58 protein-coding genes and 2 tRNA genes (1 of these 60 cut by a window edge) are annotated in these 54490 nt (G+C 60.6%); 23 read left to right on the top strand and 37 right to left on the bottom strand.

Annotation, left to right across the window (positions count from 1 at the left end; translation table 11 throughout):
* The 7 genes from J1G34_RS27490 to J1G34_RS22395 all read right to left on the bottom strand — a co-directional run.
* Positions 1-301, bottom strand: the 5' portion of a protein-coding gene (locus tag J1G34_RS27490) for an HAD family hydrolase (RefSeq protein WP_347709499.1). The gene continues 83 nt to the left of window position 1, outside the view; 301 of the gene's 384 nt are visible here — the first part of the coding sequence; it begins with the start codon at positions 299-301; its stop codon lies off the left edge, out of view.
* A 5-nt stretch (positions 302-306) separates the two neighbouring features.
* The gene (locus J1G34_RS27330; RefSeq protein ID WP_262411917.1) at positions 307-546 is read right to left on the bottom strand and encodes a hypothetical protein; all 240 of its coding nucleotides are present in this window, start codon (positions 544-546) and stop codon (positions 307-309) included.
* A gap of 343 nt (positions 547-889) precedes the next feature.
* A tRNA-Gly gene (locus tag J1G34_RS22415) sits at positions 890-963 on the bottom strand.
* 135 nt (positions 964-1098) lie between these two features.
* Positions 1099-1983 carry an alpha/beta fold hydrolase gene (locus J1G34_RS22410; protein WP_222994652.1) on the bottom strand — a complete coding sequence of 295 codons (885 nt, stop codon included), beginning with the start codon at positions 1981-1983 and terminating at the stop codon, positions 1099-1101.
* 304 nt (positions 1984-2287) lie between these two features.
* Positions 2288-2980, bottom strand: coding sequence for a pseudouridine synthase (locus J1G34_RS22405; protein ID WP_222994651.1), 693 nt, complete (start codon positions 2978-2980; stop codon positions 2288-2290).
* Complete coding sequence (locus J1G34_RS22400) at positions 2970-3182, bottom strand: cysteine-rich CWC family protein (protein ID WP_065897740.1); 213 nt, start codon at positions 3180-3182, stop codon at positions 2970-2972. Before J1G34_RS22400 ends, J1G34_RS22405 begins: the two co-directional genes overlap by 11 nt.
* Positions 3183-3254: 72 nt before the next feature.
* Complete coding sequence (locus J1G34_RS22395; protein WP_222994650.1) at positions 3255-4877, bottom strand: methyl-accepting chemotaxis protein; 1623 nt, start codon at positions 4875-4877, stop codon at positions 3255-3257.
* A 282-nt stretch (positions 4878-5159) separates the two neighbouring features.
* On the opposite strand from J1G34_RS22395, the gene J1G34_RS22390 reads away from it, so the two are divergent.
* Both J1G34_RS22390 and J1G34_RS22385 read left to right on the top strand, forming a co-directional pair.
* On the top strand, positions 5160-5513 hold the full coding sequence (locus tag J1G34_RS22390) for a hypothetical protein (protein WP_222994649.1): 354 nt from the start codon (positions 5160-5162) through the stop codon (positions 5511-5513).
* 145 nt (positions 5514-5658) lie between these two features.
* On the top strand, positions 5659-6093 hold the full coding sequence (locus tag J1G34_RS22385; protein ID WP_065893461.1) for a DUF3757 domain-containing protein: 435 nt from the start codon (positions 5659-5661) through the stop codon (positions 6091-6093).
* A gap of 4 nt (positions 6094-6097) precedes the next feature.
* On the opposite strand, the gene J1G34_RS22380 is transcribed toward J1G34_RS22385, so the two are convergent.
* Positions 6098-7210, bottom strand: a complete 1113-nt coding sequence (locus tag J1G34_RS22380) for an enoyl-CoA hydratase/isomerase family protein (RefSeq protein ID WP_065893462.1) — start codon at positions 7208-7210, stop codon at positions 6098-6100.
* Positions 7211-7345: 135 nt separating this feature from the next.
* Here J1G34_RS22380 and ung point away from each other — a divergent pair, with 135 nt between their 5' ends.
* Positions 7346-8038 (top strand): uracil-DNA glycosylase, encoded by a 693-nt coding sequence (ung, locus tag J1G34_RS22375; RefSeq protein ID WP_065893463.1) that lies wholly within the window; start codon positions 7346-7348, stop codon positions 8036-8038.
* Between the two features lie 11 nt (positions 8039-8049).
* Here the strand turns inward: ung and J1G34_RS22370 are convergent, their stop codons facing one another.
* The 5 genes from J1G34_RS22370 to J1G34_RS22350 form a co-directional block, all read right to left on the bottom strand.
* Entirely contained in the window at positions 8050-8982 is a 933-nt protein-coding gene (locus J1G34_RS22370; RefSeq protein ID WP_128875681.1) for a YncE family protein, read from the bottom strand.
* Between the two features lie 155 nt (positions 8983-9137).
* Positions 9138-10166 (bottom strand): AbrB family transcriptional regulator, encoded by a 1029-nt coding sequence (locus tag J1G34_RS22365; RefSeq protein ID WP_065893613.1) that lies wholly within the window; start codon positions 10164-10166, stop codon positions 9138-9140.
* On the bottom strand, positions 10159-11673 hold the full coding sequence (locus J1G34_RS22360; RefSeq protein ID WP_065886225.1) for a tripartite tricarboxylate transporter permease: 1515 nt from the start codon (positions 11671-11673) through the stop codon (positions 10159-10161). The genes J1G34_RS22365 and J1G34_RS22360 overlap by 8 nt, the downstream gene beginning before the upstream one ends.
* Before the next feature lies 1 nt (position 11674).
* Positions 11675-12133: a tripartite tricarboxylate transporter TctB family protein gene (locus tag J1G34_RS22355; RefSeq protein ID WP_222994648.1), complete on the bottom strand. Its 459-nt coding sequence runs from the start codon at positions 12131-12133 to the stop codon at positions 11675-11677.
* A 148-nt stretch (positions 12134-12281) separates the two neighbouring features.
* Positions 12282-13265, bottom strand: coding sequence for a Bug family tripartite tricarboxylate transporter substrate binding protein (locus J1G34_RS22350; RefSeq protein ID WP_065893466.1), 984 nt, complete (start codon positions 13263-13265; stop codon positions 12282-12284).
* 230 nt (positions 13266-13495) lie between these two features.
* On the opposite strand from J1G34_RS22350, the gene J1G34_RS22345 reads away from it, so the two are divergent.
* The gene (locus J1G34_RS22345) at positions 13496-14167 is read left to right on the top strand and encodes a response regulator (RefSeq protein WP_057723066.1); all 672 of its coding nucleotides are present in this window, start codon (positions 13496-13498) and stop codon (positions 14165-14167) included.
* A complete protein-coding gene (locus tag J1G34_RS22340; RefSeq protein ID WP_222994647.1) occupies positions 14160-15551 on the top strand; it encodes a sensor histidine kinase in 1392 nt (463 codons plus the stop codon). Before J1G34_RS22345 ends, J1G34_RS22340 begins: the two co-directional genes overlap by 8 nt.
* On the opposite strand, the gene J1G34_RS22335 is transcribed toward J1G34_RS22340, so the two are convergent.
* Both J1G34_RS22335 and ygfZ read right to left on the bottom strand, forming a co-directional pair.
* On the bottom strand, positions 15545-16366 hold the full coding sequence (locus J1G34_RS22335) for an HDOD domain-containing protein (RefSeq protein WP_222994646.1): 822 nt from the start codon (positions 16364-16366) through the stop codon (positions 15545-15547). The genes J1G34_RS22340 and J1G34_RS22335 overlap by 7 nt on opposite strands.
* A 38-nt stretch (positions 16367-16404) precedes the next feature.
* The gene (gene ygfZ, locus J1G34_RS22330) at positions 16405-17346 is read right to left on the bottom strand and encodes a CAF17-like 4Fe-4S cluster assembly/insertion protein YgfZ (protein ID WP_122461890.1); all 942 of its coding nucleotides are present in this window, start codon (positions 17344-17346) and stop codon (positions 16405-16407) included.
* Between the two features lie 140 nt (positions 17347-17486).
* Between ygfZ and J1G34_RS22325 the strand changes: the two genes are divergently transcribed.
* A complete protein-coding gene (locus J1G34_RS22325) occupies positions 17487-17741 on the top strand; it encodes an FAD assembly factor SdhE (protein WP_003189444.1) in 255 nt (84 codons plus the stop codon).
* Positions 17725-18171, top strand: coding sequence for a protein YgfX (locus J1G34_RS22320; protein ID WP_065893470.1), 447 nt, complete (start codon positions 17725-17727; stop codon positions 18169-18171). The genes J1G34_RS22325 and J1G34_RS22320 overlap by 17 nt, the downstream gene beginning before the upstream one ends.
* On the opposite strand, the gene nadB is transcribed toward J1G34_RS22320, so the two are convergent.
* On the bottom strand, positions 18140-19756 hold the full coding sequence (gene nadB, locus J1G34_RS22315) for an L-aspartate oxidase (protein ID WP_222994645.1): 1617 nt from the start codon (positions 19754-19756) through the stop codon (positions 18140-18142). The genes J1G34_RS22320 and nadB overlap by 32 nt on opposite strands.
* A gap of 461 nt (positions 19757-20217) precedes the next feature.
* Here nadB and rpoE point away from each other — a divergent pair, with 461 nt between their 5' ends.
* The 4 genes from rpoE to J1G34_RS22295 all read left to right on the top strand — a co-directional run bounded on the left by rpoE (position 20218) and on the right by J1G34_RS22295 (position 24069).
* Positions 20218-20799 carry an RNA polymerase sigma factor RpoE gene (rpoE, locus tag J1G34_RS22310; RefSeq protein ID WP_003172477.1) on the top strand — a complete coding sequence of 194 codons (582 nt, stop codon included), beginning with the start codon at positions 20218-20220 and terminating at the stop codon, positions 20797-20799.
* A 32-nt stretch (positions 20800-20831) separates the two neighbouring features.
* Entirely contained in the window at positions 20832-21419 is a 588-nt protein-coding gene (locus tag J1G34_RS22305) for a sigma-E factor negative regulatory protein (protein WP_122461892.1), read from the top strand.
* 16 nt (positions 21420-21435) lie between these two features.
* Positions 21436-22395 (top strand): MucB/RseB C-terminal domain-containing protein, encoded by a 960-nt coding sequence (locus J1G34_RS22300; RefSeq protein WP_222994644.1) that lies wholly within the window; start codon positions 21436-21438, stop codon positions 22393-22395.
* A gap of 234 nt (positions 22396-22629) precedes the next feature.
* Entirely contained in the window at positions 22630-24069 is a 1440-nt protein-coding gene (locus tag J1G34_RS22295) for a DegQ family serine endoprotease (protein ID WP_065886235.1), read from the top strand.
* 243 nt (positions 24070-24312) lie between these two features.
* Here the strand turns inward: J1G34_RS22295 and J1G34_RS22290 are convergent, their stop codons facing one another.
* Positions 24313-25746: a M48 family metalloprotease gene (locus tag J1G34_RS22290; protein WP_065886236.1), complete on the bottom strand. Its 1434-nt coding sequence runs from the start codon at positions 25744-25746 to the stop codon at positions 24313-24315.
* Between the two features lie 95 nt (positions 25747-25841).
* Between J1G34_RS22290 and J1G34_RS22285 the strand changes: the two genes are divergently transcribed.
* Entirely contained in the window at positions 25842-26081 is a 240-nt protein-coding gene (locus J1G34_RS22285) for a sulfurtransferase TusA family protein (protein WP_065886237.1), read from the top strand.
* Between the two features lie 18 nt (positions 26082-26099).
* On the opposite strand, the gene J1G34_RS22280 is transcribed toward J1G34_RS22285, so the two are convergent.
* Both J1G34_RS22280 and J1G34_RS22275 read right to left on the bottom strand, forming a co-directional pair.
* Positions 26100-26573, bottom strand: a complete 474-nt coding sequence (locus J1G34_RS22280) for a peroxiredoxin (RefSeq protein ID WP_065893474.1) — start codon at positions 26571-26573, stop codon at positions 26100-26102.
* A gap of 10 nt (positions 26574-26583) precedes the next feature.
* Positions 26584-27144 (bottom strand): glycine cleavage system transcriptional repressor, encoded by a 561-nt coding sequence (locus J1G34_RS22275; protein WP_003189463.1) that lies wholly within the window; start codon positions 27142-27144, stop codon positions 26584-26586.
* 262 nt (positions 27145-27406) lie between these two features.
* Between J1G34_RS22275 and dapA the strand changes: the two genes are divergently transcribed.
* From dapA to J1G34_RS22250, 5 genes are all read left to right on the top strand, one after another.
* Positions 27407-28285 (top strand): 4-hydroxy-tetrahydrodipicolinate synthase, encoded by an 879-nt coding sequence (gene dapA, locus J1G34_RS22270; RefSeq protein WP_065886239.1) that lies wholly within the window; start codon positions 27407-27409, stop codon positions 28283-28285.
* 17 nt (positions 28286-28302) lie between these two features.
* Entirely contained in the window at positions 28303-29418 is a 1116-nt protein-coding gene (bamC, locus tag J1G34_RS22265; RefSeq protein ID WP_122461897.1) for an outer membrane protein assembly factor BamC, read from the top strand.
* Between the two features lie 4 nt (positions 29419-29422).
* Positions 29423-30181 carry an MBL fold metallo-hydrolase gene (locus tag J1G34_RS22260; protein WP_065897731.1) on the top strand — a complete coding sequence of 253 codons (759 nt, stop codon included), beginning with the start codon at positions 29423-29425 and terminating at the stop codon, positions 30179-30181.
* Positions 30182-30208: 27 nt separating this feature from the next.
* Complete coding sequence (gene purC, locus J1G34_RS22255; RefSeq protein WP_065937370.1) at positions 30209-30922, top strand: phosphoribosylaminoimidazolesuccinocarboxamide synthase; 714 nt, start codon at positions 30209-30211, stop codon at positions 30920-30922.
* Positions 30923-31005: 83 nt separating this feature from the next.
* A tRNA-Ser gene (locus J1G34_RS22250) sits at positions 31006-31095 on the top strand.
* Between the two features lie 78 nt (positions 31096-31173).
* On the opposite strand, the gene J1G34_RS22245 is transcribed toward J1G34_RS22250, so the two are convergent.
* The 11 genes from J1G34_RS22245 to J1G34_RS22195 form a co-directional block, all read right to left on the bottom strand.
* The gene (locus J1G34_RS22245; RefSeq protein WP_065893489.1) at positions 31174-31461 is read right to left on the bottom strand and encodes a type II toxin-antitoxin system RelE family toxin; all 288 of its coding nucleotides are present in this window, start codon (positions 31459-31461) and stop codon (positions 31174-31176) included.
* Positions 31451-31690 carry a type II toxin-antitoxin system RelB/DinJ family antitoxin gene (locus tag J1G34_RS22240; RefSeq protein WP_065886281.1) on the bottom strand — a complete coding sequence of 80 codons (240 nt, stop codon included), beginning with the start codon at positions 31688-31690 and terminating at the stop codon, positions 31451-31453. Before J1G34_RS22240 ends, J1G34_RS22245 begins: the two co-directional genes overlap by 11 nt.
* 678 nt (positions 31691-32368) lie before the next feature.
* Complete coding sequence (locus J1G34_RS22235; protein ID WP_065893490.1) at positions 32369-33595, bottom strand: MFS transporter; 1227 nt, start codon at positions 33593-33595, stop codon at positions 32369-32371.
* 592 nt (positions 33596-34187) lie between these two features.
* Positions 34188-36113: a response regulator gene (locus tag J1G34_RS22230; RefSeq protein ID WP_065893491.1), complete on the bottom strand. Its 1926-nt coding sequence runs from the start codon at positions 36111-36113 to the stop codon at positions 34188-34190.
* On the bottom strand, positions 36103-36966 hold the full coding sequence (locus tag J1G34_RS22225; protein WP_065897718.1) for a sensor histidine kinase: 864 nt from the start codon (positions 36964-36966) through the stop codon (positions 36103-36105). The genes J1G34_RS22230 and J1G34_RS22225 overlap by 11 nt, the downstream gene beginning before the upstream one ends.
* Positions 36959-37966 carry an ATP-binding protein gene (locus J1G34_RS22220; protein WP_122461904.1) on the bottom strand — a complete coding sequence of 336 codons (1008 nt, stop codon included), beginning with the start codon at positions 37964-37966 and terminating at the stop codon, positions 36959-36961. The genes J1G34_RS22225 and J1G34_RS22220 overlap by 8 nt, the downstream gene beginning before the upstream one ends.
* Positions 37957-38361 carry an anti-sigma regulatory factor gene (locus J1G34_RS22215; protein WP_065886285.1) on the bottom strand — a complete coding sequence of 135 codons (405 nt, stop codon included), beginning with the start codon at positions 38359-38361 and terminating at the stop codon, positions 37957-37959. Before J1G34_RS22215 ends, J1G34_RS22220 begins: the two co-directional genes overlap by 10 nt.
* Positions 38358-38720, bottom strand: a complete 363-nt coding sequence (locus tag J1G34_RS22210) for an STAS domain-containing protein (protein ID WP_017254285.1) — start codon at positions 38718-38720, stop codon at positions 38358-38360. Before J1G34_RS22210 ends, J1G34_RS22215 begins: the two co-directional genes overlap by 4 nt.
* 2 nt (positions 38721-38722) lie before the next feature.
* Positions 38723-39574, bottom strand: a complete 852-nt coding sequence (locus J1G34_RS22205; RefSeq protein ID WP_065886286.1) for an STAS domain-containing protein — start codon at positions 39572-39574, stop codon at positions 38723-38725.
* Between the two features lie 150 nt (positions 39575-39724).
* Positions 39725-40027: a type II toxin-antitoxin system RelE/ParE family toxin gene (locus J1G34_RS22200; protein ID WP_065897716.1), complete on the bottom strand. Its 303-nt coding sequence runs from the start codon at positions 40025-40027 to the stop codon at positions 39725-39727.
* Positions 40024-40428 carry a ribbon-helix-helix domain-containing protein gene (locus J1G34_RS22195; protein WP_083216700.1) on the bottom strand — a complete coding sequence of 135 codons (405 nt, stop codon included), beginning with the start codon at positions 40426-40428 and terminating at the stop codon, positions 40024-40026. The genes J1G34_RS22200 and J1G34_RS22195 overlap by 4 nt, the downstream gene beginning before the upstream one ends.
* Before the next feature lie 210 nt (positions 40429-40638).
* Between J1G34_RS22195 and J1G34_RS22190 the strand changes: the two genes are divergently transcribed.
* Positions 40639-41541 carry a LysR family transcriptional regulator gene (locus tag J1G34_RS22190; RefSeq protein ID WP_065886461.1) on the top strand — a complete coding sequence of 301 codons (903 nt, stop codon included), beginning with the start codon at positions 40639-40641 and terminating at the stop codon, positions 41539-41541.
* On the opposite strand, the gene J1G34_RS22185 is transcribed toward J1G34_RS22190, so the two are convergent.
* The gene (locus tag J1G34_RS22185) at positions 41533-42291 is read right to left on the bottom strand and encodes a substrate-binding domain-containing protein (protein ID WP_065886287.1); all 759 of its coding nucleotides are present in this window, start codon (positions 42289-42291) and stop codon (positions 41533-41535) included. The two genes, J1G34_RS22190 and J1G34_RS22185, sit on opposite strands and share 9 nt — an antisense overlap.
* Positions 42288-43595 (bottom strand): MFS transporter, encoded by a 1308-nt coding sequence (tcuC, locus tag J1G34_RS22180; protein ID WP_065893492.1) that lies wholly within the window; start codon positions 43593-43595, stop codon positions 42288-42290. The genes J1G34_RS22185 and tcuC overlap by 4 nt, the downstream gene beginning before the upstream one ends.
* 256 nt (positions 43596-43851) lie before the next feature.
* Here tcuC and J1G34_RS22175 point away from each other — a divergent pair, with 256 nt between their 5' ends.
* Entirely contained in the window at positions 43852-44775 is a 924-nt protein-coding gene (locus J1G34_RS22175) for a LysR substrate-binding domain-containing protein (protein WP_065893493.1), read from the top strand.
* A 68-nt stretch (positions 44776-44843) separates the two neighbouring features.
* Here J1G34_RS22175 and J1G34_RS22170 read toward each other — a convergent pair whose 3' ends face one another.
* The 4 genes from J1G34_RS22170 to J1G34_RS22155 all read right to left on the bottom strand — a co-directional run bounded on the left by J1G34_RS22170 (position 44844) and on the right by J1G34_RS22155 (position 48922).
* On the bottom strand, positions 44844-45800 hold the full coding sequence (locus tag J1G34_RS22170) for a LysR family transcriptional regulator (protein WP_065886290.1): 957 nt from the start codon (positions 45798-45800) through the stop codon (positions 44844-44846).
* A 137-nt stretch (positions 45801-45937) separates the two neighbouring features.
* Positions 45938-47125 (bottom strand): cyanate transporter, encoded by a 1188-nt coding sequence (locus J1G34_RS22165; protein ID WP_222994643.1) that lies wholly within the window; start codon positions 47123-47125, stop codon positions 45938-45940.
* A 280-nt stretch (positions 47126-47405) separates the two neighbouring features.
* Positions 47406-48020 carry an NAD(P)-dependent oxidoreductase gene (locus J1G34_RS22160; protein ID WP_122461907.1) on the bottom strand — a complete coding sequence of 205 codons (615 nt, stop codon included), beginning with the start codon at positions 48018-48020 and terminating at the stop codon, positions 47406-47408.
* Positions 48021-48055: 35 nt separating this feature from the next.
* Complete coding sequence (locus J1G34_RS22155; RefSeq protein WP_222994642.1) at positions 48056-48922, bottom strand: MBL fold metallo-hydrolase; 867 nt, start codon at positions 48920-48922, stop codon at positions 48056-48058.
* Positions 48923-49028: 106 nt separating this feature from the next.
* On the opposite strand from J1G34_RS22155, the gene J1G34_RS22150 reads away from it, so the two are divergent.
* Entirely contained in the window at positions 49029-49934 is a 906-nt protein-coding gene (locus J1G34_RS22150; RefSeq protein ID WP_122560832.1) for a LysR family transcriptional regulator, read from the top strand.
* A 100-nt stretch (positions 49935-50034) separates the two neighbouring features.
* The gene (locus J1G34_RS22145; RefSeq protein ID WP_065897711.1) at positions 50035-50214 is read left to right on the top strand and encodes a hypothetical protein; all 180 of its coding nucleotides are present in this window, start codon (positions 50035-50037) and stop codon (positions 50212-50214) included.
* A gap of 178 nt (positions 50215-50392) precedes the next feature.
* On the opposite strand, the gene J1G34_RS22140 is transcribed toward J1G34_RS22145, so the two are convergent.
* A complete protein-coding gene (locus J1G34_RS22140; protein ID WP_065886295.1) occupies positions 50393-51259 on the bottom strand; it encodes a helix-turn-helix domain-containing protein in 867 nt (288 codons plus the stop codon).
* A gap of 180 nt (positions 51260-51439) precedes the next feature.
* Here J1G34_RS22140 and pobA point away from each other — a divergent pair, with 180 nt between their 5' ends.
* Positions 51440-52633: a 4-hydroxybenzoate 3-monooxygenase gene (pobA, locus tag J1G34_RS22135; RefSeq protein ID WP_122560834.1), complete on the top strand. Its 1194-nt coding sequence runs from the start codon at positions 51440-51442 to the stop codon at positions 52631-52633.
* 66 nt (positions 52634-52699) lie between these two features.
* Positions 52700-54202, top strand: coding sequence for an MDR family MFS transporter (locus tag J1G34_RS22130; RefSeq protein ID WP_222994641.1), 1503 nt, complete (start codon positions 52700-52702; stop codon positions 54200-54202).
* Positions 54203-54490: the final 288 nt, after the last annotated feature.

Genomic DNA, 54490 nt, shown 5'->3' with positions numbered 1-54490 from the left:
GGATGCCCACGCACATTGGGCCGTCACGGTCGCACTTCTCTGAATCGCCGATCATCAGCACATTCTTTTCTCCACCATTATCGGTGATCTCCGCTCCCAAGAGCTCACAAGTGGCTCGGTAAAGGAATGGCTGGGGTTTCAGTGCTCCTACAGCGAAACTGAAACCAAAGGCGTCTACCGTTGGGTATAGACGCCGAACAGGCGCGCCATACGGGGCTGCCAAGTTAGAGGCGATAGCGATTTTCACGCCCTCAGCCTGCAAGCTTTCAACCGCGTAAAGCCCGTCTTCGTAGGCTTCAATGCGGCTCAGCTCCGCTTCGAGAGCCCCTGGATCTCGGTCATGAGCTCTGCAGGAACCTTGATCCCGAAGTGCTCTGCCGCATCGCTCAGACAGAGAGGGCGAGCCATGATGTGATGAAGGTCTTCTGGTCGTGGCCTGCGGCCCTGACGGATGCCTTCCTTAAGGATTTGGCGATATGGGTGGCTGGCTTTTGGAATGCGGACGAGGGTGCCGAACGCATCGAAGAGAACGAACTTGACGGACATCTGGGGGCCTTGATCGCAGTGGGACAACTGCTCGTGAGATCAGAAATGATACCGTGAATCCAGGCCTAAGGGGCTTAGCTGGGCCAATGTGCCTGAGGCTGCTTTCGGAGGGGTGTCTAGCAATGGTGTGGCTATCTAGGCACATATAGCTTGTCGTCGATATGTGAATTCAAGGTGCACCTGAGTGCGCATTGCTTGTTGGTCAAGGCGGTAAATGCGTACTAGGAAACTCTGGCGTTGCAATTCGGATCTTTAGGCGTCGTTTCAGGGCGAGCGTCGTCGATCGGGTCAGCTGAGGGCTGAAGGAGGAGGGGTTAACTGGCTGAAATTTAACAAAAAAGTATGGAGCGGGTAGAGGGAATCGAACCCTCAACTAAAGCTTGGGAAGCTTTCGTTTTGCCACTAAACTATACCCGCTCAAAGCGGCTGACTTTGTACCAGATGTTCACCCGGATTTGAAGTTTTTCTTCGAAAAAATCGTACGTTGCGCTCGCGCCGCCTGCCGAATAGGTGGCGCCACTGCAGGAGCCCGCTCCTGCAGTGAGTCTGATGTCAGACCGCAAAGGCGTGTTGCGTCTGACCTGGCTGGTAACGTATGCGACTCACCGGCCGCTGCCCTTTCAAAAAGCCCACCACCGCTTCCCGGCTGTCCCGGCACGCCGCTTTATGCTCCATATCGAGGAAATGCCCCGTCGCCTGAACCGTGCTGAAGCTGCTGTTTTTCACATGCTGACCGAACAGCCTGGCATCGCCTGCGCTGGTGTACTCGTCCCACTCGCCGTTCACGAACAGCACGGGAATGTCGATCTGCCTGGCTGCCTTGAGGTAGCACAACCGGTCGCTGTTGAGCACCTGGCTGATGTGGAAGTGCATCTGTCCGTATTCATGTTCGGCCAGGCCGCTCACGTGCTTGTGGTTGAAGCGCTTGAACAGCGACGGCAAGTGCTTGCCCAGGGTGCTGTTGACCAGGTGGCCGACGCGGTCGCGGTCCAGGTTGCCGAGGTAGTCGACGCCGCGCTCCAGATAATCACGCATCGGTGCGTTGATCACCGGGGAGAACGAGCTGATCACGGCCTTTTCGACGCGTTGCGGGCGTTGAGCGAGGGCGAACAGCGTCGCGGCGCCGCCCCAGGAGAACGAGAGCACGTGTTCGGCGGCAAAGCGGTCGATGAGCTCCAGGAGGATCTGGCCTTCGACTTCCTTGGTCAGCATCCGCTCGTGACGGTTGTGTAGTTTGGAACGGCCGGCATAGGGCTGGTCGTACAACACCACATTGAATTGCGGGTGCAGGCTTTTCACGGTCTGGGCGAAAGAGGCCGTGGTGGCCATCGAGCCGTTGACCAGGACGATGGTTTTTTCAGCGGCATCGGCGCGATAGAACTCCGTGTAAACCCGGTATTGACCCTGTATATCCAACACAGCGATTTCTGGCCTCATGTCGTAAGACTCCTGGCAAGCGGGTAGGGCGCGCAAATGACTGTGCACGAGCTTTATGACAGGTAGGCATACGCCTGGAAGCTGAGCGCCCATGTCGGTCCGATTGCGGCTGGCCGACAGCGGTTGTCAGGGCGGGATGTTTGCCGGGACGGCCCGTCAATCACGCGCGGGCGGGGCAAGGTGTTTCTTGGAGGTTATAGGTGACCCGCCAGTCATCATCCAACGGGTGAACTTGATTCAAGCACAGGCTTGGGATGGCGCAAGCGGCGCAGAGGGTTTTTTGCCGTCAGCGGCTGAGCGGTCGTCAGACGAGACGGATTTCCTCGTCAGTCAGCGCCCGATACTCGCCCGGCGCAAGCGCTGCATCCAGGTGCAGCGGCCCCATGCGCTCGCGATGCAGGGCAGTCACTTTGTTATCAAAATGCCCGAACATGCGTTTGACCTGGTGATAGCGGCCTTCGATGATGCTCAAACGCGCCGTCCTGGGGCCCAGTAACTCCAGTTCGGCGGGTTGAGTGATGAGGTTTTCGAAGGCGAAGTACAGGCCCGCCCTGAAGACTGCCGCATAGTCCGGGCCGATGTCCTGCTCGGTTTCCACCCGATACACCTTGGGTAACTTGGTCGCCGGTTGCGTCAGGCGCCGCGACCACTGGCCGTCATTGGTGAGTACCATCAGCCCGGTGGTGTTGTAGTCCAGACGCCCGGCGATATGCAGCGCGTCCTTGTGCGGTTCATCCAGCAGATCGAGCACCGTGCGGTGTTGTGCATCGCAGGTAGCGCTGACGCACCCTTGCGGCTTGTGCAGCATGAAATAACGTGCAGGTTTGCCCGGCTGCAGCACCTCACCGTCCACGCGCACGCTGCTGAACGTGCGCACCTCATGAAGCGGGTCGCTTACCGTGGCACCATCCACCGTTACCCGGCGTTCGGCCAACAGCAGCCGCACTTGTTTGCGATTAAACCGTGGCAGGTTACTGAGGAAGCGATCAAGGCGCATCGTGGCGGCGCAGCTGTTGGTCCACCTGGGCACAACGCGGGCACAGGCAGGCCTGGTTGCGCAGTTCGTCGGGCAGCGCCTGGAGCACCGCCGGGTCGATGGTGACGCTGTAGCACCAGCAGGCCTGGTCGGCCGTGCGCGGGTCGGCCAGGCTGCAGTCGTTACGGGCACCGCAGGCGGGGCAAAGGGTCGGGGTGGTCATGGGCAGGTCGGGCTGTATCGGGCAAGGTGTGCGTGGCCTTGCACGATACAGCGCCGATGGGCGCCAAGCTACTTACAGCTTGAATTTGCCGACCAGCACACTGAACGAGGTGGCCAGGCGCGACAGGTCCTGGCTGGAAGCGTTGGTCTGATGCGCGCCGGCGGCGGTCTGGGTCGACAGGTCCTGGATGTTGAGCAGGTTGCGATCGACTTCACGCGCCACTTGGGCCTGTTCCTCCGAGGCGGACGCGATGACCAGGTTGCGTTCGTTGATCTTCGCCACACTGGCGGTGATACGTTGCAACGCTTCGCCGGCATTCTGCGCCAGCACCTGGGTGTTGTTGGCCCAGCTCAGGCTCTTGTTCATCGCGGCTACCGCGCCGTCGGCGCCGACTTGCACCTCGCCGATCATTTTTTCGATGTCCACCGTGGACACTTGTGTGCGATGGGCCAGCGCGCGCACTTCATCGGCCACCACAGCAAAGCCACGGCCTTGCTCACCCGCACGGGCCGCCTCGATCGCTGCGTTGAGGGCGAGCAGGTTGGTCTGGTCGGCAATCCCACGAATCACATCGATCACCTTGCCGATTTCGCGGACCTGGCTGGCGAGGCCTTCCACCGACTTCGTCGAATCGTTGATCTCTACCACCATCGAATTCATGCCGGAGACGGCCTGTGCCACTTGCTCACGGCCTTCCTCGGCTTCGGTGGTCGCCTGGCTCGAGGCCTGCGAAGTCGATACGGCGTTGCCGGCCACCTCATCAACGGCTGCAGTCATCTGGTTGACGGCGGTGGCCGCTTGTTGAATTTCATCATTCTGGCGGGTCAGGCCCCGGGTGCTTTCTTCGGTGACCGCGCTCAGTTCTTCAGCGGCCGAGGCCAGCTGGTCGGAGGCGTTGGCGATTTCCAGCAGGGTGTGTTTCAAGCCGCCCTGCATGTCCGACAGCGCCACCAGCAACTGCCCGGCTTCGTCGGTGCGCTCGGTGCTGATGGTCTGGGTCAGGTCACCGTCGGCAATGCGTTGTGCGCTCGCCACCGCTTGAGCGATGGGGCGGGTGATCAGGCGGGTGATCAGCACGCCGACGATAATGGCGATGATGAAGGCCAGGACGATGCCACTGATCATCCAGGTGAGCGCACTGTCACGCAGCGCCTCGGCGGCAATGGCGCCTTCCTTGATCTGGCGGTTGTTGGATTCGACCATCACGCGGATCAGCTCGCGGGCCTGGCGGAACAGTTCATTGTTGGTGGTATTGAGCTCGGTGCGTGCCTGCTCGATCTGGCCTTTGTCGAGCAGGCTCAGGATGCGTTCCGAGCTACTGAGGTACGTTGGCCAGATCTGGTCGAAGGTGTCACCCGCCGCCCGCTCGTCATCTTCCAACTGCGTGGCGCGGTAGGTGGTGTAGGCCGCCTGGCTGCGTTTGACTTCGTTGGCGATATCCTGGCGCACGCGGTCGCGGTCCTGCTGGGCGACGTCACCGTTACCGGCATCGAGCAAGCGGTACAAACCACGGTTGTGTGCCACCAGCCCATTCAGGGTGGCAGCTGTGTTGCTGACCGACACCAGGTTGTTGGAGAACGTTAATTCCAGCGCTGCGGCGAGCCGCACGACCCCTTTGATACCCAGCAGGCCGACACCGAGGGTAATCACGGAGCAAAGTAAAAATGAGAGCAGCAGCTTGGTAGCAATTTTCATATCTTGAATCCGGCGGTAAGTAACGGGAAGGCGCACACCAAGGCCTCCGTGGCACTGTGCAGTATCACAATGACATCATTGTAAGAGACAAAGTTTCGCCTCTGAATAAAATACTGAATCGATACAGCTAACGTATTCCGGCGTACCGCTGGTGATGTATCAAGTTGTTACTGAAACGCACCAGATTCTGCTTTTGATGTCATACGTTCTGTCATTCAAGTAAATCTGAATGACGCCCTCCAGCGTCGCTGGAGGTGCTCTTCCGCGGTCCAGGAGGCCGCCATGTATCGACGACTGCTGCTCACTGCATTACTCGGCCTGACCCTGTCAGCTTGCGTGCCCTATTACGATGGAGGTACCACTTACTACCGCTCCGAGGTCTACACCGCACCGGCACCCGCCTATTATTACGGCGGTCCTCGTTACTACGGGCGCAGCTACTACACACCCGCGCCACGCTACTATCAGGCTCCCCGTTATTATTCGGCGCCGCGTTATTACCAACCTGCGCCACGTTACTACCCAAGGTCTGCCTATCGGCCGTATCCAAACCAGGGATGGGGAGACAATCGGTGGGGCAACGGTGGGCACGGGCGTGGTGGCGATCACGGCGGTGGGCGCGGAGGTCACCGCTGACAAAAGGTTTTGAACGAAGCGGCGCATGATGCGCCGCTTTTTTTTGCCCGCCGTTTGTCGGTACTGTCAGAATTAACAGCTAGCTTTGAGGCCGCAGATACATTTCACTGGGGGAAAAGCGGTGTGGTAATCGAAGGTGGCGTCTATGCTCAAACACGTGATGTGCATGCTTGTACTGGTCGTCTGTATGGCTGGCCAGGCGCAGGGCAACCAGTTCTGTCCAGACAAGTCGAAGATCCAGACGGGCACGGGTTATTTCCAGTACCAGGCCAGCGGCGTGCTGTGGCAAGGTCCCAAGGTTGAGCCCGGCGAGTTCATACATGCCTTCTCGGGCGCGGTGTTTGCGCCGCAGAAGGGTGATGATCGACGCAGCGGGCTGGTGGAAAAATGTGTGTACACCAATCAGCGCGATGAGCTTGTCGTATTGCGTCCGTGCCTGTCAGACGTGGCCAGCAGCATGTCGTTGGCGGACAGCTTGCATTGGGAGCGCGAAAACACTTCGTTCGACCAACTGGTTTATCTGTGCAAGGAAAATCAACCGGGTAACTGTGCCTTCAACGTTAAGGATAACCGGCGATAAGCTGTCAGTAATCGGAAAGATCTGCCAGAGGATTCCTACCTTCCCATGCCTTGTTGAAGTGCGCCTGCACCACCGCCTCGGGAATTGTATTGATATCCGGCCAATGCCAGCGAGGCGCCTGATCCTTATCGATCAGCCTTGCCCGTACGCCTTCGGCAAATTCCGGATGGCGACAACAATTGAGGCTCAGCGTGTATTCCATCTGGAACACTTGCGCCAGGGACAAATGACGGGCGCGGCGGATCTGCTCCCACACCAGGTGCGCCGTCAACGGGCAGCCTTCACTGAGGGTCTTGCCGGCGCGGGCCAGGAGTGGGTCAGCGTGATCCTTGAGCAGGCTCAACGCGCGCCACGCACTGGCCACGTCACCCACATCCAGCCATTCGTCGATCTGCCCCCGGCGCGGCATCCATTGTGCCTCGGGTAGCTGGTCGACGGCGTCCTGGGCCAGGGCCTTGAGCAAACTGTTGAGCTGCATCGCGGTCTGTTCCTGCCAGTTCAATTGCAACAGGCCATCGAGCAATTCGTCTTGCTGGTCATCGCGCAGGAAACGGTCGGCCAGGCCCAGGTCCAGGGCATCACGGCCATTGATATGGGCACCGGTAAGGCCTAGGAACAAACCCAGCGTGCCGGGCAGGCGCGACAGAAACCAGCTGGCGCCCACGTCCGGGTACAAGCCGATGCTGATTTCCGGCATGGCCAAACGGCTGCTGGGGGTCACAATGCGTACGGACGCACTCTGCAACAGGCCCATCCCGCCGCCCAACACATAACCGTGACCCCAGCAGATCAACGGTTTCGGGTAGGTATGCAGGCGATAATCCAGGCGATATTCAGCGGCAAAAAATTGCGCGGCCAGGGTAGGCACGACGCCAGGTTGTTCCCGGCAGGCCATCGCCAGGCTGCGCACTTCGCCGCCTGCGCAGAAGGCCTTGGGGCCGTTGCCGCGCAGCAATACGCAGACGATCGTCGGGTCCTTGGCCCAGGTGTCCAGGCGTTCGTCCAGGGCCAGGATCATCGGCAGGGAGAGGGCGTTGAGCGACTGTTGCGCATCCAGGCTGGCGATGCCGATGCGGGCGCCGTGGTTGCCGGTGAGTTCTTCGAAGTGCAGATTCATCGTGACCTCAATCCAGAAGGTGAAGGGTCAGTATGATCGCTCCGTGGGAAAGTGCCGGGGGTGTGTCAGATCAATTGACAAGCGGGGTCGGCTTTCCTAGGGTTCGCCCATTGTTTTTCACTCGATGACCTCATCATGACCGACGGCGACCGCATCAAACTCGAACCCAGTTGGAAACACGCTCTGCGCGAGGAGTTCGACAAGCCCTACATGGGCGCACTGCGCGAGTTTCTGCGCCAGGAACACGCCGCAGGCAAGGAGATCTATCCGCCGGGCCCGCTGATCTTCAATGCACTCAATTCCACGCCGCTGGACAAGGTCAAAGTGGTCATTCTTGGACAGGACCCGTATCACGGTCCCGGCCAGGCCCATGGTTTGTGCTTCTCGGTGCAACCGGGCGTGCCGGCGCCGCCTTCGTTGGTCAATATCTATAAAGAACTCAAGCGTGACCTGAACATTGACATCCCCAACCACGGCTACCTGCAAAGCTGGGCCGACCAGGGCGTGCTGATGCTCAACACCACGCTGACCGTGGAGCGCGCCAACGCCAACGCCCATGCCGGCAAGGGCTGGCAGTTTTTTACCGATCGGGTGATCGAGGTGGTCAGCGAGCATCAGCCGCATTTGGTGTTCCTGTTGTGGGGCGCCCATGCCCAGAGCAAGCAGAAGCTGATCGATGCCACCAAGCACCTGGTGCTGACCTCGGTGCACCCGTCGCCGCTGTCGGCGTATCGCGGGTTTCTCGGTTGCGGGCATTTCAGCCGCGCCAACAAGTTTCTTGAGCAAAACGGCGAGGCGCCGATTGAGTGGCGATTGCCGCCTGTTTGACCCGTGCGTTGCTATAGCCTGACCATGCATATCGATTGGTTTTGAATATCAGCGACATACAGATTGCGGCCGTCCGGAGCTACCACAATACCTCGCGGACTGCCGAAACCTGCGATCGTGCCGACCATGCTTTCCAGTCGGGTGTCATAAATGCTGATCTGGTCCCTCTCAGTGATATAGGCCATCTCGCTGAGGGGGTTGAATGCTACGCCCCAGGGCTCGTTGAGGCCGCTGATGTACTTGCTGACTTCAGGAATCAAGGCGTCGCCGATAGTCAAGCGGCCCGCGTCGCGGTGAGTGATGTAAATGCGTGGGTAGCGTGGGCTGTGACCGATCGAAGTAGGATTGCCTGGGGCGATGGCGAGCTGCCTGACGATCGGCTTGTTTTCAAGGTCTACGATGCTCCAGCCCGCTAAATCCGACACAACGTAAACGCGAGTGTCGTCACGCGGCGCCACTATCACTTCCTTGGCGTAACGCACAGGTATTTCGGTTACGCGTTGGTGGTCGCTGGTGTCAATGGTTACCAACTCCGAAGCCCCGTGATCAGCGACATAGAGCCGGGTGCCGGTTGAGTTCAATGCCATGCCATTAACCGTCGTGAACCCCGTGATGCGTGCGATGACGCTGTTACTCACGGTTTCGATAACGGTAATCGGGTTTCCCGATGCGGCGCTGTTGTCACTCACGTAAATGCGCGAACCTGCCGGGTTGATTGCCAGCCATATCGGGGAACCGAGATTTTCTATCGTCTGTAGGACGCTAAGTGGCTGGGTATCTAGAACGGTGAGGGATCCCGATGCTGTGGCGCTTGCCACATAAAGGCGTGTTCCTGCGCGGTTCATTACCAGGCGATTGGGGGAGCCCGGTACTGCAATGGTTTGCACAACTTGTGCATGTGCACGGGCATCGCCAGGGGGGCTTTGAATAAGATCTTCCATCATGTGTACTCCCAGGGGTTCACAGGCTGCAGGCAGCGTGATTATTGATGAGTCCTGCCCGGGAATTCATGCGCTTTATGGTTGAGAATGCCCAGCTGTGAGAAATGACAGTCCAGATGAACGGTCACAAAGCCTGGCAAGCACGACAAGCTGCTTATTCAAGGCTGACGATTCCAGTACCGGAACAACGGCTCCGCCAGGAACAGCACAAACAACAAACGCATCACTTGCATCGCTGTCACCAATGGCACCGACAATTGCAAGGTTTCAGCCGTAAGGCTCATCTCGGCAATGCCGCCGGGCATCATGCCCAGGGTCAGGGAGCGCAGGTCGAGATGGGTCAGGGCGCTCAAGCCCATCGCCGCCAATGTTGCCAGTGCCATGGTCAAGGCGGTGCCTATCAAGGTGCGCGCCATGAACGCCGGCGCACGTCGGAAGAACTGGCGGTTGAAGTGACAGCCCAAACCGCTGCCGATCAACCATTGGCCGATCTGACTGCCGCCATCGGGCAGGCCGATATGCAGATCCCACATCACACTGGCCGTCGCGCTGACCAGCAACGGGCCGAACAGCCAGGGGTTCGGTTGTCGCAAACGCTGCCAGCCCCAGGCCGCCAGCGCACCTATCGGAAACAGCAACGCCAGCCATAGCCAATTGACCGGCGCCGGATGAAACTGCGGCGCGCCCCCACCCAGCAAGTATTTGAAGATCGCCGGCACACACAGCACCACCACTAATACCCGCAGGCTTTGCCCCGCCGCGACACGGCTCAACACGGCACCGTTGCGTGCGCCGAGGTTGACCATCTCGCCGGACCCGCCTGGCATGCTGGAAAAAAACGCGGTAGCGCGATCTTCGCCACTGCGGCGCATCAGCCACACACTGACCACACTCGACAGGCTGGTGACCAGCGCGCCGAAAAAGATCAGCCCGAAGTGGCTCATCACTTGCTCGATCACCACCGGTGTGAAGTGCAGGCCGATGCCGATGCCCACCACCCATTGGCCGCATTTGCGCCCGCCGGGGATTTCCGCCAACTGCCACGGCGTCAGGCAACGCACCAGGATGATCGCCAGCAACGAGCCGACCATGTAGGGCAAAGGCCAGCCGACGAGGCTGGCCAGGTAACCGCCGGCCAGGCCGACCAGCGGTGTGCCCCACCAATGTTTGAAGGTGACCTCAGACATCGGCCACGGCACGACGCTGCAGGGCGCGTTTGCGGTAGATGCGCACAAGCGGGAACATCAGCATCAGTGCGGTCAGTACCCACACGCCAAAGGTGATCGGGCTCGACCAGAGGATTTCCAGTGCACCGTTGGAGATCGACAGCGCCCGGCGCAGGTTCTGTTCCATCAGCCCGCCAAGGATAAAGCCGAGCAATACCGGCGACAGCGGGAAGTCCAGCTTGCGCAGGATGTAGCCGAAGATGCCGATCCCGACCATCAGGAACAGGTCGAACGTGGTGGCGTGAACCGCGTACACACCGATCGCGGTAATGATGGCGATCACCGGTACCAGCGCCCAGTTCGGCACGGCGAGGATTCGGGTGAAGATGCGGATCATCGGGATGTTGAGGATCACCAGCATGATGTTGGCGATAAACAACGACGCGATCAGGCCCCAGACAATGTCCGGTTGCTGTTGGAACAGCAGCGGACCGGGGGTGATGTTGTACAGCGACAGGGCGCCAATCATCACGGCGGTGGTGCCCGAGCCGGGAACGCCCAGGGTCAGCATCGGCACCAGTGCGCCGCAGGCGGAGGCGCCGATCGCGGTTTCCGGAGCGGCCAGGCCACGCATGTCGCCTTGGCCGAATTTGCCGCTGGCACCGGCCAGGCGTTTTTCGGTCATGTAGGCCACGGCGGACGCCAGGGTTGCACCGGCACCCGGCAACACGCCCATGATGAAACCGAGCAAGCCGCAGCGGATGTTAACCACGAACACCGCACCGGCTTCCTTGAGGTTGAACATCATGCGCCCGGTGGCCTTGACCGCTTCCTGGCCACGGTGGGTTTTTTCCAGCAGCAACAGGATCTCGCTGATGGAGAACAGGCCCAGCACCAGCACCACAAACTGAATGCCGTCGGTGAGGTGGATGTTGTCGCCGGTAAAGCGGTACACACCGCTGTTGGCATCGATGCCCACCGCCGAGAGGAACAGGCCGATCAGCGCCGCCACAAAGGTCTTCAGCGGCTTGTCACCGGCCATGCCGCCCAGGCAGACAATCGCGAACACCATCAGTACGAAATATTCCGCCGGACCAAAGGCAATCGCCCATTTGGCCAGCAGCGGTGCGAAGAGCACCATGCCGCAGGTGGCGATAAAGGCTCCGATGAACGAACTCCAGGCCGACAACGACAGCGCCACGCCGGCCAGCCCTTTACGGGCCATCGGGTAGCCGTCGAGGGTGGTCATTACGGTGGAGGCTTCGCCCGGAATATTGAGCAGGATCGAGCTGATGCGACCGCCGTATTCGCAGCCCAGGTACACCGCTGCGAGCAGGATCAATGCCGACTCGGGTGGCAGGCCCAGGGCGAATGCGATGGGGATCAACAGCGCTACGCCGTTGATCGGGCCCAGGCCCGGCAACAGACCGACCACTGTGCCGATCAGCGTGCCGCACAACGCGGTGATCAGGTTGTACGGGCTCAGCGCGACGCCGAAACCCTGGCCCAAATAGCCAAAAGTATCCATATCAGTTCTCCAGAACGTCGAGCAGGCCGAGGGGCAGCGGCACATCCATGGCTTTATCGAACAGCAGGTACAGGCCGATAGCCATGAGGCCAACGATCACCACGCTGGGCATCCAGCGGCCGCCATACAGGCGCGCCATCGGGATGCCGATCAACATGCTGCTGAGGATGAAACCCAGGGATTCGAAGGTGGCGGCGAACACCAGCAACAGCACCACGCAGATGCCTATCTTGATCAGGGTGTCGCGGTCCAGCGCCGGGTCTTCTTCGGTGTGTTTGGTGGGCTGCGGGCGAAACAGCATGTAGATCAGTGCCAGGCTCATCAGCCCGAGCATCAGCAGCGGGTAGGTGCGCGGTCCGACCGGCTCGTAGGAAAACGCCGCCTGATACGGCCAGGCCATCAGGGCGAGGCCGGCGCAGGCCAGCAACAGCACGGCGGCGAAAATGCGTTGTAAGAGCATAGAAAACTCCAAGGCCCCTCTTGCAGGAGCGAGCTTGCTCGCGAAAAACGTCAACGATAACGCGTGCTGTCTGGACGCACGTGGATGTCCTTGGGTTCTTCGCGAGCAAGCTCGCTCCTACAGGGGCATTACACAAAAGAGGGGGCGTTTACTGGATCAGGCCGAACTCTTTGGCCAGCACTTTGTAGTCAGCCACCTGTTTCTTCACGTAGGTGTCCAGCTCCGGGCCGGTCATGGCGAAGGGGAACAGCTCGCGCTGGTCACGCAGCTTGGCGAACTCGTCGGAGGCCAGCAGTTTGTCGAACGCCTCTTTCCACCAGGCGTAGTCGGCATCGCTGACTTTTGGCCCGAGGTAGAAACCGCGCACCACAGGCCAGACGATGTCGTAGCCTTGCTCCTTGGCGGTCGGGATGTCTTTCATTTCCGGCTCGTCCAGACGCTGCTCGGAGAACACCGCCAACAGGCGCATGTCACCGCTGAGGATGTGCGGCATGGAGTCGGAGATATCGGTACTGCCCACCTGGATGTGGCCACCGAGCAACGCGGTGGCGATTTCGCCGCCGCCTTCGAGTGCGACGTAACGCAGCTCGCGCGGGTTGATCCCGGCCGCCTTGGCGATCAGTGCGGTTTGCATCCAGTCCTGGCTGCCGACCGTGCCGCCCGAACCGATCACCACGCTGCCTGGATCTTTCTTCAAGGCTTTTACGAGATCGTCGAGAGACTTGTAGGGCGAATCACTTTTCACCGCGATAGCACCGTAGCTGGTACCCACTGCGGCGAGCCAGCGCACGGCGCTTTCATCGAAGCGACCGAACTTGCCCTGGGCCAGGTTCAGCAGCGAACCGCTGGACCAGGCCACCAGGGTGCCGCCATCCGCAGGGCGCTGAGCAACCACCGCGTTATAGGCCACGGCGCCCACGCCGCCTGGCATGTAGGTCACACGCATTGGCTTGCTCAAGAGCTTCTGGTTGACCAGCGCGCTTTGCGCCAGTTTGCAGGTCAGGTCGAAACCACCGCCAGGGGAGGCCGGGGCGATGCATTCAGGGCGCTTGGGTTCATCGGCGGCCAGCAGGTGGCCGGCAAACAGCATGCAGCCGGCGGCGAGGGCGAGCTTACGTAGGGGGAACGTCATGTGTGTCTCCATTTATTGTTCTTATTTGGCGAAAACGCTTCGAGGCGTTTTTCGGGTGCTATCGCTCAATAGCTTGGCAGGCGTAACCTGCCGTCGCCCGATGCTAACCGGCGAAGCTTTCAGTATCCTTTCAACTGCCTTTCACTGTTTTCGGGCTTCACAGGGCAGTCGGCGCCTGTAAACTGCCTCGCAAAGCGTGGCGCCGACCACCCCGAATAAGGTAAAAATCCATGCGCGTCCTCCTGGTTGAAGACCATTTGCAACTGGCCGAAAGTGTCGCCCAGGCGCTCAAGAGCACGGGGTTGACCGTCGACGTACTGCACGATGGCGTGGCCGCGGACCTGGCCCTGAGCAGTGAGGAATACGCCGCGGTGATCCTCGATGTAGGGCTGCCGCGCATGGACGGTTTCGAAGTGCTGGCACGCTTGCGCGCCCGTGGAAAAAATGTGCCGGTGTTGATGCTGACGGCCCGCAGCGATGTAAAGGACCGCGTGCATGGCTTGAACCTGGGCGCCGACGATTACCTGGCCAAACCGTTTGAGCTGACGGAACTCGAAGCGCGGGTCAAGGCGCTGCTGCGGCGCAGCGTGTTGGGCGGCGAGCGCCAGCAAGCGTGCGGCGTGCTGGTTTACGACCTCGATACGCGGCGCTTCACGGTTGGTGGCGAACTGATGACCCTGACCTCTCGTGAGCAAGCCGTGCTTGAGGCGCTCATTGCCCGGCCTGGTCGGGTGATGAGCAAGGAGCAACTGGCCTCCCAGGTGTTCGGTCTCGACGAAGAAGCCAGCCCCGACGCCATCGAAATCTACGTGCACCGCCTGCGCAAGAAGCTCGATGGCCAGCCCATCGCCATTGTCACCTTCCGTGGTCTCGGCTACCTGCTGGAAGCCCGCGATGCATAAGCCCCGCAGCCTGCGCTGGCGCCTGCTGTGGAACCTGGCGCTGTTGCTGGTGCTGCTGATGCTCGCCAGCGGCATGAGCGCCTACTGGAACGGTCGCGAAGCCGCCGACACCGCCTACGACCGCACGCTGCTGGCCTCGGCGCGCACCATTGCCGCCGGCTTGACCCAGGTGGACGGCACGCTCAGCGCCAATGTGCCTTATGTAGCCCTGGATACCTTCGCCTACGACAGTGCCGGGCGTATTTATTACCAGGTCAACGACATCCACCAGCAGCTGATTTCCGGTTATGAAAACCTGCCCGGGCCGCCACCCGGCACCCCGCGCACCGACGATTATCCGGCCCTGGCGCGGTTCTACGACGCTGTGTATCAGGGCCAGCCGGTGCGCGTGGTGAGCCTGCTCAAGGCTGTCTCCGAGCCGAACATGAACGGCATGGCGGAGGTGCGTGTGGCGGAGACCGACGAAGCCCGTGTCGCCATGGCGCGCAGCCTGATGGCCGACACTTTGTTGCGCCTGGGCATGCTAGCCATTGGTGCGTTGCTGCTGGTGTGGTTTGCCGTCAGCGCGGCCTTGCGCCCGTTGGAGCGCCTGCGCACGGCGGTGGAAGAGCGCCAGCCCGACGACCTGCGGCCCTTGCCGCTGGTGGAGGTGCAGGATGAGTTCGGCCCGCTGGTGCGCTCCCTCAATCATTTCACCGAACGCCTGCGCGGCCAGTTCGAACGCCAGGCGCAGTTTATTGCCGACGCCGCCCACGAGTTGCGCACGCCGCTGGCCGCGCTCAAGGCCCGCCTGGAACTCGGCCTGCGCGCCGAAGAACCGGCCACGTGGCGCAGCACCCTGGAAACCGCCGCCCAGGGCACCGACCGTCTCACTCACCTGGCTAATCAGTTGTTGTCCCTGGCCCGCATCGAAAACGGTGCCCGGGCCATTGCCGAAGGCGGAGCGCAGTTGCTCGACCTCAGTCAACTGGCGCGGGAGCTGGGCATGGCCATGGCACCGCTGGCCCATGCGCGCGGCGTTGCCCTGGCGCTGGAGGCGGACGAACCGGTGTGGCTGCGTGGCGAACCGACGCTGCTCAACGAGTTGCTGAGCAACCTGGTGGACAACGCATTGGCTCACACTCCACCGGGTGGCAACGTGATTTTACGGGTGACGGCGCCGGCGGTGCTGGAAGTCGAGGACGATGGCCCGGGTATCCCGCTGGAGGAGCGGGACCGGGTGTTCGAGCGATTTTATCGACGCAGTCAGCAGGGTATGGGGTCCGGCCTGGGGCTGGCGATTGTCGGCGAGATCTGCCGTGCGCATCTGGCGCAGATCAGCCTGCATGATGGCGCATCGGCGGGCTTGAAAGTGCGAGTGAGCTTTGTTGCCGGCGATCAATAGAACATCGAACGTGCTTCATGCAGCTCAAGGTGCAGTTTTTCGCTGGAGGGATCGAGCCGCAGTTTTTTCATCGCCGGCACACTCGTCATGTCGACTTTCGCCAATGGATGTTCAGTGTTGTGGTGACAGAACAGCACGGCGACCTGCACCAGGTCGATGTAATCGAGCGGGCCGCTGTCGCGTTCCAGGTTCAGGTACTGGCCCGGCAGTTTTGCCAGCATTTCCGGGAAGTCCCATCCACTGAGCAACTTGTCGCCCAGTATCGGATGGATGCTGTCGATCACGTGGTTTAGGCTGACCGGATCGGACAGCAACTCGTAATGGTCTTCGGCGTAGGTGAGGATCGGCAGCACGCCAATCTGGTGCACCAGGCCACCCAGGGCCGCCTGGTCCGGCTTGAGCTGGCTGTGCCGGCGACACAAGGCATAGCTGACGCCGGCTACTTCAAGGCTGCGGCGCCACACATCGCGCATTTTCTGTTCCACCACCTCGGAGCGGGCGTGGAAGATCTGTTCCATGACCAGGCCGATGGCCAGGTTGCTGCTGTAATTGGTGCCAAGCCGCGTGATGGCGGTGTGCAGGTCGGTGACTTCCTGAGTCGCCCTCAGCAACGGGCTGTTGACCACTTTGATCAGGCGCGCCGACAGGGCCGTATCACGACCGATCACCTTGCTCAAGTGGCTGATGCTGATCTCCGGGTCTTCGGCGGCCTGACGAATCTTCATGGCCACCTCCGGTAATGTCGGCAGAACCAGGTCATCGTTGTCGATGGCCTTCACCAAAGCCTGTTGGACTTTTTCCGCCAGCTGGTTCATTCATGCTCTCTAGGGTGTCGCAAAAAAAGGTGCAGCGATCAACGCTGGATCTCGCGATCGCGATCCAGCGCGTAGGGCAGGTCGAGCAACTGCAGGCCAGGGCCTTCCAGGCTGCCTAAACGGATGTCGCCATTGTCGGCAGCTTCGGCTTGCAGCACGGCGAGAAGTTCAATTGACTGGTCAGCTTTTGCCGCGATGACCACTTCGCCGATCGAACTGTTATGGCTGGGAGCAAACAGTGCGGTGCCTGGCTCGGGCACTTGGGCCGCAACCAGGCTCAGGCGGTACAGGCGGCGCTTGAGTTTGCCGAGGTACTGCATGCGCGCGACGATTTCCTGGCCGGTATAGCAGCCTTTCTTGAAGCTGACCCCGCCCACGGCTTGCAGATTGAGCATCTGCGGGATGAACAGTTCGCGGGTCTGCGGCATCACCTGGCCGATGCCGGCGCGAATCTGGCCCAGCAACCACTCGTTCAGCTCGGCTTGCGGCAGGGTGGCCGCCAATTGGCTGAGCAGGCTCTCGGCGTGTTCGGCGGGTGCCCAGAGTTCAGCGCGGCCCGGCGATACACGGATGGCGATCAGCGTCTCGGTGCGCACCACGCTGTCGGTCTCCACCGGTAACGCCAAACCAAGGGCGGATAGGGCCTGATCGGCATGCGCCAGGCCAAAACGCACCCACGCGGCGCTTTCATCGGTGAGTTTGGATTTGGAGAACACCGCGTATTTCTTCAGGTCCGCCAGTTGCGGTTCGAGCAGTTCGCTGGCCATGGCCAGGAGCACGCCGTCACCTTGTAACAGGATGCGGAAACTGGACTGCATCCGGCCTTTTTGCGTGCAGCGCGCGCCCAGGCTGGCCTGGGTGTCACTCAGGTAATTGAGGTTGCAGGTCAACTGGCCCTGCAGGAACTTGGCAGCGTCAGCACCGCGGACGGCAAGAACGCCTTCGTGGGTCAGGGAGCAGAAGAAAGCAGAGTCGGCCATGGGTCATCGCAGGTTAAAAAGTCATGGGTGCATCATAGAGGGGCGCCCGGCAAATGCATAGTTTCCATGGGGCGCGACCAAAGCCGACTGGTCCGGTGCCGTCGGGCCTGTATACTTGCGCTCTATTTGAGGAGCGCTCCATGGTCGAAGATGTAGAAATCAATCGCCTCTACTGGCACAGCCGTCGTGGCATGCTGGAATTGGACGTGTTGCTGGTGCCTTTCACCAAAGAAGTCTACGCAACGCTCAACCAGGTGGATCGCGACCTTTACGTCCGATTGCTGGAATGCGAGGACCAGGACATGTTCGGCTGGTTCATGGAGCGCGCCGAATCGGAAGATCCGGAGCTGCAGCGCATGGTTCGGATGATCCTGGACCGTGTCCAGCCCAAGTAACCGTTTTGAATGCCGCTGGCAGGCCTCACGGCTGTTGCTGGCGGCGTATCTGCTTGCCCAGCTGCTCGCGCTGGGTGCCTGCCTGGTGGTCGACCTGCCTTTTGCCTCCCTTGGCCTGCTGGTGTGCCTGGCCCACGCCGCGTGGGTGTTGCCGCGACATATCCTGCTGACTCATCGCTCGTCGATTCGCGGCCTGCGCCGCGATGAAGAGGGCTGGCAATTGTTCAGCGCCGAGCGCGGCTGGCACAGCGTGCAACTGCGGCCCGACAGCCTGGCGCTGCCGCTGGTGGTGGTGCTGCGTTATCGCGTGCAGGGTGAGCGGTGGGTGCGCTCCCTTTGTGTGCCTCGCGACTCGCAGAGCGCCGATGTGCACCGGCGCCTGCGCGTACGCTTGAAGTTCAGTCGCCGTAGGTGGCTGGCACCAGAATAGTGTCGCGGGCCTCGGGCAGCATCTGCGGGTAGTCCAGGGTGTAATGCAGGCCCCGGCTTTCCTTGCGCTCCATGGCCGAGCGAATCATCAGCTCGGCGACTTGAGCCAGGTTGCGCAGTTCGATCAGGTCGCGACTGACTTTATAGTTGCTGTAGAACTCGTCGATTTCATCCAGCAGCAAACGCACCCGGTGCTGTGCCCGTTGCAGGCGCTTGTTGGTGCGCACGATCCCCACGTAGTCCCACATGAAGCGGCGCAGCTCGTCCCAGTTGTGCGCGATGATCACGTCCTCGTCCGAATCCGTCACCTGACTGGCATCCCAGCGGGGCAGGGCGGCGGGTACCGGGATGCGCGGCAGTTGTTCAAGGATGTCCGCCGCTGCCGAGCGCGCGTACACGAAGCATTCGAGCAGCGAGTTGCTGGCCATGCGGTTGGCGCCGTGCAGGCCGGTGAAGCTGGTTTCGCCGATGGCGTACAGGCCGGGCACGTCGGTACGGCCATGCTGGTCGACCATCACGCCGCCGCAGGTGTAATGCGCGGCAGGCACCACCGGGATCGGGCCTTTGGTGATGTCGATGTTGAAGGTCAGGCAACGTTCATAGACGGTGGGAAAGTGCGTCTTGATGAAGGCCTCCGGTTTGTGGCTGATGTCCAGGTAGACGCAGTCGATACCCAGGCGCTTCATTTCATGGTCAATGGCGCGGGCGACGATGTCGCGCGGCGCCAGTTCGGCGCGTGGGTCGAAGCGCTGCATGAAGCGTTCGCCATTGGGCAGCTTCAAGTGCGCACCTTCGCCGCGCAAAGCCTCGGTGATCAGGAAGCTCTTGGCCTGGGGGTGATACAGGCACGTGGGATGGAACTGGTTGAATTCCAGGTTCGCCACTCGGCAGCCCGAGCGCCAGGCCATGGCGATGCCGTCGCCGCAGGCCCCGTCAGGGTTGCTGGTATAGAGGTAGACCTTGGCTGCGCCGCCCGAGGCAAGGATGGTGAAGCGCGCGCCATAGGTGTCGACTTCACCGCTGGCGCGGTTCAGCACATAGGCGCCTAGGCAGCGCTCGCCGGCAAGGCCCAGGCGTTTTTCGGTAATCAGGTCGACGGCGACGCGCTGCTCCAGCAATTCGATATTGGGCCGTTGGCGGGCCTGATCGAGCAGCGTCTTGAAGATGGCGGCGCCGGTGGCGTCGGCGGCGTGGATGATGCGGCGGTGGCTGTGGCCGCCTTCACGGGTCAGGTGGAACTCGAATCCACCGTCGTCGTTGCCTGCATGCTCATCGCGCGTGAAGGGCACCCCCTGGTCGATCAACCATTGAATGGCTTCGCGGCTATGCTCGACCGTGAAGCGCACCGCTTCTTCATTGCATAGGCCGCCGCCGGCATTGAGGGTGTCTTCGACATGGGATTGGACGGTGTCGGTGTCGTCCAGCACGGCAGCAACACCGCCTTGCGCCCAGAATGTCGAACCGTTGGCCAGGTCGCCCTTGCTCAGGACGGCAATGCGCAGATGGCCGGGGAGGGTCAGCGCCAGGCTCAAGCCGGTGGCACCGCTGCCGATCACCAGGACATCGTGTTGAAACTGTTGGCTCATTGAATGGATTCCGCAAAAAGCGATCCGGAGAGGAGGCGCAAGCAGGACGCCTGGATCGGCGAATCAAAGGGGCACACAGGCCACTAGTATATAGAGGGGTGGAGCGGCACAATAGCCAGGCATTCGTGGCATTGTGAGATTACGGTGCACAGCTTCGGTTTCACAGCCGGTCAGCGAGCGGGAACTTTTTGCATAGGCCCCGACTCAATAGCAGGTTGCCCGAAAGCTGGGAAGACGTTGTGTTTATTGGCCCGTCGGGAGCATTGGACGCGTCAGAAGACCGACGACAAGATTATTCGCGCAGCCGGCGTTGCCTGAGCTGCGTTTTTCGTGTGTGCCAAATCAGTGCGTGCCGGAAACTTGCTTGAAGGGGGAGAACTTTTGCGAAAAGCCCGAGTCTATGTTTGCAAGCCTGATCGTTTAGTTATGCAAGCCTCCTTCGAGTACAACGAGGAGTGTTCATGCTAACCCAGGAAGAGGATCAGCAGCTGGTCGAGCGCGTACAACGCGGCGATAAGCGCGCATTTGATCTGTTGGTGCTGAAGTATCAGCACAAAATTCTCGGGTTGATCGTGCGGTTTGTGCACGACACCCATGAAGCGCAGGACGTTGCACAGGAAGCCTTTATCAAGGCATACCGTGCACTGGGCAATTTTCGCGGTGATAGCGCGTTTTATACGTGGCTGTACCGCATCGCCATCAACACGGCGAAGAACTATCTGGTGTCTCGCGGTCGCCGCCCACCAGACAGTGATGTCAGTTCAGAAGATGCTGAATTCTATGATGGTGATCACGGCCTCAAAGATCTCGAGTCGCCGGAGCGTGCTTTGCTGCGCGACGAGATCGAGGGAACCGTTCATCGAACGATTCAGCAACTGCCAGAAGATTTGCGTACGGCGTTAACTTTACGTGAATTCGATGGTCTGAGTTACGAAGACATTGCGAGCGTCATGCAATGTCCGGTGGGGACTGTAAGGTCACGGATTTTCCGGGCCCGGGAAGCCATCGACAAAGCCTTGCAACCGTTGTTGCAGGAAAACTAAAGACAGCGGCGACAGCCAAGAGAGGAACCGCCATGAGTCGTGATGCCCTGCAGGAATCGCTGTCCGCAGTGATGGATAACGAAGCGGATGAACTGGAACTTCGTCGAGTGCTCAACGCATTTGATGATGCCCAAACCCGTGATACCTGGTCTCGTTACCAAGTCGCTCGGGCGGTGATGCACAAGGATCTTCTAATCCCTCGTCTGGATATTGCTGCGGCCGTTTCTGCCGCGTTGGCCGATGAAGCCGTTCCGGCAAAAGCTGCTCGTGGTCCATGGCGTAGCCTGGGTCGTCTGGCAGTCGCTGCTTCGGTGACCGTCGCCGTACTGGCCGGTGTTCGTCTGTACAACCAGGACGAAATCGCAGGTGTCGAACTGGCCCAGCAGACTCAGCAACCGGTCATGGCCGGTCCGCAAGTCAAAGGCCCGGCTGTACTGGCTGGCTACAAGGAAAGCTCTGACACCGCCGGCCCTATGGCTAACGGTGTGCTTCAAGGGCAATCCGGCTGGCAAGATCAGCGTCTACCAGGCTACCTGCGCCAACATGCACAGGAAGCAGCTGGCAAGAACGCTGAAAGTGCCCTGCCATACGCTCGTGCAGCAAGCCTGGAAAACCGCTGAACCGTTAAGGAGCCCTATGCGCGCCATACCGCTCCTTACGCTTTTGCTCAGTAGTTGGTTTGCACTACCCGCCCACGCCGATGAAGCCCAAGACTGGCTGACTCGACTTGGGCGTGCAGAGCGACAGCAAAGCTTTCAAGGTACGTTCATCTATGAGCGTAACGGCAGTTTTTCTACCCACGACATCTGGCATCTCGTCCAGAACGGTCAGGTCCGGGAGCGTCTGTTGCAGCTCGATGGTTCTGCCCAGGAAGTGGTACGGGTAGAGGGGCATGCACAGTGCGTCAGCGGCACACTTGTGGCCGGCCTGGGCAGTCCCCGTGACGCCGCGTCATATTCGCTGGACCCACAAAAACTCAGTCAATTTTATGATCTGGCCGTCATCGGCAAATCTCGCGTGGCCGGTCGTAATGCGGTTATCGTGTCGATTACTCCGCGTGACCATGACCGCTATGGATTCGAGCTGCACCTGGACCGTGAAACTGCATTGCCCCTCAAGTCGCTGTTGCTCAGTGAGCAAGGGCAACTGCTGGAGCGCTTTCAGTTTGTGCGATTGAACACCTCCGCGCCACCCACTGACCATGATTTGCAGCCCAGCAGCGAATGCACCCCTGTCGCGATTGACCATAGCAATGCCGTGCAAGCGCCTGCCTCGAATGCGTGGCACCTGAATTGGCTGCCAGCTGGCTTTGAGCTGACGCGGAATGCGTCGCGCACAGACCCTCAGACAAAATCCACCATCGACAGCCTGATGTATGACGATGGGCTTGCACGTTTTTCGGTGTTTCTCGAAACCACCAACGGTGCGAGCGTGTCGCAGACGCGTACTCAGCTTGGGCCTACGGTTGCGGTATCCCGGCATTTGAATACGGTGGACGGCGAGATAATGGTGACGGTGGTGGGGGAAATCCCGATCGGCACCGCCGAGCGCGTCGCATTGTCGGTTCGCGGTGAAAAGACCGCAGCCAAACCGTGAGTCGTTAATCCAGTGTTCATCCTGATCTTTCACTCTGCCCCCATGCCAGGGTGCCTGCCGAGAGCATGAAATGTCTGGATCAGCATTTTCACTTGCAAAAAATCCTTATGTTTTTTATAGGTCAGGGCTTCTCGGCCCTGGCCTTGTTTGTTCGCGGAACAAAAAATGTCGGTCGCGGTTTTCGGTGTTTTTTGAACCCTGTCGCTCAACCCTGCTCGTCGTAACGGGAGCTGTATGTCGATACCACGTTTGAAGTCGTACCTATCCATAGTCGCCACGCTGCTGGTGCTGGGTCAGGCCGTGCCCGCGCAAGCGGTCGAACTGCCTGACTTCACCCAGCTGGTGGAGCAGGCCTCGCCTGCGGTGGTGAACATCAGTACTACGCAGAAATTGCCGGATCGCAAGGTGTCGAACCAGCAGATGCCGGACCTGGAAGGCCTGCCGCCGATGCTGCGCGAATTCTTCGAGCGAGGCATGCCGCAACCCCGCGCCCCGCGCGGTGGTGGCGGTGGCCAGCGTGAAGCGCAGTCCCTGGGTTCGGGGTTCATCATCTCGCCTGACGGCTACATCCTGACCAACAACCACGTAATTGCCGATGCTGACGAGATCCTCGTGCGCCTGGCCGATCGCAGTGAGTTGAAAGCCAAGCTGGTCGGCACCGACCCACGTTCGGACGTTGCCTTGCTGAAAATCGAAGGCAAGGACCTACCGGTGCTTAAACTGGGCAAGTCCCAGGACCTGAAAGCGGGCCAGTGGGTCGTGGCAATCGGTTCGCCATTCGGTTTTGACCACACTGTCACCCAGGGCATCGTCAGCGCCATCGGTCGCAGCCTGCCAAACGAAAACTACGTACCGTTCATCCAGACCGACGTGCCGATCAACCCGGGCAACTCCGGTGGTCCGCTGTTCAATCTGGCGGGCGAAGTGGTAGGGATCAACTCGCAGATCTACACCCGCTCCGGTGGGTTCATGGGGGTTTCTTTCGCGATTCCGATCGACGTGGCCATGGACGTCTCCAATCAGCTGAAGGCCGGTGGCAAAGTCAGCCGCGGTTGGCTGGGTGTGGTGATCCAGGAAGTGAACAAGGACCTCGCAGAGTCGTTCGGTCTCGACAAGCCTGCGGGTGCGCTGGTCGCACAGATCCAGGATGACGGCCCGGCTGCCAAAGGTGGCCTGCAGGTCGGCGACGTTATCCTGAGCATGAACGGCCAGCCGATCATCATGTCGGCCGACTTGCCGCATCTGGTAGGCGCGCTGAAAGCGGGCAGCAAAGCCAAGTTGGAAGTGATTCGGGACGGCAAGCGCCAGAACGTCGAGCTCACTGTTGGCGCAATCCCGGAAGAGGGTGCGACCCTGGATGCCCTGGGTAACGCCAAGCCGGGTGCCGAGCGCAGCAGCAATCGCCTGGGCATTGCCGTGGTTGAGCTGACGCCTGAACAGAAGAAGGCCTTCGACCTCAAGAGCGGTGTGGTAATCAAGGAGGTCCAGGATGGCCCAGCCGCCTTGATCGGCCTGCAGCCGGGCGATGTGATCACCCACCTGAACAACCAGGCAATCGATAACACCAAGGAATTCACCGACATCGCCAAGGCGTTGCCGAAGAATCGTTCGGTGTCGATGCGTGTGTTGCGTCAGGGGCGTGCCAGCTTCATCACCTTCAAGCTGGCCGAGTAGTCGTCCAGCCCAATAAAAAGCCCCGCCATCGACGGATGGCGGGGCTTTTTTGTGCGCCTTTGATTGTTCCCTCGCTCCGCGTGGGAATGCATCCCGTGACGCTCTGCGTCACCATTGCGCAAGTGTCGGATCTTGCGCTGAAACCAGGGCGCGGAGCGTCCCGGCTGGCATTCCCACGCAGAGCGTGGGAACGATCAAGCCCCGCCATTGAAGGATGGCGGGGCTTTTTTGTGGGCGATGGGTTTAGCTCATCATCCCTTTCACCAGGCGTTCCTGTTCGATCAACTCACGCTGGCGCGCATCGATTCGCGAGGACAGTGGGAAGTTGTTGCCGGCGCGACGCTTGGCAAAGTCCAGCTGCTGGATGGCTTGCTGGAAATCGCCCACCAGGGCGAAGTATTCAGCGCGCGCCTGATGCAGGCCAATGATATTGCCCGACAAACCGCGCGTCTCGGCGACCTGATACCACACGTCCGGATCATCCGGGCGGGACTTGAGCAAGCCGTCCAGGGCTTTTTCCGCATCGGCGGTACGGTTTTGTTTGAGCAGCAGATCGACGCGTACCTGGTTCAGTGGATAGTTGCTGGGGTACTGGGTCAGCATGCGGTCGGTGCGTTGTTGGGCGTCCGGCATGCGATTGCTGGTGATGTCCAGCTCGATCTGCGCCAGGTTGTAGGTAATGTCGTTGGGCGCCTTGGCCAGCAGCGGCGCCAGGCTTTCCCGTGCTTCCTTAAGCTGGGTGCCCTTGATCTGGGCGATGGCCAGGCCATAACGCGCCACATCGTTTTTCGGGTTCTCATCCAGCTGTGCCTGGAAACGCTTGGCGGCCAGGCCCGGCGTGTCTTCATACTTCAGTTGCACCCGCGCGCGAATCAACTGATAGCGCAGGCTGTCTTCCTTGCCGCCAGGCTTGGCTTGTTCCGCGCGGTTGCGGGTGTCGGCAATCCGCGATTCGGTGACCGGGTGCGTCAGCAGGAATTCCGGTGGCTTGGCATCGAAACGGTACTGGCGCATCAGGCGCTCGAACATGGTGGGCATGGAGCGCGGGTCGTAGCCGGCTTTCTCCAGGTTGAGGATGCCGATACGGTCGGCTTCCTGTTCATTCTGGCGAGAGAATCGACGCTGCTCCTGGATCGCGGCGGCCTGGGAGCCGGCAATCGCGGCAATGCCCGCATCGCCGGCACCGGCTGCGGCGGCAATGATGCCACCGAGCAGGGCAGCCATCATCGGGATCTGCATGCGCGACTGCGCTTCTACGCCCCGGGCAAAGTGGCGTTGGGACAAGTGCGCCAATTCGTGGGCCAGCACCGATGCGTATTCACCTTCGGTCTGGGCATTGAGGAACAGGCCGCCATTGACCCCAACGATCCCGCCGGGTGCGGCGAAGGCGTTGAGCTGCGGGCTGTTGATCAGGATGAATTCCAGGCGCCGGTCGTTGACCTGGCTGGTTTCCACCAGCTTGTACACGCTGGTTTCGACGTAATCCTTGAGCTGTGGATCATTGAGCTGCGAGACCTGGCCGCGCAGATAGGCCAGCCATGCGCGGCCCAGTTGGTATTCCTGTTGCGGCGAGACAATGGCAGAACTGGCGTCGCCGAGTGACGGCAGCTCATCAGCGAAGGCCGGGGAGGCCAGCAGGCAGGCCAGCGTCAGCAGGGTAGGGCGCAAAAAATTCATGCACAAAGCCTTTCGACAAAGAGCTTACTGTAGCCGGACACTGAGCTTCGGACCAGATATTCTAAGCCGCTCAAATGTTTGCCTGGAGTAACACCATGATCGACGCTGTCGCCTTTGACGCCGAACTCGATGCCAGCGGCCTCAATTGCCCGTTGCCCTTGCTCAAGGCCAAGCTGGAACTCAATCGACTGGCCAGCGGTGCCGTACTCAAGGTCACCGCCACGGACGCCGGTTCCCAGCGGGACTTTCGCACCTTTGCCAGGCTGGCGGGGCATACGCTGGTCCAGGAAGAAGAGGCTGCTGGTGTGTACCGTTACTGGCTGCGCAAGGCCTGATCGCCTTGTAAGCGCCAATCAGGCCTCGTTCAGCGCCTGCGCCGCCGCCAACACCGCGTCTACGTGCCCCGGCACTTTCACGCCGCGCCATTCCTGACGCAGTACACCTTCGCTGTCGATCAGAAAGGTGCTGCGATCCACGCCCAGGTATTCCTTGCCGTAGAGCTTCTTGAGCTTGATTACATCAAACAGCTGGCACACCGCCTCGTCCTTGTCGCTGATCAACTCGAAGGGAAACGCCTGCTTGGCCTTGAAGTTCTCGTGAGACTTCACGCTGTCACGCGACACGCCGAACACCTCGGTGTTGGCGGCCTTGAACGCTGCGTACTGGTCACGAAAGCCCTGGCCTTCGGTGGTGCAGCCCGGCGTGCTGTCCTTGGGGTAGAAGTAGATCACCACTTGCTTGCCCTTGAGGGCTGCGAGGCTGAAGGTCTGGCCGCTTGTGGACTGGGCTTGGAAATCGGCTACAGGTGTGTCGATGGCTACCGGCATGAGTCCTTCCTTACATTGGGTTCTGTGGGCGCCATGGTTCGATCAGCGCGTCAAGGTTCAGGGCATCGGCGAAGTCCAGGAACTGGTCGCGCAACCAACTGATCTGCACGCCGGCCGGCAAGGTCACAGTGAAGGTGGCATTGAGCATGGTGCCGCCGGTTTGCGGCGCCTGATAGGTGTCGCAGGTCAGGTTCTCCAGTTCGACGTTGTGGTCAATGAAGAACTGGCACAGCTCGTTGACGATGTCCGAGCGATAGGCCGAGCTGACATACGCCACATAAGGCAGGGCCTGCGGGCGGTTTTCCAGGGCAGCGCTGCGCACTACATTGACGGTGAAGTCGTGCTTCTTGGCCAGGCCCGGCAGGCCGGTCTCAAGGCGCGCCAGGGCGTCCCAGCTACCAGAAATCTGCAGCACCAGAGCGCTGCACTCGCCATGGCGGGTCAGGCGCGAGGTCACCACGGCGCAGCGGTTCTCATGGCTGGCGCGGCACAGGACGTTGGTCAGCTCCATGGGGTTGGCGCCGAGGGCACTGATAACAAGGAATTGTTCGCGAACTGTGGGGGTGGACATGCAGCCTTCCTAAAGCGATGAGCGGTCGATACCGCCAGGGCGGTACCGATCAAAGGATCAAGGGTAGCGAAAAGCGTCGCCAAGGGCTAGGAGGTGGCGTTTTCATTGCGTGAACGACCTGATTCAGGCGCTGCTTTGGCCCAATGATGGCATTGCCCGTCGTTTAGTTGCGCCATAACGCATCCTCGCACGGTACTTCGCTTGTACAAGCATCTTGGCGCCAGTACCATTACGGCTCTCTTTTTCCGGCAGGAGCGGTTGCATGATTGCGGGCAGTATGGTGGCACTGGTCACACCCATGGATGCACAAGGTCATCTCGACTGGGACAGCCTGGGCAAACTGGTGGACTTCCACCTGCAAGAAGGCACCAACGCCATCGTGGCGGTCGGCACCACCGGTGAGTCGGCCACCCTCGACGTGGAAGAACACATCCAGGTGATCGAGTTCGTGGTCAAGCGGGTTGCGGGCCGTATCGCCGTGATCGCAGGTACCGGCGCCAACTCGACGCGGGAAGCGATCGAATTGACCCGCAATGCCAAGAAGGCCGGCGCAGACGCCTGCCTGCTGGTGACGCCGTACTACAACAAGCCGACCCAGGAAGGCTTGTACCAGCACTTCAAAGCCATCGCCGAAGCCGTCCAGATCCCGCAGATCCTCTATAACGTACCGGCTCGTACCGCGTGCGATATGAAGGCCGAGACCGTGATCCGCCTGTCCACCGTGCCGAACATCATCGGCATCAAGGAAGCCACGGGCGACCTGCAACGCGCCAAGGACATCCTGGCCGGCGTCAGCAGCGACTTCCTGTTGTACTCCGGTGACGACGCCACCGCCGTGGAGCTGATGCTGCTGGGCGGCAAAGGCAACATCAGCGTGACCGCCAATGTCGCCCCGCGTGCCATGAGCGACCTGTGCGCCGCCGCCATTGCCGGTGATGCCGTGACCGCCCGCGCGATTCACGAAAAGCTGATGCCGCTCAACAAGACACTGTTTACCGAATCCAACCCTATTCCCGTGAAATGGGCGCTGACTGAAATGGGCATGATGCCGGACGGTATCCGTCTGCCGCTCACCCGTCTCAGCGAAGCCTTTCACGAACCGCTGCGACAGGCCCTGCGCCAGTCCGGCGTCCTGGTTTAATTGAGGAAGCACTACGCATGAAGCGATTGGCCGGACTTTCCGCACTTGCCTTGATTATCTCCAGCACCAGTGGCTGCGGTTGGGTATGGGGCCCGGAAGGCTACTTCCGTGACCGTGGCAGCGATTACCTGGAAGCGCAAGCAACCAAACCGATGCAACTGCCGCCTGACGTGAACGTCGCCAAGCGTCTCGACCCGCTGCTGCCGATTCCGCGCAATGTCGCCGACGACACCGCCAAGGGCGAATATGTGGTGCCACGTCCGCAGCCGATCACGGCGGTGGCCGAGGCGAGCGACTACAGCCTGCAAAAGAGTGGCGACAACCGCTGGATCGTGGCTCAGCGCCCACCTGCCGAAGTCTGGCCGGTGGCGGTGCAGTTCTTCCAGGACAATGGCTTTCGCATCGACGAGCAGCGCCCGCAGACGGGTGAGTTCACCACGGCGTGGCAGCAAGGTCGTGAGTTGTCCGCCAACATGGCCCAGCGCCTGTTGGCTGGCGGTGTAGCCGCCGACAGCGAGGCCCGTGTGCGTGTGCGCATCGAGCCAGGCGTACAGCGCAACACCAGTGAAGTCTATGTGGTCAGCGCCGAGCGCCCTGCCGGCAGCACCGCCAGCGTCGATTTCACGCCGCGCTCGGTCAATACCGGCGTCGACGCCGCGCTGGTCGACGAGATGCTGGCCAGCATGAGCCGCATCTCGGAGAAGGGCGGCTCGGTTTCCCTGCTCGCCGCACGTGATTACGACACACCCAGCCGCGTCAGCCTCACCGAAGATGGCAGCGGCAACGTGGTGCTGAACCTGGGTGAAGACCTGGACCGTGCCTGGGCCAGCGTAGGTCGCGCACTGGAGCAAGGCCCTTGGCGCGTTGAGGACATCAACCGCAGCCTGGGTCTTTACTACATCAACGTGGCTGAAAAGGCCGAGAAAAAAGACGACGAGCCAGGTTTCTTCGGCAAGTTGTTCGGCAGCCAGCCGACCAAGGAAGAAGTCGAGACCCGCGCCGAGCGTTATCAGGTTCGTTTGAGCAAGGTCGGCGAGAGCGTGCAAGTCACCGTCGAGAAAAACATCAACACTGTCGCGCCAGCTGAAACAGCGCGCAAAGTATTGGGTGTGATTCAGGACAACCTGGGCTGATCCGATGCGTTTTGCTGTTCTCGGTAGCGGTAGCCAAGGGAACGGCACGCTGGTCGCCCATGACGACACGTACATATTGGTCGATTGTGGTTTCTCGTTAAGAGAAACCGAGCGGCGCCTGCTGCGCCTGGGGGTTCACCCTGCGCAGCTGAGCGCGATTCTGGTGACCCACGAACATGCCGACCACGTGCATGGCGTGGGTTTGCTGTCTCGACGCTACAATCTTCCGGTGTACCTGAGTCGTGGCACATTGCGCGGGATGCGCAAACCCATTGAGCCCGCAGGTTTCCTGGCCGGTGGCGAGCAGCTGCAGATCGGTGCCCTGAGCATCAGTGTCGTCGCCGTCGCTCACGACGCCCAGGAGCCGACGCAATATGTATTCAGTGATGGTGAGCGACGCTTCGGCGTACTGACCGACCTGGGTTCCTACTGCGCGAAGGTGCTGGACGGTTACCGCGACCTCGATGCCTTGATAATCGAGTCCAACCACTGCCGAGATTTGCTGGCTCGCGGTCATTACCCCTACTTTCTCAAGCAGCGGGTGGGCGGCGAACTGGGACATTTGAACAACCATCAGGCGGCGTACCTGGTGTATGAGTTGGGCTGGCAAGACCTGCAACACCTGGTCCTGGCCCACCTGAGCAGCAAGAACAACCTGCCGACGCTTGCCCGGCAATGTTTTGTCGACACCCTCGGGTGCGACCCGGACTGGCTGCAACTGGCCGATCAAGATTCAGGGCTCGACTGGCGCCACATCGCCTAGCCCACCTCACTCAAAGCGGAGCCCATCATGGAAAAACGTGAAGAACTCTACCGCGGCAAAGCCAAGTCGGTATACAAGACCGACGACGCCAACCGCCTGATCCTGCTGTTTCGCAACGATACCTCGGCGTTCGACGGCAAGCGCATCGAACAGCTTGATCGCAAGGGCATGGTGAACAACAAGTTCAACGCCTTCATCATGCAGAAACTCGAAGAAGCCGGTGTTCCGACCCAATTCGACAAACTGCTGGGCGATAACGAATGCTTGGTCAAGAAGCTCGACATGATTCCGGTCGAATGCGTTGTGCGCAACTACGCCGCCGGCAGCCTGGTCAAGCGCCTGGGCGTGGAGGAGGGCCTCAAGCTCAACCCTTACACCTTCGAGCTGTTCCTGAAGGACGACGCCAAGGGCGACCCGTTCATCAATGAATCCCACGTCGTGGCGTTTGGTTGGGGCACCGCTGAACAACTGGCACGCATGAAAGAGTTGTCCCTCAAGGTCAACGACGTGCTGAGCAGGCTGTTCGACGACGCCGGCCTCCTGCTGGTGGACTTCAAGCTCGAATTCGGCGTATTCCACGATGGCTCCATCGTCCTGGGCGACGAATTCAGCCCGGACGGCTGCCGCCTGTGGGACAAGGACACCAAGAAGAAGATGGACAAAGACCGCTTCCGCCAGGGCCTCGGTGACGTCATCGAAGCCTATGAAGAAGTCGCCAAGCGCCTCGGCGTACCGCTTTAATCGACGCAAGCATCTGATAGCACGGAAAAAAATCGCCTTTGGGGTTTGCTTCCGTGAAACACACTGTTATGATGCGCGCCGTTGGAGAGATGCCAGAGTGGCCGAATGGGACGGATTCGAAATCCGTTGTACCTTCACCGGTACCTAGGGTTCGAATCCCTATCTCTCCGCCATTACATGAAAAAGCCCCGTAGCTGCATAAGCTACGGGGCTTTTCCGTTTGGGGCGTCTTTTGGGCTATCAACCCACGGTTAGCTCAAGCGCTCATTCGCCTTGCGATAGGCCTGATCATGCTCCCGCTTATCCACGGCCACCACGACGACGGTAATTTCCTGATCGATCACTTGATAGATCAGTCTGTAGCCGCTACTGCGTAATTTGATCTTGTAGCAGTCAGGGAGTCCATGCAGGCGATTGGCTTCGTTGCGGGGGTTGTTCAGAATCTCCACCAGCTTCTTCTTGAGCTGCTGGCGGAGAGTGTCGCCGAGTTTTTGCCATTCCTTCAATGCGCGTGCATCAAAATCAAGGCTATAGGTCATCTAACGAGACCTTCACTCGCTGGGGAGATGCCAAGCGTTCACGTACCGTGGCCATCAAGGCCTCATCCTCTTGCGTCATCAGCACGGGCTTGAATGGCAGCTGACCACGCTCGGCGACGTACTGCAGCGCCTGACGCATCAGCTCGGAGGGCGTGACGCCGAGCTTCTCCAATTCGAGATAGGCGCGCGCTTTCAGGTCGTCATCAATACGAACGTTGATAGATGCCATGGGAAAAGTCCTCCTGTAATGACGTTGGTCATTACATTGGATGAGGTGCGTCCCTTTGGCAAGTCTGTCTGGACATACGGCAATCGCTTTCATTCTTTGATCCTACTTTTTACCCTTCGGTTTGGCTGGCGGCTTTTTATCCGTTTCCTTGACCGTCTCCCGCGGCCTTTTTTTTGCCTCACCTTCTGTCACGTATTCTCCTGTGACCGCGTCGCGATATCTCGTTGGCATATAAGCTCCCTGGCAAGTACGTCGCCAAACCGGCGACTCTTTTGAGGCTAGCTTAGCGGCCTGGATGCTCAAGTTTCACTGCGGGAATTCTCGTTACCAAGCCTTTCCGAAATAGCCGCTTACGACTTTAAAAGCGAGCGTGTAATCACGCTGAATACGTCTTTTCCCGTATCCGTTGAGTGCTCCTGAAGACAGGTCATAAGGCTTACACCTTATTCAGGACCGGACACTGAAACAAAAAAAACCTGCCGAGCTCAATGCTCAGCAGGCTTTTTACATGATCGTTCCCACGCTCTGCGTGGGAATGCCGCCCAGGACGCGGAGCGTCCTGCTTTCAGCGCAAAATCCGGCACCTGCGTAATAGTGACGCGGAGCGTCACGGGATGCATTCCCACGCGGAGCGTGGGAACGATCAATGCTCGGCAGGCTTTTTAGTGTGTTGTCTGGTCAGGCTGGCTGCGCCGCCAGGCGATTGCTGATGTTACGACCCAGCACCAACACGGTGACGAAGCCTACGCCCACCAACGCTGTGGCCAGGCTCAACAGCACCGAAGTGCCCAGGTGGTCAACGATCTGTCCACCAAAGAACGACCCCAGCGCAATGATCACCTGGAACAGCGCAACGAATAACGGCATGCCACGTTCCACGTCCTGGGGCGCGACCACGAACATCCAGATGCTGGCGCACGCCGGGAAGGCGCCGAAGGCGAAGCCCCACAGCGCGATCAGCATCGTGGCGCCGATCATGCCGGTGGCGAAGTAGGGGAACAGGGCGGTGCTGGTGCCGATCATCAGCGCGACCAGCAGCAGGGTGTGACGCACGCTGCGATTGGCGGCGAAACCGGCAAAAATGTTACCTGCCACACCGGCCACGCCAAACATCAGCAACAGCGAACCGATCGTCGGCCCGTCGAAGCCTGCGCTGTTCTTGAAGAACGGCGCGACGTAGGTGTAGGCGGCAAAGTGCGCGAGGCCGATCAGCAACACGGCGATCAGTCCGACTCGGGCACGTGGGTTGATAAACAACGCCGGCAAGTCACGCACGAGGATGGCCTTCTCCGGGTAGAGTCGAGGCAACAGGAAGACCTGCGCCAGCAGTACCGGTACGCCCAGCAGCGCGGTGACCAGGAAGGTCATGCGCCAGCCCATCAGGCCACTCAACCAGGTACCGACCGGCACGCCCAGTACGGTGGCCAGGGTCACGCCCATCATGATGATCGAGGTGGCTTTCGCGACGTCCACTCCCCTGGGGGCCAGGCGGCCGCTGAGGGCGATGGCCGTCGCCCAGAAACCACCGATGCTGATGCCCAGCAACACGCGCCCGAACAGCAGCAGGCTGAAGTCGCTGGCCAAAGACACCACCAGGTTGGCGATGATCATGACCAATGTCAGGCCGATCAGCAGGTAGCGGCGATCCATCTTGCCAATGATCACCGACAGCAGCGGCGCCGCGAGGGCGGCCATGATGCCCGGCAGGGTCACCATCAGGCCCGCGTGGCCGGCGCTGATGCCGAGGTCGCTGGCGACGTCGTTGAGCACGCCCACGGGCAGAAACTCGCTGGTCACCAGGGCGAACGCGCCCACGGCGACCGAAAGAATCGCCAACCACTGCTGTTTGACACTCTGTTGATTATGTTCGGGAAGGCCGCGAGGGGCCTGGCTGGCATTTGGCATGGTGTTCAGTTCCGGGGTGAGCGTCGCCTGAAGTCAGGCGAGGGGGAGGGAATTTGGAGCCGATTATAGAAACCAGTTGTAGTAATTGAGCAGGCGCTCGGTTCGATAGTAATCATCAGTGCAATCGATGCCACGCCCAAACGTATCGCTGTGCAGCGTGCGAAGAAATGATCTCTATTCAGTGTGACTGTGAGCGTCAGGGCTCATTACAGTTGATCACAAAGGGGTCGAAGATTTTCTGGCCATCGCGTGCGGCTTGCCGAACATCGAGAAACGTCAGGTCTTCGCTGACGACCTTTTTTGCGCGGCTTATCGACTTTCTTGATGGTGGCCATCGGAGCCTCCGAAGGGAATGTGTTCATGGCGTCCAACTCAAGTGAATAGTGATACCTGATCAAGCTGCAGCTTGGTCGGAGTACGCGCAGAACTGTATGTGTTAGGCATCATACCTTCAAGCTTCTTATAGAAGGGCGCGTCTGTTAACCGCGTCAGACAATTCCTCAAATGCTCGGTCGCGCCTGCTTATCGGAAACTCAAGGGTGCCGACCGCAACATCGTCAACATTCGCCACTTGTCTGCCCATTCAACGGCGCTAAGGCTTTGCTTCCAGGCCCTGGCGAATCCTCTCGAGCAGTTCATCGATATGGAACGGCTTGGTGATCAGGTCCATGCGTTCACCCAGGAAGTTTTGCCGATTCGCTGCATTCTCGGCGTAGCCCGTCATGAACAGGATCGGCAAATCGTTGCGTAGGCCACGGGCGAAGTCCGCCAGTTCGCGGCCGGTCATGTAGGGCAGGCCGACATCGGTGAGCAGCAGATTGATCGTCAGGTCAGTCTCCAAGCAGGCAATTGCTTCGTCACCGTCGGCGGCCAGGCTGCAGCGGTAACCGGCGTCTGCCAGTACTTCGGCGACAAAGCTGCGCACCGAAGGCATGTCTTCGACGATGAGTATGTGTTCCCCGTTGCTCTTGCCCGGTTTTGCCAACGTTTTGGTGGTCACCGAGGCAGGACCTTCCGCGGCCGGAAGCATGATCGTCACTTCAGTGCCCTGGCGGGTGACGCTGCGGATCTGCGCATCGCCGCCGGACTGACGGGCGAAACCGTAGATGGTCGACAGGCCCAGGCCGGTGCCCTGGCCCACTGGCTTGGTGGTGAAGAAGGGATCGAACACCTTGTCGATGACGCTGTGCTCGATGCCCACGCCGTTATCGCGTACCGACAGCGCAATGTAGGGACCGTCTTCCAGCTTGAGGTTGCCGTTGGAGTACGCAGGGTAGGTGGTCACCCAGATGTTGCCGCCTTTGGGCAGCGCATCGCGGGCGTTGATTACCAGGTTCAGCACTGCACTTTCCAACTGGATCGGGTCGACCATCGCCACCGCAGCGTTGTTGGTCAGCTCCAGTTTCAAGGTGATGTGTTCGCCGATGGTGCGCACCAGCAACTCTTCCAGGGAGCGGATATGCGCGTTGATATCGATGGGCCGCGTGTCCAACGGCTGCTGGCGGGCGAAGGCGAGCAAGCGGTTGGTCAGGCCGGCGGCGCTCAGGGCTGAACTGAGTGCGGCGTCGGCATAGCCCAGGACCTTATCGGTGCGCTGGCTTTCGATGCGCTTCTTGATCAGCTCCAGGCTGGTGATGATACCGGTGAGCAGGTTGTTGAAATCGTGGGCGATGCCGCCGGTGAGTTTGCCCAGGGCGTCCATTTTCTGGGCCTGGAGCAGTTGCGCCTCAGTGCGTGCCAGGCGGGTCGCCGCGTTGGCGAGTTCGGCCTGTTGATGACGCTCGCGGTGGCGGTATTCAGTCACGTCCTCGACAAATACCAGGCTCAGCTCGGCACGGTCATAGGGCGATATCTGCCATTCGGTTTCGCGCAGTTGGCCGTCGACTTTCATCTGCAACGTGCCTTTCCAGCGTTCGCCGGCCGCCAGGCGCAGGCACAGCTCCTGGATCACTGCATACTGGTCGCCGGCGAAGCATTCAAGCAGGGCATCGGGGTTGAGGTTGTCGTGAATCAACTGGGCGAACGCGTGGTTGCACTCGTGAACCTTCAGTTGCGCATCCAGCACTGCAATCGGCGCGCTGATATTAAAGAAGATTTCTCGAAAGCGTGCCTCGCTTTGCCTTAACGCGTATTCGGTGTCGCGCACGCGCAAAAGGGTGCGCAGCGTCGCCAGCAGGACCTCGGGGTCGACCGGGTGGATCAGGTAGGCGTCAGCCCCGGCGTTGAGGCCGGTGATGATATCGCCGGTCTCGATTGACGCCGCCGACACGTGCACCACCGGCAGCAAGGCGGTGTTCGGGTCGGTACGCAAACGGCGCACGATGTCGAAGCCACTCATGTCCGGCAGGTTGACGTCGAGGATCAGCGCATCAATTTTTCCCGTGGCGATCAGGTCCAGCCCCTCCTGGCCCGTGCCGGCTTCGAGCACCAGGTAGTGATGGCGCTCGAGGCGTCGGCGCAGGGCGTAGCGCGTGGCGGCATTGTCGTCGACGATCAGCAGCTGGATGTCACGTTTCATCGACGTTCTCGCTGGCAATGGAGAGAGGGATAACTACAAAGAACAGCGAGCCTACGCCGGGTGTGCTTTCAACACCGACCCTGCCGCCCAGCAACTGGGCAAAACGCTTGCACAGTGACAGGCCCAGGCCGGTGCCGCGCAGACGTTTCTGCAGCGGCGAGTCGATCTGGGAAAAGTCTTCGAACAGGTTGTTGTGCAACTCGGCGGGTATGCCCAGGCCGGTGTCCTGCACCGCAAAACGGATCTCGTGTTCGCTCTCCATGCTCGCCGAGACCCGCACTTCGCCCTGCAGGGTGAATTTCAGGGCGTTGGAAATGAAATTGCGCAGTATTTGCGCGAGTTTTTTGTCATCGGTATAGAGCTTGGGCAGGCCGGAAGGCTTCTCGAAGATCAGGTCGACCGATGATGCGTCCACGATGGGGCGAAACATTCCGCGCAGCGCCGAAAACATGTCGAACATATCGAACCAGGCCGGAGAAATAGTGATGCGCCCGGCCTCGATCTTGGCCAAGTCGAGCAAGTCGTCGACCATCTCGCGCAATTCGCGCGCCGAGCTGGCGATAAACCCGACCTGGGTGTGTTGCTCCGGGCTCAACGGGCCGTCCAGTTCGTCGGCAAGCAGGCTGGTGATACTCAGGATCGAGCCCAGGGGCGTGCGGAACTCATGGCTCATGTACGACAGGAAACGGCTCTTGAGGTCTGACGCCTCACGCAGTTGGTCGGCTTGCATGTCCAGTTCGGCATACAGTGCCAGCACGCCCTGGTTGGTTTCATCCAACTCCGCGCGCAGGGCATCCGCTTCCTGGCGCAGGCGTTGGATTTCAGCGGCGAGCGAGGCAGTGGTTTCAGCCATCGATGGCCTCCAGGGCAATCACGAAGACAGTAACGTCGTCCCTGCCGCGGCAGAAGTCACGGTGCAGGATGGCGGCAATCAGGGCGGGGTGGCGGTGGACGAGCCCCGGATAGTCCGAAAGATTCCAGCGTGATTGCAGGCCGTCGCTGTACAGGATCAGCAACTGATCGGCCACCTGAGCATAGTCGAAGGGTTGGGCCTTGCGAAACTGCACGCCGACGATACCCGGGTGGGAGGCCAGCCCGCGCGGCTTGCCAGGCCCGATCAGGCTGCCGCCGATATTGCCGATGCCGGTAAACCTGAGCGTCTCGGCCACGGCATCGTACTGGGCCACCGCCATTGCGGCGCCACGGGTGCCGTTCATGCCGATGTGCATATCGCTCATCAATACCGTCGAATCCATGAAGGCATTCTGTGCAAACACCTCCTCTCCCGCTCGGGCTGCCTGCTCGGCGTATTCGCCATGGCCAAGCCCGTCGGCCATCATTACGCTGAACCGCCCAGGCTCGATTGCCAGGTGCCAGGCATCACCGCAGTGAGGGTCGTTATGCAGCGAGTGCTGGCTGACGCCATAGCGAATATCCCGGGTCGTTGCGGCACGCGGCGTCAGCCTGGCCAGTATCGCTGCGCCACGCTGATCGGCGTGGGCATCGAACACCTGCGCCAGGCGCGATATTGCCCCCAGTCCGATGCCCTGGGTGCCCCCGGTGGAAAAACCGTCCACCAGCCCGCTGTCGATATCAAAGCCCTGCCCACGGTCGATGGCGATCATTTCGACGCCGCCGTTGCCGGTGGCGCGCAGGTGCAACTCACCGTGCGTGGCATGTTTGAGGATATTGCTGGCAAGCTCGGTGGCGACCAGCGCTACGCGCCCCGCATCGGTCTCATCGAAGCCCAGCGACTCGGATAAGTGCTGGGCCGTGCGCCGGGCGTGGCCGATCTGGCTGGTATCTTCAATCAACAGCACGTGCGTGAGCGCGCTGGGAATATTCAGGCCCATCGGGTGATCGTCACGCGGGTACCCTTGCCAGGCTCGGTGTCCAGTTCAAACTCGTCCACCAGGCGCTTGGCTCCGGTGAGCCCAAGGCCCAGGCCACCGCCGGAGGTCCAGCCGTCGGTCATCGCCAGCTTGAGGTCGGGAATGCCCGGCCCTTCGTCGCGAAACGTGAGGCGTACGCCGGGGCGGTGGTCTTTCTCGAGCACTGCCCAGTCCATGTAGCCACCACCGCCATAGACCACGGTGTTACGCGCCAACTCGCTGACCGCCGTGACCAGTTTGGTCAGGTCGATCAAGCGCATGCCGCAGTCCTGAGCCAGTCTGCGTACCAATTGTCGAGCCAGCACAACGTCCTGTTCTATCAGCACAGGGTGTGTGCCGCTGCTGGCTTGGTTCATGAGTGTTCTACCCGGTCGCGCAACAGCTTCATGCCGCGCTCGACGTTGAGTGCGGTCGCGACGCCGGGCAGGGTCATGCCTAACTCCACCAGGGTAATGGCGACCGCAGGCTGCATGCCGACCAGTACGGTTTGTGCATCCATGATCCGGGACAACCCGGAGATGGTGCCGATCATGCGGCCGATGAAGGAGTCGACCATGTCCAGCGCCGAGATATCGATAAGCACGCCGCGCGCCGAGGTGCGGCTGATACGCTCGGACAGGTCGTCCTGCAAGGTCAGCGCGAGTTGGTCGTGCATGTCCACCTGGATGGTCACGAGCAAAAACTCGCCCATCTGCAAAATAGGGATGCGTTCCATGCTTAAACAGCCTTGGTGATATTGACACCCAGGCGTTTGAGCGCCAGAGCCAATGCATCGGCGAGGTTGGCTTTGGTCACCACACCCTGAAGGTCCAGGCCCAGATGCACGATGGTCTGGGCGATCTGCGGACGCACGCCGCTGATAATGCAATCGGCACCCATCAAGCGGATGGCGGTAACGGTTTTCAACAGGTGCTGGGCTACCAGAGTATCCACGGTTGGCACGCCGGTGATATCGATAATGGCGATCTCCGCGCCGGTGTCGACGATCCGCTGCAGCAGCGATTCCATCACGACCTGGGTGCGTTGCGAATCCAGGGTGCCGATCATCGGCAGGGCGAGTACGCCATCCCACAGCTTGACCACCGGAGTGGAGAGTTCCAGCAGTTCTTCCTGCTGGCGCTTGATCACCGACTCACGGGATTTCTGGAAGGTGCGGATGGTGTGCATGCCCAGTGCATCGAGCAGCTCGGACATTTCCCAGAGTTGTTCGCCCAGTTGCGCCGGTTGTTCGGCGTACTCGCGTTGCAGCAACGCAAACAGGGGGCCCTTGAGGGCGAAAATGAAGCTGGCGGTCTGTTGCGAGTCCTGCCCGGCCAGGGCACGGCTGTGGGACAGCTTTTCCAGGAATACTCGCGTTTGCGCCCAGTTTTCGTGGTTGGTATTTTGCGAACCGCCCTGGTGCAAGGCAGCGCTCAGCAGTTCGAGGAATTCGCGGGTCTGCTGTTTGACATCGTCACCCTTTACGTTACGCGTGGCACCCGAAGCTTCAAGACTGGTGTTCCATTCGTCAAGGAGAGCGTTACGGTTTTCATGCAGCGCCTGGATTGTGTTCGTTTGCAGAGTTGCCACGGGTAACCTCCTTGAGTGCCTTGAATAAGCTGCACGCAATTTATACTAAACCGCAGGATTTAGAAGTATTTCGAGTGCTTTCGTATCGAAGTTGCGCAGGTTTCGCCTATTCCGAACGCATTGGACCCGTGGACATCAACCCTGCCGAAGCTAAAGCAACCCTGCATAGCGTTGCCCTCCATAAAACACGCCGAGGATCGACACTGTTTTGTTCGCGGTGTTTACCGTAAAGGCAATGACGGTGCTGTGTCGGTAATGCGTGATGCGCAAGTCAGCCAGCAGGTCGTCGCGGCGCGTACCACGCAAGGGAAACAGAGAAAAGCTTTCGCAGTGGCTGATGAGCCTGTCGACAAAGCGTGCAGCCACTGCAGCAGAGGCTGCATCGCTGATGAAGTCTTCAAGAGCATCGAGATGAGCCAGGGCTTGCGGTGCGAAAACCACCGAGTAGCTCACGGTTTACCTGGGTTTTTTCGCTGGCGTCTAGCCGCCATGTGTTGGCGAACCTGCTCGGTGGACAAGGCCCGCTCAGGCTCTGCCTCAAGGGCAGCGGCCGCAGGCACCACCTCGTCGCGCAGCCAGTCTTCCATGGCACGGTCGCGCGCCAGCAAGGCCCGCAGGCCGTCGCGAATCACTTCACTTTCGGTGGCATATTCGCCGGAGGCGACTTTGGCTTTGACCAAGGTGGCCATTTCAATTGGCAGTGTAATGCTCATTTGCTGGGTCGAGCGCATCTGGAGGTCCGCCGAGGTTGAGTAGGATTCAATCCTACTGAACCATTGGCGCGATGCAAGGAGCAGCAGATCAATGCCGATGTCCGGCGACTCGTCGTCTGCCCAAAAGTGATAGGTTTGCATGAGGTGTTACCGCTCCCGTTGTGTAGGTCAGGCAGCAAGTATTGACCCGTTTCGGCAAGTGCGTGGCGGCAGGCAGTCGATAACCTGCTGATATGTATAACTTCATATGTGTAACTGGAATATGTCCGCAGACCCGACCCGGTCCGCATGGCGTCCTACCCGCTCCCATACGATAATGCCCGCCACATCGTCTATCCTGGCTTGCCTTCCGTGATCATCAACTTCGACCTCAATGACCTCCAAGCCTTCCGCGCCGTGGTAGACAAGGGCAGTTTCCGGGGCGCCGCCGAGGCCATCCGAATCTCGCAACCCGCGCTCAGCCGGCGGATTGAAAAGCTCGAGTCGGCCCTGGATGTAAAGCTGTTCGAACGCACCACGCGGCGAGTCAGCCTGACCATGGTCGGCCGTGCATTTCTGCCTCAGGTCGAACGCATGCTCGACGACCTGGACATCGCCTTGATGGGCATCAGTAACGTCGCGTCCACGCGCATGGGCAATGTCACCATCGCTTGTGTGCCGTCCACCGCGTATTACTTCATGCCCCACGTCATCTCCGAATTCCACAAGCTGTATCCGAAGATTCGCCTGCGGGTGCTGGATGCCAGTGCCGGTGAAGTGTGCAATGCGGTGGAAAGTGGCGAGGCGGATTTTGGCGTGAGTTTCAGCGGCAGCCTGGCCGATGAAGTGGAGTTCGAGCTGTTGCTGCAGGAGCGCTATGTGCTGGCCTGTCGTCGTGACCATCCGTTGGCCGCGCGTGAAAGCGTGACCTGGACCGAAGCCTACGAGCATGACTACATCACCGTGGACAAAACCTCGGGCAACCGCTTCCTGCTGGACCAGGCCCTGCGCGGTGTGCGGGTGAAAAAGCCGAGTATCTGCGAGACCCACCACGTGACCACGATGATCGGGCTGGTGGAGGCGGGGCTGGGGGTGGCGATGGTGCCGTCGATTGCGATGCCGGCGTGTGAGCACCCGATTCTGGTGAGTGTGCCGTTGGTGGAACCGCAGGTGATGCGCAATGTGGGCTTGATCAAGCGCCGCGGGCGGACATTGCCGCCCGCGGCGCTGGAGTTGGAGCGGTTGGTGCGGGAGATGCCGTTTCGGTCAGCGTGACACCGAGTCCAGGCCGGTGGATCGCACCACCGGTTGTGCCTCGGGTGATGCCATGAACTGCAGCAATGCCTTGGCCTCTTCCGGGTGTTCGGCGTTGACCGGGATACCCGCCGCAAAACGCGTAACGGACTGCACGTCTTCCGGGATCTTGCCGACAAACGTCACGCCCTTGACCGGCAACAATTCCGCCACCTGCTGCAAGCCGACTTCGTAGTCACCCTTGGCCACCTGTTCGCCCACCGGTACGCGTTCGATCATGGTGCCCTTGGCCGGCATGCCGAGCTTCTTGAACAGTTCCTTCTCGACATACACGCCGCTGGCGCTGTCCGAATAGGCAACGGATTTGGCCTTGCTCAGCACGGCCTTGAGCTCGGCGTCAGTATTGATCGCAGGTTTTGCCGCGCCTTCCTTCACTACCAGCCCAATCCGTGAGTCGGCCAGTTCCACGCGGGACGCGGGGTCGACCTTGCCTTGTTTGATCAGCTCATCCAGGGCGTAGCCGACCATGATCACCACATCAGCGTGTTCGCCACGGGCCAGGCGGTTGGGAATCGCTTCCGGCGCCTTGCCCATGGACGGTCCCAGGACCGTGTCCAGGGTGTCACCGCTTTGCTTGGCGTATTGCGGACCGAGCAGTTTATAGGCGGCCGTGAAGCCGCCGGAGGTCATCACTTTGAGTTCTTCAGCCTGGGCTGACAGCGCCAGAGCGGCGAGGACCAGGGCTGTGAGGGTGTTGAACAGCGGCTTCATTGCGCAGCCCCCTGCATGACCTGGCCACGGGTGTTGGCGCGGCGATACAGCGCCAGGGTGGAACACAGGGCGCACAGTGCAGCGAACATCATCCAGTAGGCGGGCGAAGCCTTGTCTGCGGTGATGTGGATGAACCAGGTCGAGATGGCGGGAGTGAAGCCGCCGAAGACGGCGGTTGCCAGGCTGTAGGCCAGGGAGAACCCTGCCACGCGCACTTCCACCGGCATGATTTCAGTCAGCGCGGGGATCATTGCGCCGTTGTACAGGCCGTAGAGGAAGGAGAACCACAGCAGGGTTTCCAGCATGTGTGCAAAGCTTGGTGCGTTGACCACGTAGGACAGCGCTGGATAAGCCGTGAGAACGGTCAGCACAGTCATGGCGAGCAGTACCGGCTTGCGGCCAAAACGGTCGCTCAGGATGCCGCCGATCGGTAGCCAGAAGAAGTTCGACACCGCCACCAGCAACGTCACCAGCAGCGCGTCGGAGGTGCTCAATTGCAGCACGGTCTTGCCGAAGGTCGGTGCGTACACGGTAATCAGGTAGAACGCGGTGGTGGTCATGGCCACCATCAGCATGCCGCCAATCACCACGGTCCAGTTTTTCACCAGGGTGGCCATCACTTCACGCATGGTCGGGCGGTGCTTGCGCTTGGCGAACTCTTCGGTTTCCTGCAGGTTACGCCGAAGCACGAAGATAAACGGAATGATCACGCAACCGACGGCGAACGGAATGCGCCAGCCCCAGTCTGCAACCACCGCCGGCTCCATCCACACGTTCAAGCCATAGCCCAGCGCGGCGGCAACCACGATGGAGATCTGCTGGCTGCCCGACTGCCAGCTGGTGTAGAAACCCTTGCGGCCCGGTGTGGCCATCTCGGACAGGTACACCGACACACCACCCAGCTCCGCACCGGCCGAGAAACCTTGCAGCAGACGACCCAGCAGCACCAGCAACGGTGCCCACAGGCCAATGGTGTGATAACCGGGCACCAGCACGATCAACAATGTGCCGCTGGCCATGATCGACAGCGTCACGATCAAGCCTTTGCGGCGGCCCACGTCATCGATATAGGCACCCAGAATGATCGCGCCCAAGGGCCGCATCAGGAAACCTGCGCCGAACACGGCAAAGGTCATCATTAATGATGCGAATTCATTGGCGGCAGGGAAGAAGGCGGCAGCGATGTAGGTGGCATAGAACCCGAACAGGAAAAAATCGAACTGTTCAAGGAAGTTGCCCGAAGTAACGCGCAGTACGGCGCCTACTTTCGAAGGGGCAGCCGCAGGCCGGGAAGGGCTAGTCATGGTTTTGTGTCTCCAGCGTTCTTTTTAAAGTGCTTGTTTCGCTTAAGACTTGGGATAGTGGCTGACACATTTAGAAATGATAAGTGACAAATTTGGATAGATTGATGCGCGCGGGCTATCAATGCAAAGGATCGTCTGGAGGGTTGGTCCTGTTCTGCGATACGCCCCCCCATAGAAACCGATGCATCGACCGACATAGACGCCGCCCCGTTGCCTTTCTAAACTGCGGCTTGTCGTGGGGAAGGGGCAGGCGCCGATGAATCGCAATGAATTACGCAAGGCCGATATCAACCTGATGGTGGTCTTCGAAGCGCTGATGCTCGAGCGCAACGTGACGCGGGTGGCGGAGAAGCTGTTTCTCGGCCAGCCGACCATCAGTTCGGCCCTGAACCGTCTGCGTACCTTATTCAATGACCCGTTGTTCATTCGCGTCGGCCACCGCATGGAGCCCACTGCGCGCGCCGAGCAAATCATCCAGCACTTGTCGCCGGCCCTGGATTCGCTGTCGTCGGCCTTGAGCCTGACCCACGATTTCGACCCCTCCATCAGCACCATGACCTTTCGTATCGGCTTGTCCGATGACGTCGAGTTTGGCCTGTTGCCGCCGTTGCTGCGAGCGCTGCGCCAGGAAGCGCCGCAGGTGGTGTTCGTGGTGCAGCATGTGGATTACTGGCGCATTCCCGACCTGCTGGCCTCCGGTGATATCACTGTCGGCATCACCCAGACCCGCGGCCTGCCGGCGAATGCCAAGCGCAAGCTGCTGCGGCATATCCGCCCGTGCCTGTTGCGCGCCGATGCGTCCGACACACCGCTGACCCTCGATGAATATTGCGCACGGCCCCATGTGCTGGTGTCCCACACCGCCAACGTGGCCGGGTTTGCCGACGAGTGGCTGGCCGAAATCGGTCGCAAGCGGCACGTGGTGCTGTCGGTGCCGCAATACAGTTCGCTGCCGGCATTGCTTGCCGGCACTGACATGATCGCCAGCCTGCCGGACTACGCGGCCCAGGCCATGGCCGCCGGCGGGAACCTGTTCTGCGAGGCGTTTCCGTTTGAAACGCCGACCCTGGACTTGTCGATGGTCTGGCTCAGCCACGTCGACACCGACCCGGCGGAACGCTGGATGCGCTCACGGCTGGAAGCGTTCATGAGTGATCGTGGGCTTGCGCTCCCGGTGTAACGTGCAGGAAAGAAGCAGCGGCAAGCTGCAAGCGCCAAGTCAAGGCGACCGCACCCCTTGCCGCTTTTTCAGCTCGCCGCTTTCAGCTTGCCGCTTGCCGCTTCATCCTCACACACCTTGACCACCTGCTCGCGAAACCAGGTATTGGCGCTGTCCTGTTCGCTGGCCTGGTTCCATTGCATGTCCAGGGTGAAGCCCGGCAAACCCTGCGGGGCTTCGCAACACCCGTACGCCGAGGTCGGCGCCAGCAGCTTTTGCACGCGGCGTGGCAGGGTCACGATAAAGTCGGTGCCGCTGATCATCTTCAACGCCGCGCTGTAGCTGTTGGCCCGCGCGATCACCTGGCGTTTGTGCGCCTGGCGCGCCAGCCAGCCGTCGATCATGTTGGTGGCGGAGGTCCACGGCGTGGGAAACACATGGCGTCGCTCGACGAAGGCTTGCAGGCTGAACGTCGCTTCCCGCGGCGCCGAACGTTTGTCGAAGACGCACACCAGGTCGTCTTCGAGCAGCATTTGGCGCTTGAAGTCTTTATGGACGCGGTGAAAGTTCGGGCCGAAGCCGATCACCAGGTCCAGGCGGCCTTCGCGCAAGTCGTCGGCGGGAATGTCGGCTTCCAGCTTTTGCACATTGACGATCACCGGCAGGTCGGCACGGTCGAAGTTTTTCAGCAGGCGCGGCAGGATCAGGTGTTCGAAGTATTCCGGGGCGCACACATTGAAAGTCACGGCCTCGCGGGTCGGGTCGAAGGCCTGGCCTCCGGCGTGGCACAGGTTGATGCTTTCGAGGATTTTCTGTACGTGGCCGTACATCGTGGTGGCCTTGTACGTCGGACGCATGCCCGCTCGCGTGTTGATAAACAACTCGTCTTCGAAACTGGTGCGCAGTTTCTTCAGGCTGTAGCTGACGGTGGACTGACTGACGAACAGCGTTTCAGACACGTCGGTAACGCTGCTCTGGTCGTAGACAGCGATAAACACCATCAAGTCCTGCATATCGAGCTTTCTGAGCAAGTTGCTGTTTAGCATCGGTTTCGTCCGTAAACCCTTTGTACCGAATTCAGTACAAGACTGAGCAAAATGTTAACGGAACGCTCGTACCAATAGAAAGCTCTGTAGGACTCTTCTATGTTTTGGGTGAGACAAATACTGTTTACAACACGACCTCAGTGGATATGTTGCGCGTAATGCGCCGGATTGAAGCGCATGACCATCAGCAGCATCACAGCCACGACAGCCGCCAATGACCACCAGGCCCCCTCGAAGCTGCCCAACTGGTCGCGGATCATTCCGGCGATCAGCGGCGACAGGCCCGCGATCAGGTAGCCGATACCCTGCACGAACGCGGTCAGGCCACCGGCGCGGCGCGGGTTATCGAGATGGTCCAGGGACAGGATCAGGCTCATGGGAAACAAGCCGCCGATACCCAGGCCGAGCAGGCACGGCCACAGCAAAGTCAGGTGCCGGGGGCTGAGGATCAGGCCCGCGAAGCCGATCAGGATCAGCACCAGCAATACCGCCACCACGCCGCGCTTGTCCCGGCGGCGATTGGCGATGGCGGGCGTTACCAGGCCGGAGACCACTTCCATGGCGGTGAGCAAACCCAGCAGCAAACCGGCATGCTGCTCACGCAAGCCCTGCTCGACGTAATACGGCGCCAGCCACGCCAGCACGCAGGTGTAGCACGCCGTGCCGAAGCCGAAGAACAGGGCGAGCAACCAGGCCCGGCGATTGCCGAAAAACGATGCCTGCGGGCCGCTGTCGACCTGAGGCAAGGCGGGTAACGCCGAGCGCTGGGCGTACCAGAACACCAGGGCCGGCAGCGCCAGCCCGGCCCACATCGCCAGGCCGATGCGCCAACTGCCGGTGTGCACTTGCACAAACGGCGCAAACGACGCGGCCAGTGCGGCGCCGCCCATGATCGCGGTGACATACAGGCCCATGAACACTGAAACATTGTCGCCCGGGCGCGACTTGATCAGCGCCGGCATCAACGCCTGGATCAGCGCAATCCCGACGCCTGCCGCCATGGCACTGACAATCAGCGCGAACGCCGAATCCAGCCACAACCGCGACAGTGTCGCTGCGCCAATCACCAGCAGCGACACCACGATACTGCGGTATTCGCCAAAGCGCCGTGCCAGGCCCATGCCGAAGAACATCGCCAGGCCCATGCTCATCACGGGCAACATGGTCAGCAATGCGGCGCTGCTGAAATTGAGCGGCACATCAGCGCGGATCGACGACAGCAAGGGCCCCACGGCCGCCATCGACGGGCGCAGGTTAAGGGCGACCAGCACCACACTGATCATCAGCCACACGGCGGTGGTGGGTTTTGCCTGAACGTTTTGCATGGGCCTGCCTTGGATGAACAAGGGCGAATCAGGCCACGGGAGGGGGAGGCTGGGCAAATGAGAAAGTCATTGGCCCTATTGAAAAATTGCAGGCGCCGGATACGCCACAAATGTGGGAGGGGGGCTTGCCTTAAGGCTTTCTGTAGGAGCGAGCTTGCTCGCGAAAAACGTCAACGATAACGCGTACTTTCTGAATGAACGCGGTGCCTGTGAGTTTTTCGCGAGCAAGCTCGCTCCTACAGACGGCGGTGTACGCTCCCACATTGCAGACCCGGTTGTATCAGTAGCCCACCGTGAAGCGCTGACGCGAGTGCTTCGGCGTTTCCACTTCATCGATCATGGCGATGGCGAAGTCGGCGAAACTGATCGAGCTTTGACCGTCGTCGCTCACCAGCAAATGATCCTGGCCCAGACGGAATTGACCGGTGCGCTCGGTGCCATCGAACAGGGCCGACGGCGACAGGAAGGTCCAATCCAGTTCCTGCTCTTGACGCAGCACGTCTAGAAACGCTGCTCCCGCACTGGCTTCAGCTTTGTATTCCGCCGGGAAGCCCGGGCTGTCGATCACGCGGCTGCCGTCCGGCAACAGCAACGAACCGGCGCCACCCACCACCAACAGGCGTTTGACTCCGGCCTTCTTGACCGGACCGAGCACGGCGCTGGCGGGCAAGGTGGCAAAGTGTGCGGCACTGATCACCACGTCGCTGCCGCTCACGGCCTGTTGCAGGGCATCGGCCTCCAGGGCATCCACTTGTTTGACCGTGACACCTGGGCGTGCGGCCAGTTTGTCGGTATTGCGTGCGATGGCGGTGACGGTATGCCCACGGCGCAGCGCTTCTTCCAGCAGTTGGCTACCGGCACGGCCGGTGGCACCAATGATTGCGATCTTGCTCATGACGTTCTCCAGTAAAGGTCAGGGTTTAAAACCAGTCACCACTTCATTTCGCCCTTGGCGACTTTGGCGCTCAATTCCAGCGAGCTCTCGTCGGCGAGGTTCGGGTAACGCTTTTTCATGCCCGCGATCAGGGCGGCGGAATCCTTGGCCTTGGCGGTTTCGATGTCGAAGGCCTTGATGTAGTCGGCGGTGAACGCGACCGAAGCGGGTGATGGGGTGCCCAGGTAGTGGCCCGGAATCACGGTGGTCGGCTTCAAGTCTTCAATGCGTTGCAGGGTGGCCAGCCAATCCTTGTGGGACTGTGCAGTCTGGGTATCGGCCATCCAGACGTGGATGTTTTGCGCGACCACCACGCCACCAATCACGGCCTTGATCGACGGAATCCACACAAAGCTGCGGTCCGGCTGCGGGCCGTCCAGGCCGATGACGTCCAGTTGCTGCCCTTCCAGCGTCAGGCTGTGGCCCTCGAGCACTTGCGGTACGAGGGTCCTGGCCGGTTTGTCGGCGCCCATTTTCGGGCCCCAGAACGCCAGCTTGCCGGCGACGGTGGCGTTGATATGGTCGACCACCGGTTGTGGCGCCAGCACTTTCGCGTCGGGAAAGGCGGCGGTCAGGGTGTCGAGGCCGAAGTAGTAGTCCGGGTCGCCGTGGCTGATGTAGATGGTGGTCAGGTGCTTGCCGCTGGCGCGGATTTTCTGCACCAGTTGCTCGGCCTGGCCCTTGCCGAATTGCGCGTCCACCAGGATCGCGTCCTTGGCGCCGCTGACCAGCACCGAGCTGACCGGGAAGATGGCGGCCTCGCCCGGGTTGTACACCTCAAGTTTCAAGTCTGCCGCCATGGCATGAGCAGTGAAAGCCAGGGCGGCAGTCGCCAGGGTCAAGCGTTTGAACGTCGAGAACATCGGGGCAGCTCCTGCCTTCGGTAAGGGGTGAACAGAGCTTAGTTGCATAAAACACCACAAAAAATGCGATGCTGGAACATAGTTTGTTTCTGAAATCGGGCAAATCATGGATCGTCTTCAAGCAATGCGCGTGTTTGTCACCGTGGTGGACCTGGGCAGCCAATCCGCCGCCGCCGACCACCTGGACCTATCGCGCCCAGTGGTCTCGCGTTACCTGGCCGAGCTGGAGGATTGGGTCGGCGCACGCCTGCTGCACCGCACCACGCGCAAGCTCAGCCTCACCGCTGCCGGCAGTGAAACCCTGCCGCGTTGCCGGCAATTGCTGGAGCTCTGCGGCGATATGCAGGCCGCCGTCAGCGAGCCCGATGATGCCCCGCGTGGGCTATTGCGCTTGAGTGTCAGCACCTCGTTCGGCCAGGCGCAGTTGGGCGCCGCGATTGCCGAGTACGTCAGACGCTACCCGCTGGTGACAGTCGACCTGCAAATGCTCGACCGCACGGTGAACCTGGTGGACGAGCGCATCGACCTGGCGATCCGCACCAGTAACGACTTGGACCCGAACCTGATCGCCCGACGCCTGACCGTATGCCGCTCGGTGGTGTGCGCCACGCCAGCCTATTTGCGCGAGCATGCGGCACCGCAGAAAGTCGAAGACCTGGCCCGGCACAACTGCCTGACCCACTCCTACTTCGGCAAGAGCCTGTGGCATTTCGAAGAGCGTGGTGAACATGTGTCGGTGGCGGTGCACGGCAATATCACCGCCAACGAGGCCGGCACGTTATTGCGCATCACTCTGGCCGGCGTTGGGGTGGCGATGCTTCCCAGCTATGAGGCCGGTGAGTTGATTCGCAGCGGCAAACTGGTGCGTCTGCTGCCGGATGCGCAGCCACGGCAGATGAATATCTACGCGGTATACGCCTCGCGCAAACACATGCCCTTGGCGTTGCGCAGCCTGTTGGATTTCCTGGTGCAGCGGTTTCCCGAAGAGCCTGAGTGGGATGTCGGTCTCTGAAGCGGCATAAGCGCGCTGAATGGCCTGCAATCATGGCAACTTGCCCTGAGTGACCTATGCTTTAACCAGCACCTTGTAGATCCGTGCTGAGGTCTGTGCCATGAGCATTAAAACCAGAAAGTACCTGACGATTTTCAGCCTGTGCGCCTTGGCTACTGCGCTGTATGGCACAGCCGCCTATCGCGTCGAGCAGACGCGAATGCAGCCGTCGGCGTTCGCCATCAGTTGCCACCAAAACCAATGCGTCCCGCACACCGGCAGTTTCAGCGCCCTGCGTTGATTCTCAAAGCACTGCACATCACTATGGGAGTGGGCGTGCCCCAATGCCAGTCTGTAGGAGCGAGCTTGCTCGCGAAAAACGTCAACGATAACGCGTGCTTCCTGAATGAACGCGGTGCCTGTGAGTTTTTCGCGAGCAAGCTCGCTCCTACAGTATTAGGGCTTGCCCCCTCGCACATTCAGCTCTGCTTCAACTGCTCGCGAAAAGCCTTGGGCGAAAATCCCACCCGGCGGCGAAACAGCCGTGAGAAGTTGGTGGGGTCGGAAAACCCCAGCACCTCGGACATTTCATTGATGGTCATGCTGGTGTAGGTCAGCAAACGCTTGGCTTCCAGCAACTGGCGGTCATGCATGATCTGCAGGGCCGGCTGCCCGCCCAACTCCCGACATGTGCCATTGAGATGGGAGACCGAGATGCCCAGTTTGTGGGCCAGGTCTTCAATCTTGGGGTGCTCGCGGTAATGCTGTTCGACCAGTTGGGTGAAACGTCGGAAATACTCACGGTTGCGCGGTGTCCTGGGGTGGCGGCGCTGGATCGCCTGGCGGCTGACCCACACGAGCAGCACGCTGACCAGGGCGTGCATCATCATGTCCCGTGCCGGTTGTTCGCCGGCGTATTCGTCCTGCAAACGCACGAACAGGCTATTGAGGTAGTCGCTGTCCTTGCCCGCGGGGTAACTGCCGAGGGTGTGCAGGCCATCGACCGTACTGCCCAGTTGCGCTTGTAAATGGCTGACCAGGGGCGCTGACAGGGTCACCACATAACCTTCGACATCTTCGCAAAAGCGAAAACCGTGCACACACAGCGGCGGCAGCACTTGCAGGCTGGCTTCGTCGAGCGTGGTGCGCTGGCCTTCGATTTCCAGGTGTGCCTGGCCTTTATGCACGTAGAGCAGCTGGCACAGGTCCGCGTGCCGGTGGGGCTGGATCTCCCACTGGTATTCCCGGCTGCGCCGGGAAATGGTTTCACAGTGCAACAAATCGGGCGTCGGCCACTGTTGGCTTTCCCCGTAAAGCTTGAAGACCGGAATCGCGGTGTTGGTCATGTTTTCAATCCGATACTCAGGATAGTGGTGCGGTAATCGCCCCGATTGGCAAAAAGCGCAGGCTTTAAAGCAGTTTTCACCTTCTTATGCTGCTCGCTCAGGTGAAAAATGTCAGCTACACGTCCAATGACAACTCTTTCACTCGTTCGGTTCGGGTGAAGCCAGCAGGCCATAAAAATAATGAAAACGCTGAAAACCCAAGTCGCCATTATTGGCGCCGGTCCCTCCGGATTGCTGCTCGGACAATTGCTGCACAACGCTGGCATTCAGACCCTCGTCCTGGAGCGCCAGACCGCCGACCACGTGCAGGGCCGCATCCGCGCCGGGGTGCTGGAGCCAGGCATGGTCGATCTGCTGCGCGAGGCCGGCGTCAGCCGACGCATGGACACCGAGGGCCTGGTGCATGACGGTTTCGCCCTGGCGCGCGATGGCCGACTCACCCACATCGACCTCAAGACCCTGACCGGTGGCCAGTCGGTGATGATCTACGGCCAGACCGAAGTCACCCGCGACCTGATGGCGGCCCGTGCGGCTGTCGGCGCCACGACCTTCTATGAAGCCTCGAACGTACAGCCCCATGACCTCAAAAGTGATCAGCCCTGGCTGACCTTCGAGCATCAGGGCCAGGCCTTTCGCCTGGAGTGTGATTATGTCGCGGGCTGTGACGGTTTTCACGGTGTGGCCCGTCAGTCGATTCCGCCCGAGGCGCTGCAGGTGTTCGAGCGCGTCTACCCCTTCGGCTGGCTGGGCATGCTTGCCGATACGCCGCCGGTGCACCCGGAACTGGTGTACGCCACGCACCCGCGTGGCTTTGCGCTGTGCAGCATGCGTTCGCTGACCCGCAGCCGTTACTACTTGCAGGTTCCGGCACAGGAGCCGTTGGCCGACTGGTCGGATGAGCGCTTCTGGGCCGAGCTCAAAACCCGTCTGCCGGTCGACCTGGCTGAACAACTGGTCACCGGCCCGTCGATTGAAAAAAGCATCGCGCCGCTGCGCAGTTTCGTGGTGGAGCCGATGCAGTACGGGCGCCTGTTCCTGCTCGGCGATGCTGCGCATATTGTGCCGCCTACCGGGGCCAAGGGCTTGAACCTGGCGGCCAGTGATGTGAGCACATTGTTTCGCATCCTGCTCAAGGTGTATGGCGAGGGGCGTGTGGAATTGCTTGAGCGCTATTCCGCCATCTGCCTGCGGCGGGTGTGGAAGGCCGAACGGTTTTCCTGGTGGATGACGTCGATGCTGCATCAGTTTCCCCAGGCGGATGACTTCACCCGGCGTATTGCCGAGAGTGAGCTGGACTACTTCATGAATTCCGAGGCCGGGCGCACAACCATCGCGGAAAATTACGTCGGGCTTCCTTACGAGGCTATCGAATAGCCTGCTATCGTATTCAGCATTTGCGCAGGCTGCCGTTGCCTGCGTGCCTTGCTCGAAGGTTGTGCCGTGACCCCTCTCAATCAGTCCGCTCCCGCTGTTCCCGCCGTGCGCAGTATTCTTGCCGCGCTGATGCTGGCGATCTTTCTTGGCGCCTTGGACCAGACCATTGTCGCCGTGTCGATGCCGGCCATTTCCGCGCAGTTCCATGACGTCAACCTGCTGGCCTGGGTGATCTCCGGCTACATGGTGGCGATGACGGTGGCGGTGCCGATCTACGGCAAGCTCGGTGACCTGTATGGGCGACGCCCCATGATGCTGATCGGCATGGGCGTGTTCACCGTCGCCTCGCTGTTCTGCGGCCTGGCGCACAACATGGAGCAACTGGTGCTGGCGCGGATTATCCAGGGCATCGGTGCCGGCGGCATGATTTCGGTGAGCCAGGCGATCATCGGCGACATCATCGCGCCCCGTGAACGCGGGCGTTACCAGGGCTACTTCAGCAGCATGTACGCGGTGGCCAGCGTCGCCGGGCCGGTGCTGGGCGGCTACATGACCGAGTACCTGTCCTGGCGCTGGGTATTTTTGATCAACCTGCCGTTGGGCGCGCTCGCCTGGTATGTGGCCCATCGCACCCTGGTGGGGTTGCCGGTGCCGCAGCGCAAGCCGGTCATCGATTACCTCGGCACCGTGCTGATGATCATCGGCCTGAGCGCCTTGTTGCTCGGCATCACACAAATCGGCCAGGGTCGTGCGTGGCGTGACGATCAAGTGCTTGGGCTGCTGGTCTGTGCGTTGTTGGCGTTGAGCGTGTTCGTCTGGCATGAACGCCGCGCGCGCGAGCCGTTGTTGCCCATGCACCTGTTCGTCAACCGCAGCGCGGTGTTGTGCTGGTGCACGATTTTCATCACCAGCTTCCAGGCGATTTCCCTGACCGTGCTGATGCCCCTGCGTTACCAGACCGTGACCGGTGCCGGCGCCGACAGCGCGGCCTTGCACCTGCTGCCCCTGGCGATGGGCTTGCCGATGGGCGCTTATTTCGCCGGACGCATGACCTCAGTGACCGGCCGATATAAACCGATGATCCTCAGTGGCGCCGTGTTGAGCCCGCTGGCGATTCTCGGCATGGCCTTCAGCGCGCCCCAGGCCGTCGGGCTGACCTCGCTGTTCATGCTGTTGTGCGGGATCGCGGCGGGCATGCAGTTCCCGACCTCGTTGGTGGGCACGCAGAACTCGGTGGAGCAGCGCGATATTGGTGTGGCGACCAGCACCACCAACCTGTTCCGTTCCCTCGGCGGGGCGGTGGGGGTGGCGTGCATGTCGGCATTGTTGTTGGCGTTGTTGCGCGATGCCAGTTTTGCCCACTTGGCCAGTGGCGCGCTGCTGACCGAGGGCAGCTCCGGTAATGTGCTGCTCGATGGGCTCAATGCTGCGCCGGGTGAGGCACGGGATGCGTTGCGGGGGGAGTTGGCGATGACGTTTCGGCATTTGCTGATGGTGAGTGCGGGGGTGTCGGTGTTGGGGTTGGCGGCGGCTATTGCGATGCCTGATCGGGTGTTGCGGGGGCGTTAGCGCGGCGGCCTTAGAGCCGACCGGTATTCTGTGCCGATCGCGATCCAAATGTGGGAGGGGCGGTGCGACGATTCGACTTGCCCCCGATGGCGGTGTGTCAGTTACGGATGCACTCACTGACTCTTCCTCATCGGGGCATAGGTATTTACACAACTCTGTAGCGCTCAACCGTAACCACGATGCGAAGCGAGTCGCTCTTGATCTTGATCTGCTTTTGATCTTGATCTCAGGCGCCCCGTTAAACCACGCTGGCCGAACGCAGGCTTGAATCCGTGGGTAACCCGGCAG

Origin of the sequence: Pseudomonas sp. Wu6, from assembly GCF_019891515.1 — a bacterium.
Classification (GTDB): Bacteria; Pseudomonadota; Gammaproteobacteria; order Pseudomonadales; family Pseudomonadaceae; genus Aquipseudomonas; species Aquipseudomonas orientalis_A.
The sequence above is the reverse complement of the archived record's forward strand: the minus strand, read 5'-3'. Positions and strand labels throughout refer to the sequence as shown.

What these genes read in the sequence shown, in the direction of transcription:
- J1G34_RS27330 (WP_262411917.1), bottom strand. Translation starts at nt 546, where the DNA reads ATGTCCGTCAAGTTCGTTCTCTTCGATGCGTTCGGCACCCTCGTCCGC.
- J1G34_RS22410 (WP_222994652.1), bottom strand. Translation starts at nt 1,983, where the DNA reads ATGAGGCCAGAAATCGCTGTGTTGGATATACAGGGTCAATACCGGGTT.
- J1G34_RS22405 (WP_222994651.1), bottom strand. Translation starts at nt 2,980, where the DNA reads ATGCGCCTTGATCGCTTCCTCAGTAACCTGCCACGGTTTAATCGCAAA.
- J1G34_RS22400 (WP_065897740.1), bottom strand. Translation starts at nt 3,182, where the DNA reads ATGACCACCCCGACCCTTTGCCCCGCCTGCGGTGCCCGTAACGACTGC.
- J1G34_RS22395 (WP_222994650.1), bottom strand. Translation starts at nt 4,877, where the DNA reads ATGAAAATTGCTACCAAGCTGCTGCTCTCATTTTTACTTTGCTCCGTG.
- J1G34_RS22390 (WP_222994649.1), top strand. Translation starts at nt 5,160, where the DNA reads ATGTATCGACGACTGCTGCTCACTGCATTACTCGGCCTGACCCTGTCA.
- J1G34_RS22385 (WP_065893461.1), top strand. Translation starts at nt 5,659, where the DNA reads ATGCTCAAACACGTGATGTGCATGCTTGTACTGGTCGTCTGTATGGCT.
- J1G34_RS22380 (WP_065893462.1), bottom strand. Translation starts at nt 7,210, where the DNA reads ATGAATCTGCACTTCGAAGAACTCACCGGCAACCACGGCGCCCGCATC.
- ung (WP_065893463.1), top strand. Translation starts at nt 7,346, where the DNA reads ATGACCGACGGCGACCGCATCAAACTCGAACCCAGTTGGAAACACGCT.
- J1G34_RS22370 (WP_128875681.1), bottom strand. Translation starts at nt 8,982, where the DNA reads ATGATGGAAGATCTTATTCAAAGCCCCCCTGGCGATGCCCGTGCACAT.
- J1G34_RS22365 (WP_065893613.1), bottom strand. Translation starts at nt 10,166, where the DNA reads ATGTCTGAGGTCACCTTCAAACATTGGTGGGGCACACCGCTGGTCGGC.
- J1G34_RS22360 (WP_065886225.1), bottom strand. Translation starts at nt 11,673, where the DNA reads ATGGATACTTTTGGCTATTTGGGCCAGGGTTTCGGCGTCGCGCTGAGC.
- J1G34_RS22355 (WP_222994648.1), bottom strand. Translation starts at nt 12,133, where the DNA reads ATGCTCTTACAACGCATTTTCGCCGCCGTGCTGTTGCTGGCCTGCGCC.
- J1G34_RS22350 (WP_065893466.1), bottom strand. Translation starts at nt 13,265, where the DNA reads ATGACGTTCCCCCTACGTAAGCTCGCCCTCGCCGCCGGCTGCATGCTG.
- J1G34_RS22345 (WP_057723066.1), top strand. Translation starts at nt 13,496, where the DNA reads ATGCGCGTCCTCCTGGTTGAAGACCATTTGCAACTGGCCGAAAGTGTC.
- J1G34_RS22340 (WP_222994647.1), top strand. Translation starts at nt 14,160, where the DNA reads ATGCATAAGCCCCGCAGCCTGCGCTGGCGCCTGCTGTGGAACCTGGCG.
- J1G34_RS22335 (WP_222994646.1), bottom strand. Translation starts at nt 16,366, where the DNA reads ATGAACCAGCTGGCGGAAAAAGTCCAACAGGCTTTGGTGAAGGCCATC.
- ygfZ (WP_122461890.1), bottom strand. Translation starts at nt 17,346, where the DNA reads ATGGCCGACTCTGCTTTCTTCTGCTCCCTGACCCACGAAGGCGTTCTT.
- J1G34_RS22325 (WP_003189444.1), top strand. Translation starts at nt 17,487, where the DNA reads ATGGTCGAAGATGTAGAAATCAATCGCCTCTACTGGCACAGCCGTCGT.
- nadB (WP_222994645.1), bottom strand. Translation starts at nt 19,756, where the DNA reads ATGAGCCAACAGTTTCAACACGATGTCCTGGTGATCGGCAGCGGTGCC.
- rpoE (WP_003172477.1), top strand. Translation starts at nt 20,218, where the DNA reads ATGCTAACCCAGGAAGAGGATCAGCAGCTGGTCGAGCGCGTACAACGC.
- J1G34_RS22305 (WP_122461892.1), top strand. Translation starts at nt 20,832, where the DNA reads ATGAGTCGTGATGCCCTGCAGGAATCGCTGTCCGCAGTGATGGATAAC.
- J1G34_RS22300 (WP_222994644.1), top strand. Translation starts at nt 21,436, where the DNA reads ATGCGCGCCATACCGCTCCTTACGCTTTTGCTCAGTAGTTGGTTTGCA.
- J1G34_RS22295 (WP_065886235.1), top strand. Translation starts at nt 22,630, where the DNA reads ATGTCGATACCACGTTTGAAGTCGTACCTATCCATAGTCGCCACGCTG.
- J1G34_RS22290 (WP_065886236.1), bottom strand. Translation starts at nt 25,746, where the DNA reads ATGAATTTTTTGCGCCCTACCCTGCTGACGCTGGCCTGCCTGCTGGCC.
- J1G34_RS22285 (WP_065886237.1), top strand. Translation starts at nt 25,842, where the DNA reads ATGATCGACGCTGTCGCCTTTGACGCCGAACTCGATGCCAGCGGCCTC.
- J1G34_RS22280 (WP_065893474.1), bottom strand. Translation starts at nt 26,573, where the DNA reads ATGCCGGTAGCCATCGACACACCTGTAGCCGATTTCCAAGCCCAGTCC.
- J1G34_RS22275 (WP_003189463.1), bottom strand. Translation starts at nt 27,144, where the DNA reads ATGTCCACCCCCACAGTTCGCGAACAATTCCTTGTTATCAGTGCCCTC.
- dapA (WP_065886239.1), top strand. Translation starts at nt 27,407, where the DNA reads ATGATTGCGGGCAGTATGGTGGCACTGGTCACACCCATGGATGCACAA.
- bamC (WP_122461897.1), top strand. Translation starts at nt 28,303, where the DNA reads ATGAAGCGATTGGCCGGACTTTCCGCACTTGCCTTGATTATCTCCAGC.
- J1G34_RS22260 (WP_065897731.1), top strand. Translation starts at nt 29,423, where the DNA reads ATGCGTTTTGCTGTTCTCGGTAGCGGTAGCCAAGGGAACGGCACGCTG.
- purC (WP_065937370.1), top strand. Translation starts at nt 30,209, where the DNA reads ATGGAAAAACGTGAAGAACTCTACCGCGGCAAAGCCAAGTCGGTATAC.
- J1G34_RS22245 (WP_065893489.1), bottom strand. Translation starts at nt 31,461, where the DNA reads ATGACCTATAGCCTTGATTTTGATGCACGCGCATTGAAGGAATGGCAA.
- J1G34_RS22240 (WP_065886281.1), bottom strand. Translation starts at nt 31,690, where the DNA reads ATGGCATCTATCAACGTTCGTATTGATGACGACCTGAAAGCGCGCGCC.
- J1G34_RS22235 (WP_065893490.1), bottom strand. Translation starts at nt 33,595, where the DNA reads ATGCCAAATGCCAGCCAGGCCCCTCGCGGCCTTCCCGAACATAATCAA.
- J1G34_RS22230 (WP_065893491.1), bottom strand. Translation starts at nt 36,113, where the DNA reads ATGAAACGTGACATCCAGCTGCTGATCGTCGACGACAATGCCGCCACG.
- J1G34_RS22225 (WP_065897718.1), bottom strand. Translation starts at nt 36,966, where the DNA reads ATGGCTGAAACCACTGCCTCGCTCGCCGCTGAAATCCAACGCCTGCGC.
- J1G34_RS22220 (WP_122461904.1), bottom strand. Translation starts at nt 37,966, where the DNA reads ATGGGCCTGAATATTCCCAGCGCGCTCACGCACGTGCTGTTGATTGAA.
- J1G34_RS22215 (WP_065886285.1), bottom strand. Translation starts at nt 38,361, where the DNA reads ATGAACCAAGCCAGCAGCGGCACACACCCTGTGCTGATAGAACAGGAC.
- J1G34_RS22210 (WP_017254285.1), bottom strand. Translation starts at nt 38,720, where the DNA reads ATGGAACGCATCCCTATTTTGCAGATGGGCGAGTTTTTGCTCGTGACC.
- J1G34_RS22195 (WP_083216700.1), bottom strand. Translation starts at nt 40,428, where the DNA reads ATGCAAACCTATCACTTTTGGGCAGACGACGAGTCGCCGGACATCGGC.
- J1G34_RS22185 (WP_065886287.1), bottom strand. Translation starts at nt 42,291, where the DNA reads ATGAAGCCGCTGTTCAACACCCTCACAGCCCTGGTCCTCGCCGCTCTG.
- tcuC (WP_065893492.1), bottom strand. Translation starts at nt 43,595, where the DNA reads ATGACTAGCCCTTCCCGGCCTGCGGCTGCCCCTTCGAAAGTAGGCGCC.
- J1G34_RS22175 (WP_065893493.1), top strand. Translation starts at nt 43,852, where the DNA reads ATGAATCGCAATGAATTACGCAAGGCCGATATCAACCTGATGGTGGTC.
- J1G34_RS22170 (WP_065886290.1), bottom strand. Translation starts at nt 45,800, where the DNA reads ATGCTAAACAGCAACTTGCTCAGAAAGCTCGATATGCAGGACTTGATG.
- J1G34_RS22165 (WP_222994643.1), bottom strand. Translation starts at nt 47,125, where the DNA reads ATGCAAAACGTTCAGGCAAAACCCACCACCGCCGTGTGGCTGATGATC.
- J1G34_RS22160 (WP_122461907.1), bottom strand. Translation starts at nt 48,020, where the DNA reads ATGAGCAAGATCGCAATCATTGGTGCCACCGGCCGTGCCGGTAGCCAA.
- J1G34_RS22155 (WP_222994642.1), bottom strand. Translation starts at nt 48,922, where the DNA reads ATGTTCTCGACGTTCAAACGCTTGACCCTGGCGACTGCCGCCCTGGCT.
- J1G34_RS22150 (WP_122560832.1), top strand. Translation starts at nt 49,029, where the DNA reads ATGGATCGTCTTCAAGCAATGCGCGTGTTTGTCACCGTGGTGGACCTG.
- J1G34_RS22145 (WP_065897711.1), top strand. Translation starts at nt 50,035, where the DNA reads ATGAGCATTAAAACCAGAAAGTACCTGACGATTTTCAGCCTGTGCGCC.
- J1G34_RS22140 (WP_065886295.1), bottom strand. Translation starts at nt 51,259, where the DNA reads ATGACCAACACCGCGATTCCGGTCTTCAAGCTTTACGGGGAAAGCCAA.
- pobA (WP_122560834.1), top strand. Translation starts at nt 51,440, where the DNA reads ATGAAAACGCTGAAAACCCAAGTCGCCATTATTGGCGCCGGTCCCTCC.